Source organism: Sphingomonas sp. HITSZ_GF (assembly GCF_029543155.1).
In the GTDB taxonomy this organism is placed as follows: domain Bacteria; phylum Pseudomonadota; class Alphaproteobacteria; order Sphingomonadales; family Sphingomonadaceae; genus Sphingomonas.
The window spans coordinates 115,344-168,505 of sequence record NZ_JARQXA010000004.1 but is presented as its reverse complement, the minus strand read 5'-3'; the positions used below and the strand labels follow the sequence as shown (position 1 = coordinate 168,505).

At 68.5% G+C, this 53,162-nt stretch carries 65 protein-coding genes and 2 tRNA genes (2 of these 67 cut by a window edge); 37 read left to right on the top strand and 30 right to left on the bottom strand.

Annotated elements, in window-relative coordinates; all coding sequences use genetic code 11:
* Positions 1–525, bottom strand: the 5' portion of a protein-coding gene (locus tag P6144_RS12565; RefSeq protein WP_277768110.1) for a peptidoglycan-binding protein. 87 nt of this gene lie to the left of the window's left edge; only the first 525 of its 612 coding nucleotides appear in the window; the start codon lies at positions 523–525; the stop codon falls past the left edge of the window.
* Between the two features lie 91 nt (positions 526–616).
* Between P6144_RS12565 and P6144_RS12560 the strand changes: the two genes are divergently transcribed.
* Entirely contained in the window at positions 617–922 is a 306-nt protein-coding gene (locus tag P6144_RS12560) for a DUF6127 family protein (protein ID WP_277768109.1), read from the top strand.
* Positions 919–1,317, top strand: coding sequence for an HK97 family phage prohead protease (locus tag P6144_RS12555; RefSeq protein WP_277768108.1), 399 nt, complete (start codon positions 919–921; stop codon positions 1,315–1,317). Before P6144_RS12560 ends, P6144_RS12555 begins: the two co-directional genes overlap by 4 nt.
* Here P6144_RS12555 and lgt read toward each other — a convergent pair.
* A complete protein-coding gene (gene lgt / locus P6144_RS12550; protein ID WP_277768107.1) occupies positions 1,232–2,092 on the bottom strand; it encodes a prolipoprotein diacylglyceryl transferase in 861 nt (286 codons plus the stop codon). The two genes, P6144_RS12555 and lgt, sit on opposite strands and share 86 nt — an antisense overlap.
* A gap of 97 nt (positions 2,093–2,189) precedes the next feature.
* On the opposite strand from lgt, the gene P6144_RS12545 reads away from it, so the two are divergent.
* The 8 genes from P6144_RS12545 to P6144_RS12510 are packed head-to-tail and all read left to right on the top strand — an operon-like array spanning position 2,190 to position 5,825.
* Positions 2,190–3,242 (top strand): phage major capsid protein, encoded by a 1,053-nt coding sequence (locus P6144_RS12545; RefSeq protein WP_277768106.1) that lies wholly within the window; start codon positions 2,190–2,192, stop codon positions 3,240–3,242.
* A gap of 57 nt (positions 3,243–3,299) precedes the next feature.
* Positions 3,300–3,782, top strand: coding sequence for a phage head-tail connector protein (locus tag P6144_RS12540; RefSeq protein ID WP_277768105.1), 483 nt, complete (start codon positions 3,300–3,302; stop codon positions 3,780–3,782).
* Positions 3,779–3,940: a hypothetical protein gene (locus P6144_RS12535; RefSeq protein ID WP_277768104.1), complete on the top strand. Its 162-nt coding sequence runs from the start codon at positions 3,779–3,781 to the stop codon at positions 3,938–3,940. Before P6144_RS12540 ends, P6144_RS12535 begins: the two co-directional genes overlap by 4 nt.
* Complete coding sequence (locus P6144_RS12530) at positions 3,937–4,326, top strand: DUF3168 domain-containing protein (protein WP_277768103.1); 390 nt, start codon at positions 3,937–3,939, stop codon at positions 4,324–4,326. Before P6144_RS12535 ends, P6144_RS12530 begins: the two co-directional genes overlap by 4 nt.
* A gap of 12 nt (positions 4,327–4,338) precedes the next feature.
* On the top strand, positions 4,339–4,746 hold the full coding sequence (locus P6144_RS12525) for a phage major tail protein, TP901-1 family (RefSeq protein WP_277768102.1): 408 nt from the start codon (positions 4,339–4,341) through the stop codon (positions 4,744–4,746).
* A complete protein-coding gene (locus tag P6144_RS12520; protein WP_277768101.1) occupies positions 4,743–5,054 on the top strand; it encodes a GTA-gp10 family protein in 312 nt (103 codons plus the stop codon). The genes P6144_RS12525 and P6144_RS12520 overlap by 4 nt, the downstream gene beginning before the upstream one ends.
* On the top strand, positions 5,051–5,266 hold the full coding sequence (locus tag P6144_RS12515; RefSeq protein ID WP_277768100.1) for a phage tail assembly chaperone: 216 nt from the start codon (positions 5,051–5,053) through the stop codon (positions 5,264–5,266). The genes P6144_RS12520 and P6144_RS12515 overlap by 4 nt, the downstream gene beginning before the upstream one ends.
* Entirely contained in the window at positions 5,259–5,825 is a 567-nt protein-coding gene (locus P6144_RS12510; RefSeq protein ID WP_277768099.1) for a tail tape measure protein, read from the top strand. Before P6144_RS12515 ends, P6144_RS12510 begins: the two co-directional genes overlap by 8 nt.
* Positions 5,826–5,843: 18 nt before the next feature.
* Here the strand turns inward: P6144_RS12510 and P6144_RS12505 are convergent, their stop codons facing one another.
* Both P6144_RS12505 and P6144_RS12500 read right to left on the bottom strand, forming a co-directional pair.
* Complete coding sequence (locus tag P6144_RS12505; protein ID WP_277768098.1) at positions 5,844–6,329, bottom strand: hypothetical protein; 486 nt, start codon at positions 6,327–6,329, stop codon at positions 5,844–5,846.
* Positions 6,330–6,396: 67 nt separating this feature from the next.
* A complete protein-coding gene (locus tag P6144_RS12500; protein WP_277768097.1) occupies positions 6,397–6,753 on the bottom strand; it encodes a hypothetical protein in 357 nt (118 codons plus the stop codon).
* A gap of 121 nt (positions 6,754–6,874) precedes the next feature.
* Between P6144_RS12500 and P6144_RS12495 the strand changes: the two genes are divergently transcribed.
* The 7 genes from P6144_RS12495 (at position 6,875) to P6144_RS12465 (ending at position 14,963) form a co-directional block, all read left to right on the top strand.
* Positions 6,875–9,100 (top strand): DUF2460 domain-containing protein, encoded by a 2,226-nt coding sequence (locus P6144_RS12495; protein WP_277768096.1) that lies wholly within the window; start codon positions 6,875–6,877, stop codon positions 9,098–9,100.
* On the top strand, positions 9,097–9,900 hold the full coding sequence (locus P6144_RS12490) for a DUF2163 domain-containing protein (protein ID WP_277768095.1): 804 nt from the start codon (positions 9,097–9,099) through the stop codon (positions 9,898–9,900). The genes P6144_RS12495 and P6144_RS12490 overlap by 4 nt, the downstream gene beginning before the upstream one ends.
* Positions 9,897–10,280, top strand: a complete 384-nt coding sequence (locus P6144_RS12485; protein ID WP_277768094.1) for a peptidoglycan endopeptidase — start codon at positions 9,897–9,899, stop codon at positions 10,278–10,280. The genes P6144_RS12490 and P6144_RS12485 overlap by 4 nt, the downstream gene beginning before the upstream one ends.
* Before the next feature lie 3 nt (positions 10,281–10,283).
* On the top strand, positions 10,284–12,437 hold the full coding sequence (locus P6144_RS12480) for a phage tail protein (RefSeq protein WP_277768093.1): 2,154 nt from the start codon (positions 10,284–10,286) through the stop codon (positions 12,435–12,437).
* A complete protein-coding gene (locus tag P6144_RS12475) occupies positions 12,434–12,940 on the top strand; it encodes a DUF2793 domain-containing protein (RefSeq protein WP_277768092.1) in 507 nt (168 codons plus the stop codon). The genes P6144_RS12480 and P6144_RS12475 overlap by 4 nt, the downstream gene beginning before the upstream one ends.
* A 102-nt stretch (positions 12,941–13,042) precedes the next feature.
* On the top strand, positions 13,043–14,176 hold the full coding sequence (locus P6144_RS12470) for an OmpA family protein (RefSeq protein ID WP_277768091.1): 1,134 nt from the start codon (positions 13,043–13,045) through the stop codon (positions 14,174–14,176).
* Between the two features lie 109 nt (positions 14,177–14,285).
* Entirely contained in the window at positions 14,286–14,963 is a 678-nt protein-coding gene (locus tag P6144_RS12465; protein ID WP_277768090.1) for a phytanoyl-CoA dioxygenase family protein, read from the top strand.
* Here the strand turns inward: P6144_RS12465 and P6144_RS12460 are convergent.
* On the bottom strand, positions 14,960–15,691 hold the full coding sequence (locus P6144_RS12460; RefSeq protein ID WP_277768089.1) for a folate-binding protein: 732 nt from the start codon (positions 15,689–15,691) through the stop codon (positions 14,960–14,962). The genes P6144_RS12465 and P6144_RS12460 overlap by 4 nt on opposite strands.
* 46 nt (positions 15,692–15,737) lie before the next feature.
* Between P6144_RS12460 and P6144_RS12455 the strand changes: the two genes are divergently transcribed.
* Complete coding sequence (locus P6144_RS12455; protein WP_277768088.1) at positions 15,738–17,060, top strand: dihydroorotase; 1,323 nt, start codon at positions 15,738–15,740, stop codon at positions 17,058–17,060.
* A complete protein-coding gene (locus P6144_RS12450; protein WP_277768087.1) occupies positions 17,057–17,530 on the top strand; it encodes an SRPBCC family protein in 474 nt (157 codons plus the stop codon). The genes P6144_RS12455 and P6144_RS12450 overlap by 4 nt, the downstream gene beginning before the upstream one ends.
* On the opposite strand, the gene dapF is transcribed toward P6144_RS12450, so the two are convergent.
* The 3 genes from dapF to P6144_RS12435 form a co-directional block, all read right to left on the bottom strand.
* Entirely contained in the window at positions 17,527–18,465 is a 939-nt protein-coding gene (dapF, locus tag P6144_RS12445; RefSeq protein WP_277768086.1) for a diaminopimelate epimerase, read from the bottom strand. The two genes, P6144_RS12450 and dapF, sit on opposite strands and share 4 nt — an antisense overlap.
* A 32-nt stretch (positions 18,466–18,497) precedes the next feature.
* Positions 18,498–19,172 carry a glutathione S-transferase family protein gene (locus tag P6144_RS12440; RefSeq protein ID WP_277768085.1) on the bottom strand — a complete coding sequence of 225 codons (675 nt, stop codon included), beginning with the start codon at positions 19,170–19,172 and terminating at the stop codon, positions 18,498–18,500.
* Positions 19,173–19,402: 230 nt separating this feature from the next.
* Positions 19,403–19,855, bottom strand: a complete 453-nt coding sequence (locus P6144_RS12435) for a DUF6456 domain-containing protein (RefSeq protein ID WP_277768084.1) — start codon at positions 19,853–19,855, stop codon at positions 19,403–19,405.
* A gap of 92 nt (positions 19,856–19,947) precedes the next feature.
* Between P6144_RS12435 and P6144_RS12430 the strand changes: the two genes are divergently transcribed.
* Positions 19,948–20,511, top strand: coding sequence for a helix-turn-helix transcriptional regulator (locus P6144_RS12430; protein WP_277768083.1), 564 nt, complete (start codon positions 19,948–19,950; stop codon positions 20,509–20,511).
* An 82-nt stretch (positions 20,512–20,593) separates the two neighbouring features.
* Positions 20,594–20,962 (top strand): hypothetical protein, encoded by a 369-nt coding sequence (locus P6144_RS12425; RefSeq protein WP_277768082.1) that lies wholly within the window; start codon positions 20,594–20,596, stop codon positions 20,960–20,962.
* A gap of 64 nt (positions 20,963–21,026) precedes the next feature.
* Here the strand turns inward: P6144_RS12425 and P6144_RS12420 are convergent.
* The 7 genes from P6144_RS12420 to P6144_RS12390 form a co-directional block, all read right to left on the bottom strand.
* Positions 21,027–21,102: transfer RNA gene (locus tag P6144_RS12420), tRNA-Val, on the bottom strand.
* Between the two features lie 55 nt (positions 21,103–21,157).
* A complete protein-coding gene (locus P6144_RS12415; RefSeq protein WP_277768081.1) occupies positions 21,158–22,123 on the bottom strand; it encodes a hypothetical protein in 966 nt (321 codons plus the stop codon).
* 127 nt (positions 22,124–22,250) lie between these two features.
* Positions 22,251–23,180 (bottom strand): hypothetical protein, encoded by a 930-nt coding sequence (locus P6144_RS12410; protein WP_277768080.1) that lies wholly within the window; start codon positions 23,178–23,180, stop codon positions 22,251–22,253.
* A 25-nt stretch (positions 23,181–23,205) separates the two neighbouring features.
* A complete protein-coding gene (locus P6144_RS12405; protein WP_277768408.1) occupies positions 23,206–24,642 on the bottom strand; it encodes an NAD(P)(+) transhydrogenase (Re/Si-specific) subunit beta in 1,437 nt (478 codons plus the stop codon).
* A 67-nt stretch (positions 24,643–24,709) separates the two neighbouring features.
* Positions 24,710–24,988, bottom strand: a complete 279-nt coding sequence (locus tag P6144_RS12400) for an NAD(P) transhydrogenase subunit alpha (protein WP_086127554.1) — start codon at positions 24,986–24,988, stop codon at positions 24,710–24,712.
* Between the two features lie 116 nt (positions 24,989–25,104).
* Positions 25,105–26,232, bottom strand: coding sequence for an NAD(P) transhydrogenase subunit alpha (locus tag P6144_RS12395; protein ID WP_277768079.1), 1,128 nt, complete (start codon positions 26,230–26,232; stop codon positions 25,105–25,107).
* Positions 26,229–26,369, bottom strand: coding sequence for an aa3-type cytochrome c oxidase subunit IV (locus P6144_RS12390; RefSeq protein ID WP_277768078.1), 141 nt, complete (start codon positions 26,367–26,369; stop codon positions 26,229–26,231). The genes P6144_RS12395 and P6144_RS12390 overlap by 4 nt, the downstream gene beginning before the upstream one ends.
* A gap of 151 nt (positions 26,370–26,520) precedes the next feature.
* Between P6144_RS12390 and P6144_RS12385 the strand changes: the two genes are divergently transcribed.
* Positions 26,521–27,948: a sigma-54 dependent transcriptional regulator gene (locus tag P6144_RS12385; RefSeq protein WP_277768077.1), complete on the top strand. Its 1,428-nt coding sequence runs from the start codon at positions 26,521–26,523 to the stop codon at positions 27,946–27,948.
* A 7-nt stretch (positions 27,949–27,955) separates the two neighbouring features.
* On the opposite strand, the gene P6144_RS12380 is transcribed toward P6144_RS12385, so the two are convergent.
* Positions 27,956–28,720, bottom strand: a complete 765-nt coding sequence (locus tag P6144_RS12380) for a DUF4253 domain-containing protein (protein WP_277768076.1) — start codon at positions 28,718–28,720, stop codon at positions 27,956–27,958.
* A gap of 74 nt (positions 28,721–28,794) precedes the next feature.
* On the opposite strand from P6144_RS12380, the gene P6144_RS12375 reads away from it, so the two are divergent.
* On the top strand, positions 28,795–29,226 hold the full coding sequence (locus P6144_RS12375; protein ID WP_277768075.1) for a DUF1772 domain-containing protein: 432 nt from the start codon (positions 28,795–28,797) through the stop codon (positions 29,224–29,226).
* Positions 29,227–29,230: 4 nt separating this feature from the next.
* On the opposite strand, the gene P6144_RS12370 is transcribed toward P6144_RS12375, so the two are convergent.
* Positions 29,231–29,749: a DUF2306 domain-containing protein gene (locus P6144_RS12370; RefSeq protein WP_277768074.1), complete on the bottom strand. Its 519-nt coding sequence runs from the start codon at positions 29,747–29,749 to the stop codon at positions 29,231–29,233.
* A 156-nt stretch (positions 29,750–29,905) separates the two neighbouring features.
* Between P6144_RS12370 and P6144_RS12365 the strand changes: the two genes are divergently transcribed.
* Positions 29,906–30,667 carry a LytTR family DNA-binding domain-containing protein gene (locus P6144_RS12365; protein ID WP_277768073.1) on the top strand — a complete coding sequence of 254 codons (762 nt, stop codon included), beginning with the start codon at positions 29,906–29,908 and terminating at the stop codon, positions 30,665–30,667.
* Here P6144_RS12365 and P6144_RS12360 read toward each other — a convergent pair.
* From P6144_RS12360 to P6144_RS12350, 3 genes are all read right to left on the bottom strand, one after another.
* Positions 30,664–31,098, bottom strand: coding sequence for a hypothetical protein (locus tag P6144_RS12360; protein WP_277768072.1), 435 nt, complete (start codon positions 31,096–31,098; stop codon positions 30,664–30,666). The two genes, P6144_RS12365 and P6144_RS12360, sit on opposite strands and share 4 nt — an antisense overlap.
* A 15-nt stretch (positions 31,099–31,113) precedes the next feature.
* Positions 31,114–32,202, bottom strand: coding sequence for a dihydropteroate synthase (gene folP, locus P6144_RS12355; RefSeq protein WP_277768071.1), 1,089 nt, complete (start codon positions 32,200–32,202; stop codon positions 31,114–31,116).
* 216 nt (positions 32,203–32,418) lie between these two features.
* Positions 32,419–33,546 (bottom strand): site-specific DNA-methyltransferase, encoded by a 1,128-nt coding sequence (locus P6144_RS12350; protein ID WP_277768070.1) that lies wholly within the window; start codon positions 33,544–33,546, stop codon positions 32,419–32,421.
* 281 nt (positions 33,547–33,827) lie between these two features.
* On the opposite strand from P6144_RS12350, the gene P6144_RS12345 reads away from it, so the two are divergent.
* The gene (locus P6144_RS12345; protein ID WP_277768069.1) at positions 33,828–35,228 is read left to right on the top strand and encodes a radical SAM protein; all 1,401 of its coding nucleotides are present in this window, start codon (positions 33,828–33,830) and stop codon (positions 35,226–35,228) included.
* A 168-nt stretch (positions 35,229–35,396) separates the two neighbouring features.
* Here P6144_RS12345 and P6144_RS12340 read toward each other — a convergent pair whose 3' ends face one another.
* From P6144_RS12340 to glmM, 4 genes are all read right to left on the bottom strand, one after another.
* Positions 35,397–36,023: a ribonuclease HII gene (locus tag P6144_RS12340; RefSeq protein ID WP_277768068.1), complete on the bottom strand. Its 627-nt coding sequence runs from the start codon at positions 36,021–36,023 to the stop codon at positions 35,397–35,399.
* On the bottom strand, positions 36,016–37,173 hold the full coding sequence (gene thiD / locus P6144_RS12335; protein ID WP_277768067.1) for a bifunctional hydroxymethylpyrimidine kinase/phosphomethylpyrimidine kinase: 1,158 nt from the start codon (positions 37,171–37,173) through the stop codon (positions 36,016–36,018). Before thiD ends, P6144_RS12340 begins: the two co-directional genes overlap by 8 nt.
* Before the next feature lie 122 nt (positions 37,174–37,295).
* The gene (locus P6144_RS12330) at positions 37,296–37,520 is read right to left on the bottom strand and encodes a DUF1272 domain-containing protein (RefSeq protein WP_277768066.1); all 225 of its coding nucleotides are present in this window, start codon (positions 37,518–37,520) and stop codon (positions 37,296–37,298) included.
* A 113-nt stretch (positions 37,521–37,633) separates the two neighbouring features.
* Positions 37,634–38,974: a phosphoglucosamine mutase gene (glmM, locus tag P6144_RS12325; protein ID WP_277768065.1), complete on the bottom strand. Its 1,341-nt coding sequence runs from the start codon at positions 38,972–38,974 to the stop codon at positions 37,634–37,636.
* A 72-nt stretch (positions 38,975–39,046) separates the two neighbouring features.
* On the opposite strand from glmM, the gene P6144_RS12320 reads away from it, so the two are divergent.
* Together P6144_RS12320 and P6144_RS12315 are read left to right on the top strand one after the other, a co-directional pair.
* A complete protein-coding gene (locus P6144_RS12320) occupies positions 39,047–40,315 on the top strand; it encodes a dicarboxylate/amino acid:cation symporter (RefSeq protein WP_277768064.1) in 1,269 nt (422 codons plus the stop codon).
* The gene (locus P6144_RS12315) at positions 40,312–41,403 is read left to right on the top strand and encodes an AbrB family transcriptional regulator (protein ID WP_277768063.1); all 1,092 of its coding nucleotides are present in this window, start codon (positions 40,312–40,314) and stop codon (positions 41,401–41,403) included. The genes P6144_RS12320 and P6144_RS12315 overlap by 4 nt, the downstream gene beginning before the upstream one ends.
* 84 nt (positions 41,404–41,487) lie before the next feature.
* Here the strand turns inward: P6144_RS12315 and gorA are convergent, their stop codons facing one another.
* The 3 genes from gorA to pgi form a co-directional block, all read right to left on the bottom strand.
* On the bottom strand, positions 41,488–42,834 hold the full coding sequence (gene gorA, locus P6144_RS12310; RefSeq protein ID WP_277768062.1) for a glutathione-disulfide reductase: 1,347 nt from the start codon (positions 42,832–42,834) through the stop codon (positions 41,488–41,490).
* A 206-nt stretch (positions 42,835–43,040) separates the two neighbouring features.
* Positions 43,041–43,343 (bottom strand): alkylphosphonate utilization protein, encoded by a 303-nt coding sequence (locus P6144_RS12305; protein WP_277768061.1) that lies wholly within the window; start codon positions 43,341–43,343, stop codon positions 43,041–43,043.
* Entirely contained in the window at positions 43,340–44,833 is a 1,494-nt protein-coding gene (gene pgi / locus P6144_RS12300; protein WP_277768060.1) for a glucose-6-phosphate isomerase, read from the bottom strand. Before pgi ends, P6144_RS12305 begins: the two co-directional genes overlap by 4 nt.
* 105 nt (positions 44,834–44,938) lie before the next feature.
* Here pgi and lepB point away from each other — a divergent pair, with 105 nt between their 5' ends.
* The 5 genes from lepB to P6144_RS12275 all read left to right on the top strand — a co-directional run bounded on the left by lepB (position 44,939) and on the right by P6144_RS12275 (position 48,737).
* Positions 44,939–45,793 (top strand): signal peptidase I, encoded by an 855-nt coding sequence (gene lepB / locus P6144_RS12295; protein WP_277768059.1) that lies wholly within the window; start codon positions 44,939–44,941, stop codon positions 45,791–45,793.
* 11 nt (positions 45,794–45,804) lie between these two features.
* Positions 45,805–46,461 carry a ribonuclease III gene (gene rnc, locus P6144_RS12290; protein WP_277768407.1) on the top strand — a complete coding sequence of 219 codons (657 nt, stop codon included), beginning with the start codon at positions 45,805–45,807 and terminating at the stop codon, positions 46,459–46,461.
* Positions 46,462–46,528: 67 nt separating this feature from the next.
* Entirely contained in the window at positions 46,529–46,864 is a 336-nt protein-coding gene (locus P6144_RS12285; protein WP_277768058.1) for a GIY-YIG nuclease family protein, read from the top strand.
* Positions 46,861–47,769: a GTPase Era gene (gene era, locus P6144_RS12280; RefSeq protein WP_277768057.1), complete on the top strand. Its 909-nt coding sequence runs from the start codon at positions 46,861–46,863 to the stop codon at positions 47,767–47,769. The genes P6144_RS12285 and era overlap by 4 nt, the downstream gene beginning before the upstream one ends.
* Positions 47,766–48,737 (top strand): nitrilase-related carbon-nitrogen hydrolase, encoded by a 972-nt coding sequence (locus tag P6144_RS12275; RefSeq protein WP_277768056.1) that lies wholly within the window; start codon positions 47,766–47,768, stop codon positions 48,735–48,737. Before era ends, P6144_RS12275 begins: the two co-directional genes overlap by 4 nt.
* A 6-nt stretch (positions 48,738–48,743) precedes the next feature.
* On the opposite strand, the gene P6144_RS12270 is transcribed toward P6144_RS12275, so the two are convergent.
* Together P6144_RS12270 and P6144_RS12265 are read right to left on the bottom strand one after the other, a co-directional pair.
* A complete protein-coding gene (locus P6144_RS12270) occupies positions 48,744–49,061 on the bottom strand; it encodes an antibiotic biosynthesis monooxygenase (protein ID WP_277768055.1) in 318 nt (105 codons plus the stop codon).
* Between the two features lie 247 nt (positions 49,062–49,308).
* Positions 49,309–50,016 (bottom strand): NAD-dependent deacylase, encoded by a 708-nt coding sequence (locus P6144_RS12265; RefSeq protein ID WP_277768054.1) that lies wholly within the window; start codon positions 50,014–50,016, stop codon positions 49,309–49,311.
* A 57-nt stretch (positions 50,017–50,073) separates the two neighbouring features.
* On the opposite strand from P6144_RS12265, the gene P6144_RS12260 reads away from it, so the two are divergent.
* The 4 genes from P6144_RS12260 to P6144_RS12245 all read left to right on the top strand — a co-directional run bounded on the left by P6144_RS12260 (position 50,074) and on the right by P6144_RS12245 (position 51,984).
* Positions 50,074–50,430 (top strand): hypothetical protein, encoded by a 357-nt coding sequence (locus P6144_RS12260; RefSeq protein WP_277768053.1) that lies wholly within the window; start codon positions 50,074–50,076, stop codon positions 50,428–50,430.
* A gap of 41 nt (positions 50,431–50,471) precedes the next feature.
* Positions 50,472–51,200 carry a 4-hydroxy-tetrahydrodipicolinate reductase gene (gene dapB, locus P6144_RS12255; protein ID WP_277768052.1) on the top strand — a complete coding sequence of 243 codons (729 nt, stop codon included), beginning with the start codon at positions 50,472–50,474 and terminating at the stop codon, positions 51,198–51,200.
* The gene (nth, locus tag P6144_RS12250; RefSeq protein ID WP_277768051.1) at positions 51,197–51,862 is read left to right on the top strand and encodes an endonuclease III; all 666 of its coding nucleotides are present in this window, start codon (positions 51,197–51,199) and stop codon (positions 51,860–51,862) included. The genes dapB and nth overlap by 4 nt, the downstream gene beginning before the upstream one ends.
* 45 nt (positions 51,863–51,907) lie before the next feature.
* Positions 51,908–51,984: transfer RNA gene (locus P6144_RS12245), tRNA-Arg, on the top strand.
* Positions 51,985–52,019: 35 nt separating this feature from the next.
* On the opposite strand, the gene P6144_RS12240 is transcribed toward P6144_RS12245, so the two are convergent.
* Positions 52,020–52,487, bottom strand: a complete 468-nt coding sequence (locus P6144_RS12240) for an Lrp/AsnC family transcriptional regulator (RefSeq protein ID WP_277768050.1) — start codon at positions 52,485–52,487, stop codon at positions 52,020–52,022.
* 359 nt (positions 52,488–52,846) lie between these two features.
* Here P6144_RS12240 and P6144_RS12235 point away from each other — a divergent pair, with 359 nt between their 5' ends.
* A protein-coding gene (locus P6144_RS12235; protein WP_277768049.1) for a TonB-dependent receptor crosses the window boundary here: on the top strand, positions 52,847–53,162 show its beginning. It continues 2,066 nt past the right edge of the window; the window shows 316 of its 2,382 coding nt (coding positions 1–316); the start codon lies at positions 52,847–52,849; its stop codon lies off the right edge, out of view.

Genomic DNA, 53,162 nt, shown 5'->3' with positions numbered 1-53,162 from the left:
CGCGGCATCGAGCGCTTCGTCGAATACAGGCTCACCGGCGGCGGGAAGAAGGCCGAGCGCCGCGAGCGCGGCACGGATCTGCGCGAGGGTGGCGGCGCGCATGTTGCGGGCGCCGAGCATATAGACGGCCGGGCGCACGCCGGGCAGCGGATGCGGACCGACGATATCGACCGCGACCGGATCGTCGCCGGCCCATTCGAACAGCCATTTGGCGTCGTCCCTGGCCAGGTGGATGCAGCCATGCGATTCGGCCAGCGGGTCGCCCTGGTGGAAAGCGACGGCGGGAAATTCCGCGAGGAAGAGCGAATAGGGCATCGGTGCGCCCCCGTGCGGCGGCGGATAGCTGCCGCTGACGTGATCGGCGTCGCGACGCGCGGAAAGGCGCCCGCCCGCCAGGGTTGGCGTCAGGTTGTTGTGCCCCGCCTGCCGGCCGAAGCCGCAATGGGTGATCTCCCTGACGGGCGCACCATCCTGCGACACGGTGATCGTGAAGTCCGGCATCGAGACATGGATCGACTTGGCCATGGCAATGCTCCCCCCGGAGACTGAATCGGCCCGAGCCTACGCCAAAGCGCGCGCCGAGGCCCGTGCCAACCGAACCGAAACGGAGAAGACGATGAGCGAGGAGATGCTGGCGCAGCTGATCGGCCAGGCCGAGACGGAAGGCGCGAAGCTGGTGACGCTGCGCGCGGTTGCCGAGGAAGCGGGGACGCTGGGCGCGCAGCGGGCGCTGGAGCGGCTGGGGCTCGCCGATGCTGGGGCGGCCAAGGACATGGCCGAACTGCGCGAACTGCTGGGGGCGTGGCGCGACGCCAAGCGCTCGGCGCTCAAGGCGGCGTTCCAATGGGCCGGACGAATGGCGGCGGCGCTGCTGCTCGTCGGGCTGGCGGTGAAGCTGGGCTTTCCGGGGTGGCTCAAGTGAGGCCCCCGAAGGCCGCCGCTGGCGGCGTGCGCTTCGCGGGCTATGCCGCGGTGTTCGACGCCGTCGATCGCGGTGGCGACGTGGTGCGGCGCGGGGCGTTTTCGGGCGCAGGCAAGGTGCCGTTGCTCTGGCAGCATATGGGCGCGCCGGTGGGCGAGATCGAGGCGATCCGCGAGGATGCGCGCGGGCTCAGGGTGATCGGGCGCGTCGAGGCGCCGGGGCTGGCCGAACGGCTGCGCGCCGGGGCGGTGACCGGGCTGAGCTTCGGCTACCGGGTGAAGGAAGCGCGGCGTGGGAGCGTGCGCGAGATCACTGCGCTCGACCTGGTCGAGGTGAGCCTGGTTGCGAGCCCGATGCAGCCGCTGGCGCGGGTGCACGCGCTGGCGGACAAATGAGCAGCCAGAGCCCGGCCGCGACCATCGGCAGGCACAGCGTCTGGCCCATGGTGAGGCCCCAGGAAAGATGCTCGAGCCCGGCATCGGGCTGGCGCGTGAATTCCAGGAGAAAGCGCGTGACGCCGTAGATCAGCAGGCCGGCACCGACGAGCCGGCCGCGGCGCAGGCGCGCGTCGGTTCGCCAGAACATCCAGGCGAGCACCGCCATGGTGAGCACGCCTTCGAGAAAGGCTTCGTAGAGCGGACTCGGATGGCGGGGAATGCCGTCGCCGGCACCGGGAAAGATCATCGCCCAGGGCAGGCTCGAGGGGCGGCCCCAGAGCTCGCCGTTCACGAAATTGGCGATGCGGACGAGGAACAGGCCGAAGGGTGTGGCGCAGGCGACATAGTCATAGACGCGCAGCAGGTCGAGATTGTGCGCGCGAGCGAACAGCCAGATCGCGATCAGCGTGCCGGCCAGCCCACCATGGAACGACATCCCGCCGTTCCACAGCTCGAGCACGCGCCAAGGGGTAAGCCAGATCGCCGGCTGATAGACCAGGCAATAGCCGATCCGGCCGCCGACGATCACGCCGAAGCCGACATAGGAGAAGAGGTCGCCGAGATGCGCTTCGGCGATCGGCGCGCCGGGAAGGCGGACCAGCCGGCGCAGATACAGCCAGCCGGTCACGAACGCGGCGAGATAGCTCAGCGCGTACCATTTGAGCGTGAAGAAGCCGAGGTCGAGCGCGACCGGAGAGAGGCCGAGATCGGCGAAGTCGAGATGCGTATCCACGCAGGTGAGCTTCGCAGGGCAACGGAAAACGCAAAGGGAAATGCGACGAGCCGGGATGCCGCGCTCGTCTTTTTTTTGGTGTGGACAGGAGACGAGGATGATCGAAGTGAAGGCGGATGCGCTCGAGGCGAGCTTCGAGGCGGTGGAACGGATCGGGCTGCCGGTGGAGCGGCCGATGCTCGAAGGCGCGCGGCCGATCGCCGGCGCTGCGTTCGAGAGCTTCCTGCGCTCGGGCGGCGGGCTCGAGGCCAAGGCAATGAGCGGCGCGAGCGACGCGGCGGGCGGCTATGCGGTGCCCGACGAGCTCGATGCGCGGATCGACGCGACGCTGAAGAGCGTGTCGCCGATCCGATCGATCGCCAGCGTGGTGACGGTGGGGTCGAGCGGCTATCGCAAGCTGGTGGCGAGCGGCGGCTTCGAGAGCGGCTGGGCGGCGGAGACGGCGAGCCGGGACGAGACCGATACGCCGGTGTTCAACGAAGTCGCGCCGCCGATGGGCGACCTCTACGCCAATCCGGCGGCAAGCCAGGCGATGCTCGACGATGCCGGTTTCGACGTGGAGGCCTGGCTGGCCGACGAGATTGCGCGCGAGTTCGCCGCCGCCGAGGGCGCGGCGTTCGTGGGCGGCAACGGGGTGAACAAGCCCAAGGGGTTCCTGTCGGCGCCCAATGCGGCAACCGGCGACAGCGCGCGGGCTTTCGGCACGCTGCAATATATCGTCAGCGGCGCGGCGGGAGCGTTTGCGGCCAATCCCGAGGAGAAGCTGATCGACCTGGTCCAGGCGCTGCGCGCGCCGTACCGCCAGGGGGCGAGCTGGGTGATGAACTCGGCGACGCTCGCGAAGGTGCGCAAGTTCAAGACGAGCGACGGCGCGCTGCTGTGGCAGCCGGGGCTGGCGGCGGGTCAGCCGGCGACGCTGCTGGGATACCCGGTGGTCGAGGCGGAGGACATGCCCGACATCGCCGCGAACAGCCTGTCGATCGCGTTCGGCAACTTCCAGGCCGGCTATCTGATCGCCGAGCGCGGCGAGACGCAGATCCTGCGCGATCCCTATAGCAACAAGCCGTTCGTCCATTTCTACGCGACCAAGCGCGTCGGCGGGATGGTGAGCAATTCGGAGGCGATCAAGCTGCTGAAATTCTCGGCCTGATCCCTCCGGGGCCGCGCCGGGGAGGGCGGCCCCATCCTTTCACATACGGAGAGCGAGATGGAATATCCGCCTTTTCCGGGCGCGGTGATCGAAGCCGCGCGCGCGGCCGCCAAGGCGCATCTGCGCATCGCGGGCGACAGCGAGGATGCGCTGATCGAAGGGCTGGCCGCGAGCGCGCTGGCGCTGGCCGAGCGCTTCACCGGCACCGCGCTGATCGCGCGCGACTTCACCGAGAGCGTCGAGTCCAAGGGGCATTGGCGCGCGCTGACGCTGGCGCCGGTGACTGCGATCGACGCCGGCATCGACATTGCGATCGACATCGACGCCCAGGGCCTGGGCTGGGTGCGCGCGCGCGGGCGGGCGACCGTCGGCTACCGCGCAGGGACGGCGGCAGGTTGGGGCGACCTGCCGCCGCCCATCGCCACCGGCGTGGTGCTGCTGACCGCGCACCTGTTCGACCATCGCGAGAAGGACATGGCGCCACCCGCCGCGGTGAGCGCGCTGTGGCGGCCGTGGCGCCGCGTGCGGCTGGCGGCATGAGGACCGAGGCGGCGGTGCGGCGCGCGATCGCGCGCGTGGCGCAGGCAGTGGGGGACGCCGTGCCCGACGCGCGGATCGAACAACGGCCCGACGGCGTCGCGATCGAAGGCCGCGGCGTGCGCGAACGGCTGCGCTGGATCGGAGGACTGCTCAAATGAGCGTGCAGGAAGTGCTGCAGGCGGCGCTGGTCGAGGCGCTGGCCGGGATCGAAGTGACGCGGATGTTCGACGCACCGCCGGTGCGCGCCGCGCGCCCCTATGCGCTGGTCGAGGAAGCCTGGCTGACCGACTGGGGCACCAAGGACATGGCCGGGCGCGAGGGCCGCTTCGCCGTCACCCTGTTCGATGCGGGCGAGCGGCCGGTGCGGCTGCGCGCGCTGGCGGGCGCGGCGGAAGCGGCGATCGAGGCGATGCCGCGCGGGCTGGGCCAGGGCTGGGCGGTGGCGAGCCTGGTGCTGCTGCGCTCGCGGATCAGCCGCGAAGGCGACGGGCGCTGGCAATCGGTGAGCGAATTTCGCGTGCGGATGCTCCGCAGCGAGCTGTGACAGGAGAAGAATATGGCGGCAGAGAAGGGCAGCGCGTTCCTGCTCAAGGTGGGGAACGGCGCGGCGCCGGTGGTGTACGCCACCGTCGCGGGCCTGCGCACCACGCAGATGAGCGTGAACGGCGAGATGGTGGCGATCACCAGCAAGGATTCGGGTGGCTGGCGCGAGCTGCTGTCGGGCGCCGGCGTGCGATCGGTGAGCGTATCGGGCGCCGGCGTGTTCACCGGATCGGCGGCGGAGGCACGCGTGAAGGCCAATGCGCTTTCGGGCGTGCTCGACGATTATCGGCTGAGCTTCGAGAGCGGCGAGACGGTGACCGGGCGCTTCCTGGTTACCCGGCTCGACTATGCCGGCGATTTCAACGGCGAGCGCAGCTACACGTTGAGCCTGGAAAGCTCCGGCCCGGTGGTGTCGGCATGACCGGCGCGGCCAACCCCGAGCGCGGTGAGGCCGCGCTGGTGCTGGAGGGCATCACGCATGTGCTGCGACCGAGCTTCCAGGCGCTGGTGGCCGCCGAAGGCGAACTGGGGCCGCTGTTCGAGCTGGTCGAGCGCGCCGCATCGGGCAGGCTGGGCATTGCCGAGATCGCCGGGCTGTTCTGGCATTGCCTGAAGGACCCGCCGGCGATCGACCGGGTGGCGTTTAGCGAGGCGCTGGTATCGGCGGGCCTCAAGGCGCTGACCCCGGCCCTGCGCGTGCTTATCGGCCAGATCCTGGCGGGGCGATGAGCCCTCCACAGGCTCAGGGCGGCACCTTCGCAGGCAACACCCGCCGGCTGGCGGGTGCGGCAGGTGCGATGTTCGGATGGAAGCCCGGCGATTTCTGGGCAGCGACCCCGGCCGAGCTGGGTGCGCTGCTCGATGCGATCCGCGGCGATGCCGAATTGCCGCCCGATACGGACACGCTGGCGCGGCTGAAGGAGCAATTTCCCGATGGATGAAGAGATCGAGCGGCTGGTGGTGAGCGTACGCGCAGACACGCGTGCCTTTGCCCGCGACGTGGAGGAGATGCGCGCCGGGCTGGAAGGCCCGCTGGAGGCCGGCGCGATGCGCGCCGGGCGATCGATCGAGAATGCGCTGCTGCGCGCGGTGCGCACCGGCAAGTTCGGGTTCGACGACCTGCAGCGCGTGGCGCTGGGGGTGATGGACGAGATCGCGCGATCGGCGCTGCACAACGCGACGAGCGCACTGGGCGGCGGCAGCCAGGGGCTGAGCGGGCTGCTGCTCGGGCTGGTCGGCAGCCTGTTCGGCGCGCCCGGCCGCGCGACCGGCGGGCCGGTGAGCCCCGGGCGGCCCTATATGGTGGGCGAACGCGGGCCCGAGCTGTTCGTGCCGACGAGCGCGGGCAGCGTGATGGCGACGCCGGGTGCAGGCGGCGGGCGCGAGGTGCGCGTGGCGATCACGGTGAACGCGCGCGCCGACGCGGCACCGCAGGCGCTGGCGCAATCGAGCCGGCAAGTGGCGCGGGCGGTGAAGGCGGCGCTGGTCGCCACAGACTAGCCGCCGGCCGGACGGCAATCACAGAGGGTGATAGACATGCCAGACGTGCTCGGGCGCGCCGAATGCGAGGGGCACCAGTGCCGAGAGAAGATCGGCCGGTGCCGCAAAAGCACAACCCAACGGGCCGAGAACGGCATGATGGCGCCGCGCCGCACGGACCGCATCGAGGGGCCTCCCCTCGGGCGAGAACAGTGCGAAGCCGGTTTCCCGCCGCAGCAATCGCAGCGCGCCGTAGAAGGTCGCCCCGGTGCCTTCCGACTGCTGGAAGACAAAGCCGTCGGCATGGCCGGCGACGGGGATCAACGTGACCGTCTCCGGCGCGCCGCCCGACATGGTGTACCGCCCGGCATCGATGCGGAAGCCGAGGACGTTGTCGCCCGTACGGTTGCGGAAGCTGCCCTCGGCGAGGGGGAAGTGCCCGGCGGCGAACGGAAACAAAGGTGAGGCTGCGACGTAGCGCGCGGGCGTATCGGGCGGGGCGCGAAACAGGGCACGGAAATCCATCGCCAAAACCTATCAGAGGGCGCACACCGGTCCAGTCCGGCGCCACGGAACCCAGAGGCTTGCACTGTCACGAGCAAACATAGCCGGTCCCGCCGCGCGGCCCGCAAAGTAAATAGGCGCCGCTCTCGTCCCGGCGCAGCCGGTACACGGCGCGCGCCCGGCCTTGCAGATAGGTATGCGCAACATAGCGGACGGTGATCACCGACCCGCGGACATGCCCGCGCACGACCCGAGAGATGTGCAGCCTGGCTGTGATCACGCCGTGGCCGAGCAGATCATCGGGATCGTCCAGGGGCGCATAGCCGAGATTCTCGAGCCGGCCCTCGACGAGCAACTCGCCGGGTGTCTCGGGGGCAGGGGTGGCCGTGCAACCACCGGTTGCCAGCGCGAGAAGCGTTGAAAGGGCCGTGACTCGAAGCCGCATGCTTGCTTCCTCCCCCGGGGACGAGGCGAGTGTCACGCAATGGCGGCGGCCGTTGCAAGCATGTGTTGCACCGATCGCGCGCCACCCGCGCGCGGCGCAACGATTTTGGAAAGGATGAACCATGGGCTGGTGGCTCGCCGACGCGCGCCGCGGGCAAGTTGAGGGCGTGCTCTCGCGCTTCGATCCCGCCTATTGGACGGTCAATTTCCCGCGGCCGATGATGGCTTCGGTGGTGACCACCGCGCCTGACGCGCTGCGTGTGGATGCGGTCTTCTATCGCCAGGACGACCTGGCCGGGCTGATCTGGGAAGCCGAGGACCGGCACGATCACCCGCTGCTGCGCTATGCGACCGACCGCGACTTTCGCGGCTGCTGGCTGGCCTTTCGCTGGCGCTCGGCCGGGGTGCGGCCGCTCGACGCGGTGAACGGCCCGGTGCTGACGATTGAAGGACGCGACGCCGCGGGCAACCCGCGTGCCTGGTATGTGCGTCTGTGGAATTATGCCGAGGGGAGCGCCGAGGATGCCCAGGTCTCGATCGACTTCGCCACGGTGCAGGGCGGGTTCCTGTTGCCCGAGGAGGCCGATCCGGTCTGGGCCGGGGACGTCGACCGGATGTTCGTCTCGCTGGTGGCGCCGGGCCATAGCGGCGCGGATGCCGATCTCGCCGCGCCGGCCGAAGGCTGGATCGAGCTGAGCGGCATCGCCTGCACGGGGCCGGGATCGGTGCTGGCGATCGGCGACGCGATCGTGCCCGAGCACGGACTGCGCATCGCCAATGGCTATGACGACACCTATCACCTGACCCCCGAGCGGGTGCTGCGCAATATGCTCCAGCTCGGCTGGCGCGGGCCAATCCTCCATTATGTTGGGATGAGCCATTATTTCCGGCTCGAGGCCAATTCGGGTGGCCATTATGCGAGCCTGGGTGCGACGGCGCTGAACGTGGCGTGCCGGGCCTGGCATAGCGATTTCGCCAGCCGAGCAAAGGCGCTGGGCTATGAGCTGATCCTGTCGCTTTCCTATGAGCTGCTCGACCAGCATTGCTGGGGCGACTGGAAGCAGCGGGCGGCCGACGGCGCGCCGGCGCTGACCGGATGGGATCCGCCTTCGACGTTGCTCTCGCCGGCCCATGGCGGGGCGATGGCCTATCTGCAGGCAGTGGCGCGCGAGTTCGCCGGCATCGCGCGCGATGCGGGACTGGCGGTGCGCTTCCAGATCGGCGAGCCCTGGTGGTGGACGCTGGGCGACGGCAGCCTGTGCATCCATGACGCGGCGGCCGCGGCGGCGCTGGCGGGGGCAAGCGACGTGCCGGCGGCGGCGGGCGCGCTGCTCGCAGCATCGACGCTGGCGCTGCGCGATACGGTGCGCACGGTGGCGGCGGACGCGGAGATCCTTCTACTCGTCTATGCGCCGACCGCACTGGCCAGCCCGGCGGCGAACGTGCCGACCGGCTGGGCGGCGCCGGCCTTCGATATGCTGCAGCTCGAGGATTATGACTGGGCGGCCGCCGGCAACGCCCCGGCGAGCGCCCGCGGGATCGCAGCGATCGAGGCGCGGCTCGGCTATCCGGCCAGCGAACAGCATTATCTCGCCGGCTTCGTGCTGCGGCCCGAGGATCGCGGGCAATGGGCGAACATCGCCGCGGCGGCCGAGCGGGGGCGGCGCCGGGGCGTGGCAGAGACCTTTGTCTGGGCGCTGCCGCAACTGCTGCGCGACGGCTTCGTCCATTTCGACATTCCGCGCGATGCAGGGGAGCAAAACATGGATGCGTTCGACGACATATTGTTCCCGCTGGCGCTGGGGCGCGAGGCGGAAGTGGCGCCCGAGGTCTCGACCTCGATCGTGACCAGCGCCGGCGGGCAGGAGAAGCGCAATGCCGAATGGGCGGAGGCGCGGACCTATTATGATGTCGGGCCGGGCGTGCGCTCCGAAGCCGACATTGCCGAGCTGCTCGCCTTTTTTCGGGCGCGGATGGGGCCGGCCCGCGGCTTCCGGCTGCGCGACCCGTTTGATTGCGCAGCGGTCGACGAACCGATCGGCACGGGCGACGGCAGCACTGCCGGCTTCCAGCTGGTGCGACATTATGGATCGGTGGCGCGGCGGATCACCCGGCCGGTGGCGGCGACGCTGCAGGTGACGATCGACGGGATGGAGACCGAGGACTTCGCGCTGGATGAAGGCGGGGTGGTGACGCTGGGCCTGGCGCCGGCGGCGGGCGCAGCGGTGTGCGCAAGCTTCGTGTTCGACGTGCCGGTGCGCTTCGCCGAGGACCGGCTGAGCGTGAGCCGCGCGACCTTCCTGGCCGGGGCCGCGGCCTCGGTGCCGCTGATCGAGATCCGCGAATGAGCTGGCTGGACGAGAACCTCACCACGCTGGCGCTGTGCTGGCGGATCGAGCGGCGCGACGGGGTGACGATCGGGCTGACCGCGCATGACCGCGACCTATTGTGGGATGGGCTGGCGCATCGCGCCGCGCCGGGCATGACGCCGAGCGCAATCATGCGGGGCGCCGGGATCGATCCGGCGAGCATGGACGTGACGGGGGCGCTGACCAGCGACGCCATAAGCGAAGCGGACCTGCTCGCTGGGCGCTGGGACGGCGCGCGGGTGGCGTTGTTTGCCTGCGACTGGACCGACCCGGCGCGCCAGGTCGCGCTCGGCGAAGGGACGATCGGTGCGGTCGAGACGCGGGACGGCATGCTGACCGCCGAGCTGCGCGGCGCGATGGCGGCGCTCGAGCGGGCAGTGGTGGAGGAGACCTCGGCCGAATGCCGGGCCGAGCTGGGCGACAGGCGCTGCCGCGTGGCGATGGCGGGACGGCGGCGCTTCGCGACGGTGACGGCGATCGCCGACTGCGTGCTGACGCTCGATGCAGCGGAGCCCTTCGCCAATGGCTATGCGCAGGGACGGCTGCGCTGGATCGGCGGCGCCAATTCGGGGCTTGAGGACACGATCCTCCACTCCGAAGGCATGACGCTGACCTTGCGCCGGCCGCCACGCTTCGATGCGCCCGGCCAGGTCCTGCTGATCGAAGGGTGCGACAAGACGCTGGCGACCTGCGCGGGGCGGTTCGGCAATGCGCTGAACTTTCGCGGCGAGCCCTATCTGCCAGGGATCGACCTGCTGACGCGCTATCCGGGCGGATGAGCGGGGCGGCGGTGGTCGCCCGGGCACGGGCGGCGCTCGGCGCGCGCTTCCGGGCGCGGGGGCGGAGGCCGGAGCAGGGGCTCGACTGCGTCGGGCTTGCCGGATGGGCGCACGGGGTGGCGGTACCCGGCGGCTATGCGATGCGCAGCGGCGACGCGGCGCGGGTGCGCGCGGCAGTGGCCGCGATCGGACTGATCGAGGCAGAAGGCCGGGCGCCGGGAGACCTGGTCCTGCTCGCGAGCGGGCCGGGGCAGCTGCATCTCGGCATCGATAGCGGCACCGGGCTGATCCATGCCGACGCGGTGCTGCGCCGGGTAGTCGAGCGGCCCGACCCGCTGCCCTGGCCGGTGATCGGGCGCTGGCGACAACAGGAGAAGTGAACGATGGCGACCATGGTGCTCACCGTGGCCGGCGGGCTGGTCGGTGGACCGATGGGCGCGGCGATCGGCGCGACGCTGGGCAATGCGGTCGATCACGCGATCTTCCGGCCCAAGGGACGCGAAGGGCTGCGGCTGAGCGACCTCAAGGTGCAGACTTCTTCCTATGGCACCCAGATCCCCAAGCTGTTCGGGACGATGCGCATCGCGGGATCGGTGATCTGGGCGACCGACCTGATCGAGCACCGCAACCGCGAATCGAACGGCAAGGGCCAGGCCAGCACCACGACCTACAGCTACACGGCGAGCCTGGCGGTGGCGCTTTCGGCGCGGCCGATCCTGGGCGTCGGGCGGATCTGGGCCGACGGCCAGCTGCTGCGCGGCGCCGCAGGCGACTTCAAGGCGCGCACCGGCTTCCGCCTGTATCTGGGCAGCGAGGACCAGGCGGCGGATCCGCTGATCGTCGCGGCCGAGGGGGCGGGCCTGGCGCCGGCGCATCGCGGCATCGCCTATGCGGTGTTCGAGGATCTCGAGCTGGGTCCCTGGGGCAACCGTATCCCGTCGCTCACCTTCGAGGTCCAGGCCGATGCCGGGCCGGTGGCGGCGGGCGAGATCGCGACGGCGCTCGGCGCAGTGGCGGCGAGCGACCCGAGCGTGGCGCTGGCCGGCTTCGCGGCACAGGGATCGAGCCTGGCGACGGTCGCCGAGGCGCTGGCGAGCGCCGCCGGCGGGTGGTTCGGCGAGGGGTCGGCGCTGCACTGCGGCACCGGCGATGCAGTAATGGTCGAAGATGCCGGGGCAGGCGGCGGCGGGCGCGGCAACCGCAGCCTCGCCGCCGCGACGAGCGCGCCGCGCACGCTGACGCTCAGCCATTACGACCCCGCGCGCGACTATCAGATCGGGGTGCAGCGCGCCGGCCGCGCCGGCACCGGCCTGCGCGAGACGCGGATCGAGCTGCCCGCAGCGATCGACGCGGGCACCGCACGGACGCTGGCCGAGGCCGCGCTGCTGCGCGCCGACACCGAACGCGAACGGCGCAGCGTGCGCCTGGGCTGGGAAGCACTTGCGGTACCGCCCGGCGCGCGCGTGCGCATCGCGGGGACCCCCGGGCTGTGGCGCGTCGACGGCTGGAAGTTCGAGGCGATGGCGGTGACGCTCGACTGCGTGGCGCTGGCACCCGAGACGGCAGCGATCGGCGCGAGCAGCGGCCGGGTGCTGGCCGCGCCCGATACGGCGATCGGCCGGACGCTGGTCCATGCCTTCGAGCTGCCGCCGATCGACGATGCCGCCTTGGCGGTTCCCCGCCTGGCGGTGGCGGCTGGTGGCAGCGCGGCCGGATGGCGGCGCGCGGCGCTGCTGCTCAGCACCGATGGCGGCAGCGAATGGCAGGCGATCGGCGGCACGCGCGGCATCGCGGTGCTCGGCACGGTGATCGTGCCGCCCGGACCGGCGCTGGCCCGGGTCGAGGACCGGCGCAACAGCGTGGATGTGGTGCTCGGCCATGACGGCATGCAGCTCGACGACGCGGACGTATCGGCGCTCGATCGCGGCGCGAACCTGGCGATGCTGGGCGACGAGCTGATCCAGTTCGCACACGCACAATCGCTGGGCGCCGGACATTGGCGGCTTTCCGGGCTCTGGCGGGGCCGGCGCGGCACCGAGCATGCGATCGGCACACAGGCCCCCGGCGATCGCTTCGTGATGCTCGATACCGATACGCTCGCACTCGTCGACCTGCCTTCCTCGGCGCTGGGAGGCCAGGCCAGCGTGCTCGCCGAAGGCGCGGGAGATGCGGGCGAGCCGGCGGCAGCCGAGGCCGGGCTGGACGGTATCTCGCTGCTGCCGCTCGCGCCCGTGCATTTCGCTGCGCACCGGCTTGCCGATGGCAGCGTGCAATTGCGCTGGACGCGTCGAAGCCGCAGCGACTGGCGCTGGCAGGACGGCGGCGACGTAACGCCGGAACCCGGCGGCGAGCGCTACCGACTCTCCGTGACTCCCGAGACCGGACCAGCCTGGAGCGTGGACCTGCTCGCACCCGAGGTGACTCTAAGCGCCGCACTGTGCGCCCAATCACTCGGGGTAGAACTGCGCCAGATCGGTACCGCCGGGCTCTCGCGCGCTGCGACCCTTACCCTGCCGATTTCGGGAGAGACCCCATGACCGACGCCACCGACCGACTCGCCCTGCCGCTGCTCGCCGCCGGGCAGGCGCAGAAGGAAATGTACCACAACGAAGCACTTCTCCGGCTCGACATGATGACCCAGGCGGCGGCGGAAGGGTTTGGAACGGACGCGCCGCCGACCGAGCCGCACCCCGGCCAATGCTGGATCATCGGCGATGCGCCGGAGGGCGACTGGACCGGCCATGCCGGCGAAATCGCCGGCTGGAGCGAGAATGGCTGGCGCTTCGTCACGCCGCGCGAGGGCATGCAGCTCTGGCTGGGCGAAACCGCCGGTTTTGCGCTGTTCCGCAGCGGAATCTGGCAGTGCAGCGAAGCCTATGGTCGACTTTTCGTGGAGGGGGTGCAGATTGTCGGTTCGCGCGCTGACGGAATCGCGGAACCAGTTGGCGGGACGGTGGTTGATGCGGAAGCGCGGGCCGCAGTTTCTGCGGTGCTCGTTGCCTTGCGCGTGCACGGTCTGATCGAACCCGACGGACTGTGACGTTCATGCAACAGTGCCCGGATTTGTGCGCTTGCGTCGAAACTTTCGTTTCGGTACTGAGTTTTTCGCTGTCCGTAGTGACAATCATGAAAGGGGATTAAGATGCGGAAGCTTGCCGTTACTCTGGCACTGGCTACCACCGCGCTGAGCACGCCCGCCTTCGCCCGCGACGATGCGTGGTATGTGGGTGTCGAAGGCGGCACGATGCTGGTCGAGGACATCAAGTTCGACGTCGGCACTGCCAAGGATGCCGTGACTGCGCACCACAAGGCCGGCTGGGACGCCGACGCCGTTGTGGGTTATGACTTCGGCCCGTTCCGTGCCGAAGCCGAGGTCGGCTATCGCGCCGCTTCGGTCACGCGCCTCACCAGCACCGTGACGCTGCCGTTCCGTAACTCGGCCGGCGCTTCGCTCAATGCGGCTGCCGGTGACTACGGCTATGCCGGTGGCCGTTCGTCGGCGCTGAGCTTCATGGTCAATGGCCTGCTCGACTTCGGTGAAGACACCGGCGTGCAGGGCTTCGTCGGCGGCGGCGTCGGCGTGGCGCGCGTGAAGAACACCTACGCGCTCAACACCTACATGGACTCGCTGGACGATTCGGACACGGTCTTCGCCTGGCAGGCGATCGCGGGCATCCGCGCACCCCTGTCGGACTCGATCGACGTCTCGCTGAAGTACCGCTTCTTCAACGCCGACAATGTCAAGCTGACCGACATTGCCGGTCGTTCGCTCGAGACGCGCTTCCGCTCGCACTCGATCATGGGCGGTCTGACCTTCAACTTCGGTGCGCCGGAGCCGGCTCCCACGCCGACCCCGACCCCCGAGCCGACCCCGACGCCGACCTGGACCCCGACTCCGGAGCCCACGCCGACGCCGACCGTCGTCTGCACCCCGGGACCGTACATCGTGTTCTTCGACTGGGATAAGTCGGACATCACGCCGGAGGCCGCGAGCATCCTCGACAACGCCATCAGCAACTACCAGAACTGCGGCAACGCACAGGTGATGCTGGCCGGCCACGCCGACCGCTCGGGCTCGGCCAGCTACAACGTTGGCCTGTCGCAGCGTCGCGCTGACTCGGTGAAGGCCTACCTGACCGCCCGTGGCATCGGTGCCGGCGCGATCTCGACCGAAGCCTTCGGTGAGAGCAAGCCGCGCGTCGAGACCGCCGACGGCGTCCGCGAGCTGCAGAACCGCCGCGTGGAAGTCACCTACGGTCCGGGTTCGGGCTACTAAGCCAGACCGGTCCCAAGGGACTGACAGAATCGGGGAGGTCGGGAAACCGGCCTCCCTTTTTCTTTGGCTGGAGTTGCACCGCAGGGTGCCCGACGCCTAACCGATCCCCATGGCCGACCCGGCAATCCCGCTGACGCTGGAAGCGCATGGCGCCGCGCATCTGCCCGGCGCGGCACTGCCCGTACTGGCGGAACTCGAAGCCATACTCTCCCGCCTGGGCAGCGATCGCCCCGGCCTGCGCCTTCGCGACATCCCCGACCTAGCGCCCTTGCTGGATGCCTCGGGCGAGATCGGGCAAATTGCCTCGCGGTGGCTGGGCCCCGATGCCCGCCCCATCCGCGCGATCCTGTTCGACAAGCGCGACGGCACCAACTGGGCACTGGGCTGGCATCAGGATCGCACGATAGCGGTGAGGGCGCGCCGCAACGTCTCCGGCTTCGGTCCCTGGACGATCAAGCAGGGCATGCAGCATGTCGCGCCGCCATTCGCACTGCTCGCCGGCATGCTGACGCTGCGCGTCCACCTTGATCCGGTGCCCGCCGACAACGCCCCCTTGCTGATCGCGCCCGGCTCGCACCGTGCCTTGGTGCCCGAGAGCGATATCGATCGGGCGGTCGTCAGCCATGGCATCCATAGATGCCTCGCCGAAGCAGGCGATGTCTGGGTCTATGCAACGCCGATCCTCCATGCCTCGGATGCGGCGGCCCGGCCCGCGACACGCCGGGTGCTGCAGATCGACTATGCCGTTGCCGACCTGCCCGGCGGGCTGGACTGGCTGGGGATCTAATCGGCCTCGGCCTGTAGCGCCGCCGCCAGCCATTCGGGCACCAGCGCGTCGCCCAGCGACTCTACCCGGCGCAACTCCACGATCAAGCCGAGGTCAGGATAGGCTGCGCGGGTGCGCTCGCCCGCTTCGCCCAGGGGCGCGACGACCAGCCGGCGATTGACCTTGGCGCGATAATGCATGCGCGCGGTATTTTCCTGGCCGACATAGCAGCCCTTGGTGAAGCTGACGCCGCCTAGCTCGCCGGCGTTGCATTCGAGCCACAGCGTCTTGTCCTGGCCGAGTTCCTCCGCGCCCTCGGCCACACCGAGGCGCAGCCGATGCGCCCGCCAATCCGTGGCTTCGCTACCCTCCGCCGCGCCCAGCCAGCGATGGCCGAGCGCCGCGAGGCGCGGATCGGGGACCCCCTGTCCCGGGTTCGGCGACCAATGCACCCCGCCCTCCATCGCCTCGATCGTGATCGGGCGGCGCAAGCGGTACATGGTCAGGCGCCGCGCCAGCGCCTCACGCTGCGCGGCTTCGCAATCGACCAGGATCGCATCGCCATCCGCCCAGAGGATGAAATCGAACAGCGCCTTGCCCTGCGGGGTGAGCAGCCCGGCCCATTGTGGCGCCTCCGGCGTGACGCTGGCCATGTCCTGCGTCACCAGTCCCTGGAGAAAGCCACGGACATCCTCGCCCGAAATGCGGATCAGGGCGCGGTCGGCTAGCCAAGTGCTGGTATCGTTCATGCCGAACAGGTAGGGGGTGGCCGGGGGCGACGGAAGAGGCGCGAACATGAATGTCGATCTGAAGCTCAAGGGCGGGCGTGTGCATCTGCCCAGTGGTCCGGCCGAAACCGATATCGGCGTGAAGGACGGCCGCATCGTCGCGATCGGTGGCACGCTGGAGGCTGGCGAGACGATCGACTGCACCGGGCTCGACGTGCTGCCCGGCGTGATCGACAGCCAGGTCCATTTTCGCGAGCCCGGGCTCGAGGCCAAGGAAGACCTGGAGAGCGGCGCGCGTGCCGCCGTGCTGGGCGGCGTGACCGCGGTATTCGAGATGCCGAACACCAAGCCCAACACCGATTCGGCCGAAGCGGTGCAGGACAAGCTCTCCCGCGCCAAGGATCGCATGTGGTGCGACCATGCTTTCTATGTCGGCGCGACCAACAACAATGCCGAGCATCTGGCGGAGCTGGAGCGGCTGCCGGGCACGGCGGGCGTGAAGATCTTCATGGGCGCCTCGACCGGCGACCTGCTCGTTTCCGACGATGCCAATCTGGCGCGCGTGCTCGCGTCGGGCCATCGCCGCGTCGCGATTCATGCCGAGGACGAGTTCCGCATGCAGGATCGCCTCGCCGAACGCGTCCCCGGCGATCCCTCGAGCCATCCGGTGTGGCGCGACGACGAGAGCGCGATGCTGGCGACCCGCCGCATCCTGGGCCTGGCGCGTGCGGCGCGCCGGCGCATCCACGTCCTCCACGTCACTACGCCGGCTGAGCTGGAGTTGCTTGGCCAGAACAAGGACATCGCGACCTGCGAAGTCACGCCCCAGCATCTGACGCTGGCGGGCGAGGAAGCTTACCCTTCGATCGGCACCTTCGCGCAGATGAACCCGCCGATCCGATCGGCGGCACATCGCGCCGGGCTGTGGCACTGGCTCAACCAGGGCGTGCCCGATGTGCTGGGCTCGGACCATGCGCCACATACGCGCGAGGAAAAGGCCAAGCCCTACCCCGACAGCCCGAGCGGCATGCCCGGCGTGCAGACGCTACTGCCGCTGATGCTCAACCATGTCGCCGAAGGCCGCACGACGCTGCAGCGCGTGATCGACCTCACCAGCGCCGGGCCGCAGCGCATCTTCGGCATCGCCGGCAAGGGGCGCATCGCCGTGGGCTATGATGCCGACTTCACCGTGGTCGACCTCAAGGCGCGCTGGACGGTGAACGAGAGCTGGCTCGCCTCGCGCTGCGGCTGGTCGCCCTTCACCGGCATGCAGCTCACCGGCAAGCCGGTGGGCACGATCGTGCGCGGCAACCGGGTGATGTGGGAAGCCGAGCTCGCCAACCAGGCGATCGGCCGGCCGGTGCGCTTCGAGGCGATCGAGTTCGGGTGAGGACGGTTTCGCGCACCGATCGCGCATCGCGACTGATCAAGGCACCTGCCAGCCAGATCTGGCGTGCCTTCATCGACCCCGCGGCACTTGTGCGCTGGCTCCCGCCCGAAGGCATGACCGGCGAGATGCTGTCGTTCGAGGCGCGGCCGGGCGGCGGCTACCGGATGGCGCTGCACTATGCGGATGCCGATCATGCCGCGCCGGGCAAGACGTCGGAACATGACGATATAGTCGAGGTGCGCTTCGTTGCGCTGAATCCGGGACGGGAAATCGTCCAGTCGGCCGTGTTCGACGCGGAGGACCCGGCCTTTGCCGGCACGATGCGGATGCACTGGACACTCGAGCCGGCAGAGGGCGGAACCCGTGTGGCGATCACCTGCGACGACGTGCCCCAGGGGATCGGCAAGCAGGATCACGTCCGCGGACTGAAATCCTCGCTCGCGAACCTGGCCGCGTTCGTCGAAGGCTAGGCCGGGATCGCTGCAGCCCAGGCTGTGGCTTCTTCCTCGCGCCGGGCATGCATCTCCAGCGCCTCCGCTATGCCCGCTGCAGGATCGACCTCGACGGTCGCGTCATAGAGGAAGGTCGCATTGCCGAGGATCGTGACCATGCCCAGGGCATCGGACGAGCCCATCACCAGCCCGCCCTTGTTGAACACCTTCATCGCCGTGCCGAACGGCACCCGGCCGGTGCGCCCGGCGGCATAGACCGACGAAGCCATGGCGCTGCCGCAGCTGTCGGTCAGGCCGACGCCGCGCTCATAGGTGCGCACGAACAAGTCCTGTCCGCGGACCTCGACGAAGGAGACATTGGCCCGCGCAGGGATCAGGTCGGGCCCGGCCTCGCACCAGTCGCCGAGCGCGACCAGCTCGGCCTCGTCAACCGAGTCAACGAAAGTGACGAGATGCGGGTTGGGCATCGCGATCGCGGTGAAGGCGCGCGGGCTGGGCAGGCCGGGAATGGCGGCATCGATGATTTCATTCGCCGCGATCCGCAGCCCGACATCGGCGGTACGGGTCGAGGCCGGTCCCGCCGTCTCGCGGATCGTCACCACGCCGGCCGCCAGCGGATCGGCGCGCGCGACTTCGGCGCTGCTGGTCTTGAGGCGAACCCGGGCCTGGTCGATCCCGAGCAGCTCGAAGCCCAGCCGAGCGGTGCAGCGCAGGCCATTGAGGCAGGTCTCCGCCTCCGACCCATCCGAGTTGAACATGCGCATGCCGAAATCATGCCCGGCATCGTCGCCCGCGGTGAGCAGCAACAGCCCGTCGCCGCCGACCGGGCCGGCGCGATCGGCGAGCGCGCGCGCCACGCCCGCCCAGTCCTGGTCGGACAGATCGAGCGCGCGCGCATCGATCAGCGGGAAGTCGTTTCCCGAACCATGGCACTTGATGAAGGACAACCGCATGGCGCCCATCTAGGCGCGCGCGGCCCCGCTGGCTAGCCGGCGAGCGCCTCGCGCGGCACCGGGCCGCCCATTGCGTCCACCATGGCCTGGTCGCGGGCGATGATCGCGGCGAAGCTCGGCCGCGCGTGCATCGCCGTCACCCAATCGGCGAGCCGCGGATAGATCGCCGGATCCACCTTCACGCCGATGCAGCCCAGGGTGGCCAGCGGGCTGGCGACGGCGATGTCCGCCAGCGTCAGCCGGTCGTCGACCAGGAAGCCGCTCGCCGGAACGGCATTCTCCAGATAGGCGAGGATCGGCGGCATCAGGTCGCGCTCCGCGGCATCGGCCGCGTCATGATCGCATTCCATCTTGAGCACCCGGGGGCGCACGAAGCGCTGGCCGAAGATCGCGGCGCCCGCGGCCATCATGATCGTGTCGGCCAGCTCGTCGAACCAGATCGTGCGTGCGCGGGCGCGCGGCTCGGCGGGGATCAGGCTCGGCTCGGGATATTTCGCCTCGAGATAGGCCACGATCGCCGAGCTGTCGGAGATCAGGAAATCCTCATCCTTGAAGCCCGGCATCTTGCCGAAGGGACTCGCGGCCATGAAATCCGGCCCACCCCGGCCCATGCCCGCGGCCTGAAGCTCGAGCTCCAACCCCTTTTCCGCGCCGAACACCATGACCTTGCGCACATAGGGCGAAAGCGTCGAACCAAACACGATCATGCCAACCTCTCCTTGGTCTTGGCATAGGCTATTCAATCGGTTGCATGGGCAACCGGCTTATGCGCGACAGACGCGCTACGCCACGAAGGGAAACCCCCTCGTCCGTGCGCTGCTGCGGCCCTTATCGTGCTGTGGCGCGGAATTATCCTGGATCAACTCGCCGGCCGAGTCCAACGACACCTGCCCCGCGGTGGCGCGAAATCGGCAAAACGGGCATCGAGCGGGAGCGCCTATTTCAGCCCGTAGAAATCGGCGACGCGATCGAGCGCAAAGCACAGGACGAGCTTGCCCGCCCGGCTCGGCCAGCGCAGCGCCTTTTCCGCCGGACCCAGCCCCTCGCCCGCGCAGACCACCCGCCACAATATGTCGGCCAGCCCGGGCCCCGCCGCCGCCACTGCGCCATCGAAGCGGCGCCGCGCCGCGATCTGCGCCAGCGTGGGATCGAGCCGCTCGGGCATGCCGCCGCCCAGCCGAGCGACCGGCGCCGGGTCCCAGCGCATCGTCACCCGCGGTCCCAGGGAAGCCATCTCGTAATCGGCGCGCAGCCGCTCGCCCGCGTCGAGCTGGCGCAGGCTGACATGCCCGCGCGCCGCCAGCCAGGCCATCGGCGATTCCGCCTGGTTGACCTGCACGCGACGACGCCCCGCACCGTCCTCGATCATCCGCTCCACAAGCTCGTGCATCGTCGATCTCCTGTTGTTCCGATTCGTGAGCGCTTGCCATGACGGCACGAATGTAGGAAAGAGGGAAACCGATTTGGTTAGGAGTCTCGGCGATGATCACCGCCATACGCGAAGTGCGCCGTGCCAAGGGGCTGACCCTGGAGGAAGTGGCGGCGCGCTGCGTACCGCCCACCACCGCGCAGACCGTAGGCCGGCTCGAGATGGGCACGCGCACCGTATCGGTGGGCTGGCTCAATCGCATCGCGGCAGCGCTCGGCGTCAACGCCGCGGACCTGGTCAAGCTGCCCGAGCGACCCGAGATCCCGGTAGCGGCGCTGCTGGAGAGCAGCGGCGCGCAAGCGCCGCGCCGGCCCGCTTCCGTGGTGCCGCCGCATGCCGAGCCGGGCATGGTCGCGGTCTCGGTCACCGCCGGTATCGGGGACTATCGCGCCGGCGACGAGATCTGGTGCCGCACCCTGGCGCCCGAGGCTTTTGCAGGCGCACTCAACCGCGACGTGCTGGTGCCCCGCCCCGCCGGGCGCTTCCTGTTCGGCCGCCTGATCGGGCGCGAGGGCGACCGGCTGCATCTGCTTCCGCTCGGCGCCGGCGCGCGTCAGCAGGTAGTCGCCGATCCGCCCTGGATCGCCGAGGCGATCCGCCTCGTCCGTGCGCTCTGAAATCCCCCGCTTAGGCCGCTAAATCACCTTGCGGAGCGCGGCGGACAGGCGCATTTTGCAGGAAAAGCAGGAGGGGCATTTCATGCTGAAACTGGGTTTCGCGGCAGCCGCCGCAATCGTGATCGCAGCGCCGGCGATGGCGGACGACTGGGATTTCGTGCTGATCAACAACAGCGGCAAGGCGATCAAGACGGTCGAACTCGCGCCGACCGGCACCACCACCTGGCAGCCCAACAAGGTCGATCCCGATTTCAAGAAGGCCGACGCGACGGTGAAGCCCGGTGCGCGCATGACCGTGCATTTCGACAAGGGCGCCACCTGCAAATATGACGTGAAGCTGACCTTCGCCGACGACAGCAGCGGCGTGTGGACCGGCATCAACGTGTGCGACAACAGCTATGTCACGGTGAAATACGCCGCCTCGGGCGCGACCGCCTTTACCGCCAACTGATCGCTTTTCGCCGGCGGCAGGGGCCCGCGGGCCTCTGCTCCTCCCGGCCTGCCTGATCTGGGGATGGTGGGCGCTGACGGGCTCGAACCGCCGACCCTCTCGGTGTAAACGAGATGCTCTACCAACTGAGCTAAGCGCCCGGCATATCGCCGATCCCACGCCCGATGCCAAAGCTGGGCGCCCGGGGCAAGCCCTTCAGACCAGACCGAGCCCCGTCCGGCGCAGCGCGCCGATATAGGCGTGCATTCCCTTCATCGCCTTTTCACTGAGCACGATATAGGCGCGGCGGCGATCACCCGGGTCCGCCTCTCGGCCGAACAGCCCGGCATCGTGCATGGTGCCGATCCAGCGCAGCGCCGTGGTGGGCGGCACCGCAGCGGCGATGCACAGGCTGGAAACCGAGACGCGCCGCTTCTCGAGGCTGGCCGCGAACAGGTCGAGCAGCATGTCCCAGGCGGGATCGGCGAACAGCTCCGCGGAGAAGAACTGGTTGCGCAGGCGCCGTGCGCGGATCACCGCGCGGATCTCGGACGGATCGATCTCCGGCACCGGGCCTTCCGGGCCGCGATAGCCCATTTCCGGCTCGCGGATTCCGCCGCGGCGCTCGATCTCCTCTTCCTCGGCCAGCTCGCCCCGGGTGAGGCGCGTCAGCGCATCGGCAATGCGAGCGACCTCCTCGCTGAGCCGCCGCAGCCGCGCCGATTCCGAATCGCGGGTGATATCGTTGACCGAGAACAGCGCGGCGTCCTGCAAGCCGGTGTGCGCAAGGACCAGCGCGGCAAGCAGCGCTGCGGCACCCGGATCGCAGAGCAGCTGGACGCCCCGCGTCCCGAGCAGCGGCGCGGCAAGATCGAGCTGGGCGGCGGCGAGCAACACGATCAGCGCAGGCATCGCCTCGGCATCCCGTGCCGCGATTGCTGCAAAGGCCGGCGCCAGTGCATCCTCCCCGGCACCGCGCGCGTCGAGCAGCACGAGCTTGGCCCCGGTCTCTTCCAGCAGCGCCTGGGCCAGCGCCAGCCCGGCGCGCGAGCGCAGCCGGATGCCCGCGGTGGAGAGCGCGTCGACGACGTCCGCAGACGCGGCGTCGGCGATCAGCAGCGCGTCGATGCCCTGCATATAGGGCGCGCCGGACAGCAGGGGGGCCGCGTTGGGGTCAGCCATCGTCTCTCGAAGTCGCGCGATGCTCCGGAGAGGCCCAACCTCCGAAACGGATTGCTCGATCCGCCCCCTTGCGGAGCTTATTGCGCGACCCGGACGGGCAGGCGAATCATTGCCTGCCCGTTACGGCTCAGTCCACGACTGATCCGTCGGATTCGGCTGCAAATATAGCAGCTTCGTCCTCATCGACGACAAGCTCGCGCGTGGCGCTGGCGAGCAGGCCCGGCCCCAGCGCGAACCATGCGGCAGCGAAGATCGCGCCGATGACCCAGTAGAGGATCCGGGTACCCATCGACATCGCGAATTGCTGCGCGGCGAATGCCTGGCCCGCCGCTTCGATCTGCGCGGGATCGCCCGCCGCCTGGAACATCGCAGTGAAATAGCTGCCCATCATCGTCCAGACCAGCAGGCCGCCGGCGATGACGAAGATCAGGCCGACGAGCAGATAGGAGAAGAACAGCGTCCAGAAATGGCCCTTGGTGAGCGCCCATGCGCCGTCCAGGCTCATTCGGCGGCGATAGAAGCTGAGCGGGAAGATCAGCGACAGGCGCACCTCGGCCCAGATCACCGTGCCGAGAAAGCCGAGGAACAGCAGGAACGTGAGCACCGCGGTGATCGGGCCCTGGCCGATCACGAAGTTGATGATCGTCACCAGCAGGATCAGCAGCAACTCGCCGACCAGCACCGCTACGAACAGGCCGATGAAGACAAGGAGGACGAGCCCGAACATGCGGAACTCGTCCATGCCCACCCGCATGAAGGCGAAGCCGCCCTCCTCCGGCCGCAGCATCGCGCGGAACACCGCGTTCATCAGCACCACGAGCAGGAAGAGCAGCACCAGATAGAGCAGCAGCATCAGGCCGAGCCCGGTCCCCAGGAAGGAGCCCGGCTGCGTCATGGTCTGCGGATCGGGCAGGATCGCGCCGAACATCGCAAAAACGATCGCGAAGGAAATGAGCACCGAGCCGACGCAATAGGTCGCCGCCCAGATCAACACCGATACGGGCCGCTCGCGCAGCAACCCGAACGCCCCGCCCACAATCGAACCCACACCCGCCATGTCGTCTCCCCCCATTCGGCCCGCGTCAGTCGAGGTTCTTCACGATCTCCTCGACCATCTTCTTCGCATCGGCCAGCAGCATCATCGTGTTGTCGCGATAGAACAGCTCATTGTCCACACCGGCATAGCCGACGCCGCCCATCGAGCGCTTGATGAAAAGCACCGTCTTGGCCTTTTCGACGTCGAGCACCGGCATGCCGTAGATCGGCGAGGACTTGTCGGTCTTCGCCGCCGGGTTGGTCACGTCGTTGGCGCCGATCACGAAGGCGACGTCGGTCTGGGCGAACTCGCTGTTGATGTCCTCGAGCTCGAACACTTCGTCATAGGGCACGTTCGCCTCGGCGAGCAGCACGTTCATATGACCGGGCATGCGGCCTGCGACCGGGTGGATCGCGTACTTTACCCGCACGCCATGCTCCTTGAGCTTGTCGGCCATCTCGCGCAGCGCGTGCTGCGCCTGGGCGACCGCCATGCCGTAGCCCGGCACGATGATGACCTGCTCGGCCTGGCTCATCAGGAAGGCCGCATCCTCGGCCGAGCCGCGCTTCCACGGACGGTCGATCGCTGCCGCACCGCCGCCGGCATCTGCCGTCGCGCCGAAGCCGCCGGCGATCACGCTGATGAAGCTGCGGTTCATCGCGCGGCACATGATGTAGCTGAGGATCGCGCCCGAGCTGCCCACCAGCGCGCCGGTGATGATCATCGCCGAATTGTGCAGCGTGAAGCCCATCGCCGCCGCGGCCCAGCCGGAATAGGAGTTGAGCATCGACACGACCACCGGCATGTCCGCACCGCCGATCGGCACGATCAGCAGGAAGCCGATGGCGAAGCTGAGCGCAGTGACGGTCCAGAACACCCAGGGGCTCTGGTCGGTGACGAAATAGCCGACCAGCCCGAGGATGCCGGCGAGCACCGCGAGGTTGATGACATGGCGCCCCGGCAGCAGGATCGGCTTGCCCGACATGTTGCCGTTCAGTTTGAGGAAGGCGATCACCGAGCCCGAGAAGGTGATCGCGCCGATCGCCACGCCCAGGCCCATCTCGATCCGGCTGACGCTCAGGATCTCGCCGTCCGCGCCCAGGATACCGAAGGCGCCGGGGTTGAGGAGCGCCGCCGCGGCGACAAGCACCGCCGCCATGCCGACCAGCGAGTGGAAGGCCGCGACGAGCTGCGGCATCGCGGTCATCGCGATCCGCCGTGCCGTCACGAAACCGATCACGCCGCCGATCGCGATCGCCGCGCCCAGCTCGATCGGGCTGGCGATCTCGTGCGTGATCAGCGTGGTGACCACGGCGATGCCCATGCCGAGCATGCCGAGCCGGTTGCCGCGCCGGCTGCTCGCCGGGCTGGAAAGTCCGCGCAGCGCGAGGATGAAACAGATGCCCGCCACCAGATAGGCCAGGGCGACCCAGGGGTTCACCGCGACATGCTCGAGTACCGGCGTCGCAAGGCCCTTGCGCATCGGTGCGCAACCCAGATCGGGTTCCATGCAGGTCTGGGCGAGCGCGAACAGCGTCTTCAGCATCGGCTCAGCCCTTCTTCTTGTACATGGCGAGCATGCGCTCGGTGACGGCGAAGCCGCCGAAGATGTTCACGGATGCCAGCGCCACGGCGACCAGGCCGAGCCACTTGGCGATCTCCGCGCCCGATGCGGCCGACGCGATCAGCGCGCCGACGATGATCACCGAGGAAATGGCGTTGGTCACCGCCATCAGCGGCGTGTGCAGCGCAGGCGTGACCGACCAGACCACGTAATAGCCGACGAAACAGGCCAGTACGAAGATCGACAGGATCGAGATGAAGTCCATGTCTTGAGCCTTCCAAACTTCACAAAGCTACCGCGTACAGCAAATAAAAACGCGGAAACTTTGCTCGCCGTCCTCGCGCCGAGGCTAACCAATCGGCGCTGTGTAGGACAGGATTATCAACCTGCGGCGAGCAGCCGCTCGTTCACTACCTTGCCGCCCTGAGTCAGGCGGATGGCGTTGCCGATCTCCTCGTCGAGGACCGGCTTGCCCTGCTCCTTGTCCCAGAAGGCGGAGAGGAAGTTGAACAGGTTGCGTGCGAACAGCGCCGAGGCATCGGCGGCGAGGCGCGAGGGCACGTTCTTGTGCCCGACGATCTTCACGCCGTGCTTCTCGACGATCTCCCCCGCGACCGCGCCTTCGACATTGCCGCCGGCCTCGACCGCGAGATCGACGATCACGCTGCCTGGTTTCATCGTTGCGATCTGCGCGTCGCTGATCAGGCGCGGGGCGGGCCGGCCGGGAATCAGCGCGGTGGTGATGACGATGTCCTGCTTGGCGATGTGCGCGGAGACGAGATCGGCCTGGGCGGCCTTGTACTCGTCGCTCATCTCGGTGGCATAGCCGCCGGTGCCTTCGCCTTCGATGCCCTTCACCGCCTCGACGAAGATCGGCTTGGCGCCGAGCGAGAGGATCTGCTCCTTGGTCGCCGCACGCACGTCGGTCGCCGACACCTGGGCGCCGAGGCGCCGCGCGGTGGCGATCGCCTGGAGCCCGGCGACGCCGACGCCCATCACGAAGACCTTGGCGGCGGAAACGGTACCCGCCGCGGTCATCATCATCGGGAAGGCGCGGCCATATTCGGCGGCGGCATCGAGCACTGCCTTGTAGCCCGACAGGTTCGACTGCGAGGACAGGATGTCCATCGACTGCGCACGCGTGATGCGCGGCATCAGCTCCATCGCCAGCGCCTCATAGCCGGCCGAAGCATAGGCATCGACACGGGCACGCTCGCCGAACGGGTTGAGCCCGGCGACGATCCAGGCGCCGGGCTTCGCGCCGGCGAGACTAGCCGGATCGGGCCCCTGCACGCCGAGCACGATGTCGGCGTCCTTCAGCGTCGCCGCGCGCGTGCCGACGCTCGCGCCCATGTCGGCATAGGCCTGATCGGCGATCGAAGCCGTGTCGCCGGCGCCTTTCTCGACCGCCACCTGCGCACCGAGAGCAACGAACTTCTTCACCGTTTCCGGAGTCGCGGAAACGCGCCGCTCGCCCGCGGCGGCTTCCTTCAGAACCGCGATCTTCACTTGGCGGAGATCAGAAAGACAACGAGGGCGGCGACCAGCGCGGCACCCACCGTGCCCCAGGTCATCATCGCCTTGAAACCGTTCCACGTCTGCTCGTGCGCCTTGAGCTGCGCGGCATTGTCACCGGTGTCAGCCATTCGTCTCTCCCCTGAAACTTTGTGAAGGGACTGTAGCCATCAGCGAACACCCGCTCAACCCCGGTGCCGCTTCAGCACGCTTAAGCCCGCCTTTACCCATCCGTTCTATGAGTGACGACCTGAAACGGGACATTAGGGACACGAAAGAGCGATGACGCGCAACGGCCAGCGCCTCCTGATGCTGATCGACGACGAACCGGCACAGCGCCGTCTCGTCGCCGCCATTGCCGCGCGCCGCGGCTGGAAGACCATCTTCGCGAGCGAGGCCGAGACCGGCATCGCCACGCTCGGCACGCCCGACGGGATGGCGCTCGACGCCGTCATCCTTGATCATTCGTCGCCCGATGCCGACGCCGCCGCGCTGATCGGTGAGCTGCGCGCCCGCCGCCCGCAGCTGCCGATCCTGATGCTCACCGCCAATGGCTCGGTCGCCAATGCCGTGAGCGCGATGCGCGCCGGCGCCACCGATTTCCTGGTCAAGCCGCTCGCCTCCGAGCGCCTGCTCGCCGCGCTCGAGGCCGCGGTCGGCGGCAAGACCGCGGGCGAGCTGCGCCCGCTCACCGAGAAGCTTTCCGCCCCGCTCGCGTTCGACGAGATCGTGGGCAGCGCGCCGCAGTTCCGCGCGGCGCTCGCCATCGCCGCCAAGGCAGCCCGCGCCCGCGTGCCGGTGCTGATCGAAGGCGAGAGCGGCGTCGGCAAGGAAGTGGTCGCCGAGGCGATCCACGCCGCTTCGCCGCGCAACAAGAAGGAAATGGTCTGCGTCAATTGCGGCGCGATCCCCGCCAACCTGGTCGAGAGCGAGCTGTTCGGGCACGAGAAGGGCGCCTTCACCGGCGCCTTCGAGCGCAAGATCGGCCGCTTCGCCGATGCGGACGGTGGCACGCTGTTCCTCGACGAAGTCGGCGAGATGCCGCTCGACGCGCAGGTCAAGCTGCTGCGCGTGCTCCAGTCGGGCGAGATCCAGCCGATCGGCGCCCGCCATGCCCGCGAAGTCGACGTCCGCGTGATCGCGGCGACCAACAAGACGCTCCAGGCCGAAGTCGAGGCGGGGCGCTTCCGTGAAGACCTCTATTACCGGCTCAACGTCGTCCAGGTGACGATCCCGCCGCTGCGGGAACGCACCGGCGACATTCCGGCGCTCGCCCGCCACTTGCTCGCGCGGATCGCCGAGCAGCCAGGGCTGCGCGAACTGGGGATCACCGACGAAGCGCTCCAGCTGCTCGGCAGCTATGACTGGCCGGGCAATGTCCGCCAGCTCCAGAACGCGCTGTTCCGCGCCGCCGTGCTCTGCGACGGCGACGGGCTCACGCGTGCCGACTTCCCGCAGATCGCCCAGCTCGCCGCCGGCCGCCCGATGGGCAATGGCGCCGCGGTGCAGGGTACGAGCAACGCCGGCGTCACGCTGTTCCGCCCCGACGGCAATCTGCGCGCGCTCGACGAGATCGAAGCCGACGTGATCCGCCTCGCCATCGGCCATTATCGCGGCCGGATGACCGAGGTCGCCCGCCGCCTGGGGATCGGCCGTTCGACGCTCTACCGCAAGCTCGGCGAGCTGGGGATCGACCAGAGCGCCGCCTGAACCGCGCTCAATCCCACCAGAAGAACCACCAGTCCGAGTCCATCAGACCGGCGGCGAGCGGCGGCAGGCTCGTTGTTCCCTGGTCGACGATGTCGCTGCAATAGAAATACTGCTCGCGCGCCAGCGCCATCGCCTCGGCACGCGTCGCCGGGCGCTTCGTAACCCGCAGGTCAATCACGTCGCCCGAAAGGCCCACCAGCTCGGCGCCGTAACGCTGCTTCCAGCTGCGCAGCACCGCGACGTGCAGCGCCGCCGGCGGGCAGGCATTCCAGCCACCCCAGCGCAGATAGGCCGGCGCTTCGCTGCCATCGCTGGTCGGCAGCAGCAGGATGTGCACCCGCTCGAAGGGCTTGCCGGTGAGAATGTCGGACGCAACGGAGAGGCCCGATACGAGGCCCTCGGTCGTCGCGGGCCAGTCGCCCGCTTCGGGCACTTCGGCATCGGCGCCATATTCCTGAGCGAAATGCTTTTCGAGGGCGCCAGGCAGTATGATTTTCGCCGCCGCGGCGAGCGCGGCTTCCGGGCTCTGGCCGGCTTCGTCCGCGAAATTCTCGCCGATCATCGCCAATGCCTCGTCGTCACCGATGACCACCGGCCAGCCCTTGCCTTCGCGGCGCAGCCGCTCCCAGGTGGCAAGCGCCTGGCTGCCTGGAACGGTGACCAGCGGATAGGGTATCGGCGCGGCGGAGACCGCCGGCCGCGCCGCGGCACCGCGCCCGAACCACACCGCCACCGCCCCGAGCATTGCTCCCAGCACCCCGCGTCGCATCATTGCGCCCTCTCTCGCCTTCCGCGCGACGTGCTATACAAACATATAGCCAACAGAACAATAAGGGAACATCCGGAATGGTCGCACTCGTTGCCCTGATCTGCGCGGCGCTGTTCGCCGGCGCGGCCTTCTACGTCTTCTTCGCCGAGCATCCCGCGCGGATGATGCTCGACGACCGCGCGGCGCTGGCCCAGTGGAAGCCGGCCTATGCCCGCGGCACGATCATGCAGGTGACGCTGGCGATCCTCGGCGGCGTGCTCGGCGCGGTCGCCTGGTGGCGGTACCAGAGCAACTGGTTCTGGCTGGCGGGCGGCGTGGTCCTGCTGCTCAACATCCCCTACACCTTCGCCGCCGTCTGGGGGACGAACAAGAAGCTTGCGGCAACCGCACCCGAGGCGGCGGGCCCCGAGACCCGGGCGCTGCTGGCGAAGTGGCACAAGCTCCATCTCGTCCGCGTCGCGCTCGGCCTGCTCGCGGTCGGCCTGATCGCCCGCGGCATCCTGCCCTGAGGCCTCACAGCATCAGCCAGTGCCAGAGCAGCCGACCGGGCAGGAAGGCGAACAGGCCCGGCAGCAGCAGCCCCGCCGAATAGAGCGTCCACATCAGCCTTTTGTGCAGCGCGATCCGGCCCATCCGGGCAGCGCGGATGGCGCGGAACAGTGCGAGGAAGACCACCGGCACGAACAAATGGATCAGGCTGAACTGGCCGTGGTTGATCGTGCGGATGAAGATCGCCGAGATCGCGGCCGTCAGCATCAGCACTGCCCAGATCCGCCCCAGCATCTTGTGCGTCGCGTCGCCCTTGCGGGACAGCAGCACCCATAGCCCGAGCGGAATCGCTGGCAGCACACTGGCGAGGTGGATCAGGATCGCGACCTGCTTGGCTTCATAGGTCGACGGGGTCATGCCCGTCAGCACCCGGGCGACCGCAATCGTCGTGGCACCCGCCAGTATCGTCGCGCCGACCAGCAACGCCCCCTTGGCGATCCGCGGCAGATCGATTGCGATTTCTTCCCGAACCTGTGTGGCCATGGCGTGCCTCCCGACTTTATGGACAGGGGCAGATTGTCGGCTGGCGGCGGGGCCGCAATCGCGGCTACGTGGGCCGGCAATCTGCTTCGCCGGCGGGCGCGGCGCCGGAGGGCGCCGCCATTTGGCGAAGCGCGAACGGGACGGGAAAAAGACGGCTTGGGCAGTGCACGGCGGATCCTGATCGACTGCGCGATCATCTTCGGCGTGGGGCTGGTGCTGGCGTTCGTCGGGCCGTTCGGCAGCTTCGAGGCGCCGTTCGGGCTGCGGCTGCTCTACTGGCTGGCGATGAGCTATGCCGGCTATTTCCTCTATTTCCCCGCCATGGCCGCCGCGACCGCGCTGGCGCCGCGGCTGGAACTGCCCGAGCCGGCGCTCTGGGCCGCGGCCTGCCTGATCGTCACGCTGCCGATGACCGCGGTGACCTGGTGCGCGAATTTCATCTGGCGAGCCCCGAGCTGGCCGACGCTCGATCAGGCGCTCGAGCATTATTTCAACGTCTTCGTGATGGGCGCGCTGGTCTGCGCGCTCTTCTGGTTCGCCCGCTCCCGCCACCGGGCGGCGCCCGAGCGGGCACCGGCGCCGGCGACCGTACCCGGCGAGGCACCCCTGCCCCGGCTGGCCGAGCGGCTGCGCCCGCATCTGCGCAGCGTCCCGATCGCGCTGGAGATGGAGGACCATTATGTCCGCGTCCACACCGCGCAGGGGTCGGACCTGCTGCTGATGCGGATGCGCGACGCGGTGCTCGAGCTCGACGGCCTGCCCGGCGCACTGGTCCACCGCAGCTGGTGGGTGGCGCGCGGCGCAGTGCAGGGCGTGCGGCGCGACGGGCGCAACCTCCGCCTCCAGCTCAGCGGCGGGATCGAGGCGCCGGTCGCGCGCGCCCAGGCGGCGGCGCTCGAAGCCGAGGGCTGGTTCTAGCGGACCGCGACCAGCTTCGCCCGGGCGAGGTGCCAGCGCGTATCGACGGGATTGTCGCTCACCCCTGCGACGACGCGGCGCAGCGTGTAGCTTCCACGGAAATGCTGGCGGGTGCCGTTCTTGAGCGTGGCATAGACATCGACCGGCACGGTGATCCAGCGCTGGCTCATCCCGGCATCGGCATCGCGCGGCGTGCCCGTCACCACCCGGGTGCGCGCGGTCGCGGCAAAGCCCTGGCGGAAGCTGGCGTAGCTCTTGCCGCTCGCCTTGCCGCCATCGCTCCACAGCGCATAGGCGCCGCGGAAATTGCCGCGGTCGATCGCGGCATAATAGATCTCGACCACGCCGCGCGCGGCTTCGGGGCTGTCGGCGCCTTGCGCGAGCGCAGGAACCGGGGCGGCGAGCAAGGCAAGCGCGAGCGCAATCCGCATGAGGCTTCTCTCCTTCTAGCGCGCGACCAAAGCCGCATCGCGCAGGCCGCGCCACACTCTCAACGCCTGAACCGTCTCGAATACGTCATGCACGCGGATCAGCTGGACCCCGGCATCGGCACCCTTGAGCGCCAGTGCCAGGCTGCCGCCGAGCCGCCGTTCGGCAGGCGCCTCGTTCGACAGCGCGCCGATCACCCGCTTGCGGCTGGCCCCCAACACAATCGCACAGCCCAGCCCGTGGAACAGCGCCAGCCCGTTCATCAGCGCGAGATTGTCCTGGAGCGACTTGCCGAAGCCGATGCCGGGATCGACCAGGATCTTCGCCCGGTCGACGCCCGCCGCCACGACGTCGGCGACGCGCTTCTCGAGCCAGTCATAGACGTCGAGCAGCACGTCGGCATAGCCCTCGCCGCCATGCGGGCCTTTCTCGGGCTCGGGCGAATGCATCAGCATCACCGGGCAGCCGGCCGCCACCACCACTTCGAGCGCGCGCGGATCGTAGAGCAACGCCGCGACATCGTTGACGATATGCGCACCCGCCGAGAGCGCCGCCGACATCACCGAGGCGCGCCGCGTATCGACCGAGATCGCCGCGCCGCCGGCGGCGAGCTTGCGGATCACCGGCACGACGCGCTCGATCTCCTCGCCTTCCCAGACCTCCGCGGCGCCGGGCCGGGTGGATTCGCCGCCGATATCGAGGATCGCCGCACCCATCGCCGCCATGTCGACGCCCGCCCCGGCCGCTGCATCGGCATCCTCGGCGAGCGCGCGGGAATCGGAGAAGCTGTCCGGCGTGCGGTTGAGGATCGCCATCACCTGGGGCTGATCGAGCCGCACCACCCGCTCGCCGAGCCGGAGCGGCGCGCGCGGCGCGGTGATGCGATCGAGGATCGCGGCGATGCGCGGATCGTCGGGCAGATCGGCAACCGCGACGGTCTGCTGGAAAACCCGCTTGCCGCCCTCGCGGGCGATCAGCTCGAAGGCCGAGCACCAGCTCAGCCCGCCGGCAAGGCGGATCACCTCGCCATCGCGGTGCACCGGCGAATCGGCGAACTGGACGGGGCGGAGATAGAGCCGCGCGGTTGCGGGGAGATCGGGGGTCATGCGGGAAACCGTCTCAGACGGAATCCTGTATTGGAAGCGGAAAGTGACGCTGCGGGCGCTTCGCCTCTTCTTCGTCACCCCGGACTTGTTCCGGGGCCCACCGGGAGGCAGCCGATATGCAAGAGGATCGGGCACTTTGACCCGAGGCACCGTGGACCCCGGCACAAGGCCGGGGTGACGGGTTGGGGAGCGGTGGAGCGCCCCCCTGAAGTCGCCTTACGGCTGCGTCGCCAGCAGGTAGGTCTGGCGCAGCGCGTCGATCGGCTTGAGGCCGTCGGCCGCTTCGTAATGCCAGAAGGTCCAGCCATTGCACGACGGGGCGTTCTGCAGCGTCGCGCCGAGCTTGTGGATCGAGCCGGCCTGGCCTTCGCAGCTGAGCGAGCCATCGGCGCCGACCACTGCGCGCCAGCGGCGCTTGGTGTCGGTCAGCACGGTGCCCGGGTTCAGATAGCCATTCTCGACCAGCTGGCCGAAGGCGACGCGCGGCTGGCTCTTGGGCGCCTGCATCGTCTTCAGCGCCGATTCGTCGAGCGGCAGGGCTGCTGCGATACGCTCCTGCGCCGCCTCGACATATTGGCTCTCGCGCTCGATGCCGATCCAGCGGCGGCCGAGGCGCTTGGCCACCGCACCGGTGGTACCGGTGCCGAAGAACGGGTCGAGCACGACGTCGCCCGGCTTGGTCGAGGCGAGCAGCAGACGGTAGAGCAACGCTTCGGGCTTCTGGGTCGGATGGACCTTCTGGCCGCCCTTCTTGAGCCGCTCCTGGCCGCCGCAGATCGGGAATTCCCAGTCCGAGCGCATCTGCAGCTCGTCGTTGAGCGTCTTCATCGAACGATAGTTGAAGGTGTATTTCGCCTTCTCGCCGGTCGATGCCCAGATCAAAGTCTCGTGCGCGTTGGTGAAGCGCGTGCCCTTGAAATTGGGCATCGGGTTGGCCTTGCGCCAGATGATGTCGTTGAGGATCCAGAAGCCCAGGTCCTGGATCGCCGAGCCGACCTTGAAGATGTTGTGATAGCTGCCGATCACCCAGATCGTGCCGTCGTCCTTCAGGATGCGGCGCGCCTCGGCCAGCCATTCGCGGGTGAACGCGTCATAGGCGGCCAGGCTGTCGAACTTGTCCCAATCGTCGGTGACCGCGTCGACGGCGCTGCCGTCGGGACGGTTGAGGTCGCCGCCGAGCTGGAGGTTGTAGGGCGGATCGGCGAAGATGCAGTCGATCGACTTGGCGGGCAAAGCGCGCATCGCCTCGATGCAGTCCTGCTGCAGGATCGTGTCATAGGGCAACACATCGACCCAACTACGCACCGTCGCCGGCTTGAGCCTGCCCTTTTCGAGAACCCCCATTAACCTCAATCCCCTTATTGGAGAGGCGGTTTCTGTCGCGGAACGACCATCCGTCAAGCAGAGATTGGTTAACGAAAAAGCCTTCGATTCCGTTAACTTGTGGAACGGCGAGCGAACTTATCCACATGCTGAGTCAATAAGTTATCCACAGGCACAAGATATGGGGTGTGGCGAAAAAGACTCAGCTCGTCGCATGCGAGAAGAGCGCAGCATCGGCCGCAACCGGCCCCGGCGGCCTATAATGAGGGGTAACCAGATCCCCTAAGCCTTGGAAATCCGCGATGAACATCGATCCGCAGCCCCAGCCGACGGCGCCGCCGACGTCGAACGATGTCGTCGACCTGATGCTGAGCGTGCTGTCCGACGGGCTCGACCATCCCGAGCTGTGGGAGATCATTCCGAATCTGGTGGCGTCCGATTCGATGCTGGTGCCGACGCTGCAGCGCCGCCTGGCCGAAGAACCGCGCGCGATGTTCAAGGACAGCCTGCGCATCCTGCTCGGCATGTGCGCCTCGGCCGGGGGCGAAACCGCCGAAGTGCTCGAGCTGCTGGCGCCGCTCGCCGCGCGGTATAGCCAGTCGCTGATGGTGCAGGGCGCGCTGTTCCATCTCGAAGGCAAGCTCGATCCCGAGAACCCGCGCTACGCACTGGCCGACAAGGTCTGCCTCAAGCCGTTCGTCGAGCTCGACGTGCTGGAGAACAGCGCGCATCTGTGCTGCGCGAGCTGGCTGCCGACATCGGTCGGCAATCTTCGCGGCGGCGACTGGCAGCGCGTGTGGAACGGCGAGACCGCGCAGGCGATCCGCGCGAGCGTGCTCGACGGCTCCTATCGCTATTGCAACAAGCGCACCTGCCCCTTCATCCAGAGCGGCAACCTGCCCACGCGCACCGAGCTGGAAGCCGACGTCAAATGGGCGGAGGTCGTCAAGACCGGCCAGACGCACATGGCGCACGGCCCGGAAGAGGTGAACCTCGCCTATGACCGGACCTGCAACCTCTCCTGCCCCAGCTGCCGCACCGAGCGCTATGCCGCCGACGATGCGACCCGGGCGACCTATGCGGAGATGCAGGAGCGCGCGATCCTGCCGATGATGGCCAATGCCAAGACGGTGTTCATCACCGGATCGGGCGATCCCTTCGCTAGCAAGAATTTCCGCCGGCTGATGGAGCAGCTGACCGCCGAGGACTATCCCGAGCTCAAGTTCATCATAATGACCAACGGCATGTTGTTCACGCCGCGCCAATGGGAAGCCTTCCCGGCGCTGCACGGCCGGGTGCAATCGCTGCGGATCAGCCTCGATGCCGCGACCGGGCCGACGCACGAGCTGCTGCGCCGCGGCGCGCGCTGGGAGACGATGCTCCAGAACATGAAGTTCGCCGGCGAGCTCAAGGCGGCCGGGCTGGTCGACGACTATATGCTCACCTTCACGGTGCAGCAGGAGAATTACCGCGAGATGGGAGACCTGCTCGACCTGGCCGACGAAGTCGGCGCGAGCACCTGCTATTTCGGGCGGATCACCAACTGGGGCACGTTCAGCCAGGACGAATATGCGCGCAAGGCGGTGTTCGTGCCGGGCCATGCCGAATATGACGCCTTCCTTGAGGCGACCCGCGATCCGCGCCTGCGCGATGCCAAGGTGTGGCCGAGCGACCTGGACGAGTTCTTCAAGGCGGCAGCCTGACCGCCTGCTCAAGCGCTCTCTCCCTTGATGGGAGAGGGAGGGGCCCGCCGCCGAAGGCGGTGGGAGGGTGAGGGTGACCTCTCCTCTGGCTCTCTCGCTTGAGGTGAGGTCACCCCCACCCAACCCTCCCCCATCAAGGGGGAGGGCTTTGCAGAACGCCAGCGCCCCCTATTCGGCGGCTGCCGTCCCGAAATCGAAATGCGCCTGCGCCACCGGCGCGAAGCTCTTGCGGTGGTGCGGCGTCGGGCCGAGCGTGCGCAGCGCTTCCTGGTGGACCCTGGCGCCATAGCCCTTGTTGCTCGCCCAGCCATAGCCGGGGTGGAGCGCATCGAGCTCGATCATCATCGCGTCCCGGCGATGCTTGGCGACGATCGAGGCGGCGGCGATCGACAGGCAGAGCGCGTCGCCGCCGACCACGGCATGGCTCTGATGGCCCCAGTTCGGGCAGCGATTGCCGTCGACCAGCACAAAGGCGGGCGCGTGCACCAGCGCCTCGACCGCGCGGGTCATCGCCAGCATCGTCGCCCAGAAGATGTTGAGCGTGTCGATCTCCTCGACGCTGGCGACTCCGATGCCGACCTGGGCGCAGGCGAGGATCTCGGCACAGAGCCGCTCGCGCTTCGAGGCCGTCAGCGCCTTGGAATCGTCGATGCCCTCGGGCACGCAGCGCGGATCGAGGATGACAGCGGCGGCGACCACCGGCCCCGCCAGCGGCCCGCGGCCGGCCTCGTCGACCCCCGCGACCGGGCCGCCGTGCAGCTTGCCATATTTCCGTTCGAACTTGAGATCAGGCATCTTGTACCCGCCATGGCGGATAGCGGCGCATCTCGCCAGCCTGGTAGAGCCGCACCGCATTGCCCGCCGGATCGCGCAGCCGCGCCTCGCGCCAGCCCCAATTCTCGTCCTTGGGCTCCTGCTCGAACTTCACGCCCTGCTGCTGGAGATAGGCGACGGTGACGTCGAGATCGCCGCATTCGAAATAGACGACCGGCGCAGTGTAGCCGGGATCGGTGGCGATGCTGAAGGTGGCGCCGCCCTCGGTCTCGAACCGGGCATAGCGCGGGCTGGCGCGGACGACCTGACGCAGGCCGAGCAGCCGGTAGAAGCGCTCGCTGGCGGCGAGGTCGGCGGCGGGCACGGTCACCTGGTTCAGCATCGGCTCGAAGAAGCTCATGTTGAGATCGAGCCGCACCGCCTGCTGGCCCATCGGACCATGGCCGCGGCCGAGCCCCGGCGCCTCGCGCATCGCCAGCCGCACGAAGCGGCGGGCGCGGCGCACTGCCTCGGGCAGGTCCCATTCCACCGCGAGCCCGCAGGCGATCGCTGAGGAGAGGGTGCAGCCGGTGCCGTGCGTCGAATCGCTCTCGATCCGCGGGCTGCTCCATTCGATCTCGGGCGGGTCCTCGGGGTCGACCGACCACAGCCGGTCGGTCACCACCGCGCCCTCAGCATGGCCGCCCTTGACCAGCACCGCACAGCGATGCGCCTTGACGAGTGCCAGCGGATCGCCGCCCAGCGCATCGAGCTCGGGCAGGTTCGGCGTGACGACGGTGGCGCGCGCCATCAGCCGCTCGAACGCGGCGATGGTGGCGTCGTCGGCCAGCGTCGCGCCGCTCGATGCGATCATCACGGGGTCGAACACCACCGGCACGCCGGGCAGCTCGGCGAGCTTCTCGGCGACCGCCAGCGCGGTGCGCGCCGATCCGATCATGCCGATCTTGATCGCATCGACGCCGATGTCGCTCACGCACGCCTCGATCTGCGCCAGCACCATCTCGGTGGGCACCGGATGCACGCCGGTGACGCCCAGCGTGTTCTGCGCAGTGATCGCCGTGATCGCCGTCATCGCATGGCCGCCGAGCATGGTGACGGTCTTGATGTCCGCCTGGATACCGGCGCCGCCGCCCGAATCGGATCCGGCGATGATCAGGATACGTGGCGTCACGCCTTTCCTCCATCGTCACCCTGAACTTGTTTCAGGGTCCAACGCGCCTCAGGCGATACCGCTGGGGGAGAATTGGATGCTGAAACAAGTTCAGCATGACGGTTGAAAGCCAATGACATCGCTCAGCCTCTAAACCGGCGCTCCGTGCTCGCCGGGTTGTTCGCCAGCGCCTTACCCACACGCGCCGGCCGATCCAACAGCTCGCCGGCGCAATTGGGGCAGCGTTCGTCGAGCGCATCGGTGCAGTCGGCGCAGAAGGTGCACTCGAACGAGCAGATGAAGGCGCCGCCCTCGTCGGCGGGCAGGTCGACGCCGCAGCGCTCGCAATCGGGACGCATCTCGAGCATAGTTCAATCCAATCCCGTTCGCCCTGAGCTTGTCGAAGGGCCGTACTTCTTCCTTGTTGTCGCGTGAAGAAAGAACGGTGCTTCGACAAGCTCAGCACGAACGGTTGTTGGCATCAGGCCGCCACCTCCGCCACCACGGCGCAGATGCGGTCGACCACCGCCTCGACCTGCGCCTTGTCGTCGCCTTCGGCCATCACCCGGATCACCGGCTCGGTGCCCGAGGCGCGGATGACGAGGCGGCCCTTGCCGTCGAGCTCGGCCTCGGCATCGGCGATCACTGCCTTGACGCGCGGGTCGTCGAGCGGCTTGCCGCCCTTGAAGCGGACATTCTTGAGCAGCTGGGGCAGCGGATCGAAGCGGTGGAGCACTTCGCTGGCCGGCGCGCCGGCGCGGACGATCTCGGCGAGCACCTGCAGCGCGGCGACAAGGCCATCGCCGGTGGTGGCATAATCGGAGAGGATGATGTGCCCCGATTGCTCGCCGCCGACATTATAGCCCGAGGCGCGCATCTTCTCGAGCACGTAGCGATCGCCGACCGCGGTGCGGATCAGGCCGAGGCCCTGCGCCGAGAGGTGCCGCTCGAGCCCGAGGTTCGACATCACCGTGGCGACCAGCCCGCCCCCGGCTAGCTTGCCCTGGCGTGCCCAGCCGCCGGCGATCGTCGCCATCAGCTGGTCGCCGTCGACCACCTTGCCGGTCTCGTCGGCGACGATCAGCCGGTCGGCATCGCCGTCGAGCGCGATGCCGATATGCGCGCCGGCGGCGACCACGGTCTCGCACAGCGTCTGCGGCGCAGTGGAGCCGACGCCGTCATTGATGTTCTTGCCATTAGGGCTCACCCCGATCGCGATCACTTCGGCCCCGAGCTCCCACAAAGCCGAAGGCGCGACTTGATAGGCAGCACCATTGGCGCAATCGACGACGATCTTGAGCCCGTCGAGCGTCAGGTCCTCGGGGAAGGTCGACTTGGCGAAATGGATGTAGCGGCCGCGCGCATCCTCGACGCGGCGGGCCCGGCCGATATCGCCCGAGGCGGCGAGCGCCACCTCGCCGTCGATCAGCGCCTCGATCGCCAGCTCGTCCTCGTCGGAGAGCTTGTAGCCGTCGGGGCCGAACAGCTTGATGCCGTTATCGGCATAGGGATTGTGGCTCGCCGAGATCATCACGCCCATGTCGGCGCGCATCGAATGGGTGAGCATCGCCACCGCCGGGGTGGGCATCGGCCCGACCAGCACCACGTCCATGCCCACGCTGGTGAAGCCCGCGACCAGCGCGTTCTCGAGCATATAGCCCGAAAGCCGCGTGTCCTTGCCGATCACCACCCGGTGGCGATGATCGCCCCGTCGGAAGTGCGCGCCGGCCGCCATGCCGACCTTCATCGCCATCGCCGCGGTCATCGGCGACAGGTTGGTCGCGCCGCGGATTCCGTCCGTCCCGAAATATTTTCTTGCCATGTGCCGTTTTCTCGCGACCTTGCAGGTCCTCAACCGCCACCGGATTAGCGCGGAAACTCCAAAAGGGCGAGCATGTCGCAACCAACTCGTATTCTCTTGTCGCTGATCGCCGGGCTGATCCTGGGCGCGGTGCTCGCCGCCTGGGCGCCGGCCGGCGCGACGATTGCCGCCGACTGGGCGCAGCCGATCGGCCAGGCCTGGCTCAACGGCCTCCAGATGACGATCGTGCCGCTGGTGGTGGCGCTGCTGATCACCGGCGTCGCCGCCACCGCCGAGGCCGCCCAGGCCGGCCGCCTCGCCGGCCGCGCCATCGCGCTCTACGTGATCGTGCTCGCGCTTTCCGCGCTTGCCGCGGCGATCCTGACTCCGCTGTTCCTCCACATCGCCCCGCTGCCACAGGAATCGGCGCAGGCGCTGCGCAGCGCCCTCGCCGGCGCCGAGAAGATCGGCCCGGTGCCGCCGATCGGCGAGTTCCTGGCAGCAATCGTGCCCGCCAACATCGTCAAGGCCGCCGCCGAGAACGCCTTCCTCTCGCTGATCATCTTCTCGCTGATCTTCGCCTTCGCGATGACGCGGGTGGGCGGCGAGGCGCAGCGGCTGCTCACCGACTTCTTCAAGGCACTACGCGACGTCATGCTCGTCGTGATCGATTGGGTGCTGTGGGTCGGCCCCGTCGGCGTGTTCGCGCTCGCACTCGTCGTCGGCGCCAAGGCCGGCACCGGCGCGTTCGGCGCGCTGATCCACTATATCCTCACCGTCGCCGGCGTCGGCCTGGCGGTGACCGTCTTCGCCTATCCGGTCGCGGTGCTTGGCGGACGCGTGCGCCTGGGCGCCTATGCGCGCGCTGCGCTGCCCAGCCAGGCCGTGGCGCTCAGCACCCAGAGCTCGCTCGCGACGCTGCCGGTGATGATCGAGGGCACCGGCAAGCTCGGCGTGCCGGTCGCCGTATCGGGCGTCACCCTGCCGCTCGCCGTCGCGATCTTCCGCGCGACCGGCCCGGCGATGAACTTCGCCGTCGCCATCTATGTCGCCGAATGGTTCGGCGTGCCGCTCAGCCCCGCCACGCTGGCGGTGGGCGTGGTCGTCGCGACGCTGACCTCGCTCGGCTCGGTCAGCCTGCCCGGCACGGTCAGCTATGTCAGCGCGATCGCACCGGTGGCGGCGACGATCGGCGCGCCGGTGAGCCCGCTCGGCCTGCTCGTCGCGGTCGAGACCCTGCCCGACATCATGCGCACCGTCGGCAACGTCACCTGGGACATCGCGGCGACGACCTGGCTGTCGCGCCGCGCCGGCAAGGTGCCGCTCGACGAGGCCGACGCGATCCTCGCCCACGATACGTGAGCGCGCGCAAGGCGGGGGCATGGCTTGGCCTGCTCGCCGCCTCGGCGGCGGGTGCGGCGATCCTGGAGTGGATCGGACTTTCGGCCGGGCTGCTGCTCGGGCCGATGCTGGCGGCGATTGCCTTTTCCGCGCGCGGCGCCGGGCTCAGCCTGTCCCGCCCCCTCTTCATCGGCGCGCAGGCAGTGATCGGCTGCCTGATCGCCGGCACGCTCGACATCGCGACTTTCTCGCGCGTGGTGACGCAGTGGCCGATCTTCCTGGGCGTGACGGCGGCGACGCTCGGCGCGAGCAGCCTGCTCGGCTATCTGCTCAGCCGCTGGCGCGTGCTGCCCGGCAGCACCGCGATCTGGGGATCGATGCCCGGCGCCGCCTCCGCCATGGTGGTGATCGCCGATGCCTTTGGCGCCGATGCGCGGCTGGTGGCGTTCATGACCTATACCCGCGTCGTCTGCGTCGCCGCCGCCGCCTCGATCCTCGCGGCGGTGCTCGGCGCGCATCGCGGTGACGCGCTGGTGACGATGCTGGCGCCGGCACCGTTGATCCCCTCGCTGGCGACACTGGCGGTGGCCGGGGTCGGCGCCCTTATCGGCCTGAAGCTGCGCATTCCCGGCGGCGCGCTGCTGGCGCCGATGGCGGTGGGGATCGCGCTTCATGCGCTCGGCATAGTGCGCATGACGCTGCCCGAGCCGGTGCTGGCGATCAGCTATGCGCTGATCGGCTGGCGGATCGGCCTGGCTTTCACCCGCGAGACGCTGGCGCTGGCGCGCAAGGCGTTGCCGCGCGTGCTGCTCGCCACCTTTGCACTGATCGGCTTCTCCGCCGCGCTCTCGCTGCTGCTGTCGCGGATCACTGGTATCGACCCGGTGAGTGCCTATCTGGCGGTAAGTCCGGGCGGGCTCGATTCGGTGGCGATCATCGCCACCTCGGTCCCGGTCGACCAGCCCTTCGTGATGGCGATGCAGGCGCTCAGGTTCCTCGCGGTGCTGGCACTGGGGCCGACGCTGGCAAGGTTTGCGGCGAGGCGGTTCAATAAAAATCCTCCCCCGGAGGGGGAGGGGGACCAGCCGCAGGCTGGTGGAGGGGGCTAGCCACAGGCGATATCGCTCGTGGCTTTCCCTCTCCACCACCGCCTATCGGCGGCGCCCCCCCTCTCCCTCCGGGAGAGGACCTTACTATTTCATCAGAACCAGTTCTTCCGACATGGTCGGGTGCAGGGCCACGGTCTGGTCGAACGCGTCCTTGGTGAGGCCCGCTTTCACTGCCACCGCGGCGGCCTGGAGGATCTCCGGCGCATCGGGGCCGATCATGTGGAGGCCGACGACCTTGCCGCTCACCCCGTCACAGATCATCTTGTAAAGCGCACGCTCGTTGCGATCGGCGAGCACGTTCTTCATCGCGCGGAAGTCGGCGGTATAAACTGCGACCGAGCCCAGCTTGTTGCGCGCCTCGCTCTCGGTCATGCCGACGCCGGCCATCGGCGGGTGGCTGAACACCGCGCTAGGGATGCAGTTGTAATCGACCTGGTGCGGCTTGCCGCCGAAGATCGTGTCGGCAAAGGCCTGGCCCTCGCGGATCGCGACGGGCGTGAGCTGTACCCGGTTAGTGACGTCGCCTACCGCATAGATCGACTCGACCGACGACTTGTTGTCGGCATCGACGACCACCGCGCCCTTGGAATCGAGCTGCACGCCGACATCCTCGAGCCCCAGCCCTGCCGTGTTGGGCACGCGGCCGGTGGCGAAGACGACGCAATCGACCTCGATCGGCTCGTGCTTGGTCAGCGTGACCTTGAACGCGCCGCTGTCGAGCTGCTCGATCTTCTCGAACTCGGCATGGAAGCGGAAGTCGATCCCCTTCATCAGCGAGATCTGCAGCAGCCGGTCGCGCATCGAATGATCATAGCCGCGCAGGATCACGTCGGTGCGGTTGACCATCGTCACATGGCTGCCGAACTCGTTGAAGATGCCGGCGAACTCGTTGGCGATATAGCCGCCGCCGGCGATCAGCACGCGCTTCGGCAGCGTGTCGAGGTGGAAGACTTCGTTCGAAGTGATGCCCAGCTCGGCACCCGGGAAATCGGGGACGTGCGGATGCGCGCCGCTGGCGATCAATATGTATTTGGCGGTGATCTTGCGCCCGCTCGCCAGCGTCACTTCGTGCGGGCCGGTGACGGTGGCGCGCTCGAGAAAGGTCTCGACGCCGTTATTGTGCAGCGTCTGGGTGTAGAGCCCGTTGAGGCGATCGACATCGGCCAGCACATTGTCGCGCAGCACCGCCCAGTCGAAGTCGCATTCGGGCACGTTCCAGCCGAAGCGGCGCGCGTCCTTCAGATCCTCGGCGAAATGCGCGCCATAGACGAGCAGCTTCTTGGGCACGCAGCCGCGGATGACGCAGGTGCCGCCGATGCGATATTCCTCGGCCACCGCGACCTTCGCGCCATAGGCCGCCGAAACGCGCGAGGCCCGCGTGCCTCCCGAACCGGCGCCGATGACGAAGAGGTCATAGTCATATTCGGCCACCGGCACTTCCTTCCGCTCGTTACGTCGGCGGGAGATAGGGCCGGGGAGCGCAGATGCCAATGCGACCCGTCGCCTTCCTGACCTTCGTCACCCCCGCGAAAGCGGGGGCCCATCTCCCAAACCGTCCGCGAATCACAGCCGCGGCGAGTATGGATGGTTCCCGAGATGGGTCCCCGCATTCGCGGGGATGACGCTTGGGTTGATAGCTACCGCTTCCGCACGAATTCCGCGCGCAGCACCAGGCCCTTGATGCCGTCATATTTGCAGTCGATTTCCTGCGCATCGCCGGTCAGGCGGATCGACTTGATCAGCGTGCCGCGCTTGAGCGTCTGCCCGGCGCCCTTCACCGTCAGGTCCTTGATCAGCGTGACCTGGTCGCCGTCCTGGAGCAGGTTGCCGACCGAATCGCGCACCTCGACTATGTCCGCTGCGCCGGCCTTGGCAGCAGCCTCGGCGGCCGGGATCCACTCGCCGCTCGCCTCGTCATACACATAGTCGTCGTCGCTCACTTGAATGCCCTCGCGATCAGGTCGTTGGTCGATGCGTCGAAGTCCTGGCCGCCGGCGCCCGCCGCCTTGGCCATTTCCTTGCCCAGTTCGACGCCGAACTGGTCGAACGCGTTGATGCCGAGCAATACCGCGTTCACGAAGGTGCGCTGTTCGTAGAAGGCCAGGATCGCGCCGAGCGTGCGCGGGTCGACCGTGTCGAGCAGCAGCGTCGCCGAAGGGCGGTCGCCCGGATAGTCGCGCGCCAGATCGTCATTCTTGCGCCCCGCCATCAGCGCCGCGCCCTGGGCGAACATGTTGAGCAGCAGCTGGCGGTGATGCTCCTCGGCAAGGCCGTCGCCCGGCTCGATCGACCCGATGAACTCGAGCGGCACCAGCCGCGTGCCCTGGTGGAGCAGCTGGAACACCGCATGCTGCGCATCGGTGCCAACCCCGCCCCAGGTGATCGGCGCGGTGGGCCAGGTCACCGGCTCGCCCGAAGCGGTCACGCGCTTGCCGTTCGATTCCATCTCGAGCTGCTGGAGGTAGCTCGGCAGCAGCCCGAGCCGCTCGTCATAGGCGAAGGTGGCGCGCGTCTCGCAGCCGCGGACCTGGGTGTAATAGAGGTCGGCGAACGCCGCGAGCACGGGGGCATTGGCCTCGAACGGAGCGAGGCGGAAATGGCGGTCCATCTCGGCGGCGCCTTCGAGCAGCTCCTCGAACGCTTCCCAGCCGAGCGCCAGCGCCGCGGGGAAGCCGATCGACGACCAGAGCGAATAGCGCCCGCCGACGGATTCGGCGAAGGGCAGCACGCGCGTCTCGTCGATGCCGAAGGCGATCGCCTTTTCGGGCGCGGCGGTGAGCGCGACGAGCTGGCCGTACGGATCGGCGACGCCGCCCTGCATCAGCCACGAGATCGCGCTCTCGGCGTTGAGCATCGTCTCGGTGGTGGTGAAGGTCTTCGACGCGATCGCGATCAGCGTGGTCTTGGGGTCGAAGCGGTCGAGCGCGGTTTCCAGCGCGACACCGTCGACGTTCGAGACCACCGCGACCTCGTAGCGATCGGCATCGCGGCCGAGCGCATCGACCAGCAGGTCCGGGCCCAGCGCCGAACCGCCGATGCCGATATGGATGATGCTGCGGATCGGGCCGAACGCCTCGGCCTCGATCGCATCGATCAGCGCGCGCATCCGGGCATGATAGGCCTGGGCGCGGCTGACGCTGTCGGGCGAGCCCTCGCCGCGCTCGGCGCTATGCTCGACGGCGCGGCCCTCGGTCACGTTGATCTTCTCGCCGGCGAACAGCGCGTCGCGCTTGGCGACCAGCCCCATGTCCGCCGCGATCTTCGAGAAGGCCGAAATCAGCTCGGGCGTGAGATGCGTCTTCGACCAGTCGAAGTGCACGCCGGCGACATCGACGGAGAGCGACGCGACCCGATCGGAATCGCGCGCGAACAGCTCGGCCAGCGTCGGGGCTTCGAGCGACTTTACGGCGGACCAATCGGGCAAGGCCATGTTCATCTCCTTTGGAACAAGCCAGCCCCTATCGTCCCAACTTCGCCGCCGCCACTCCATTCATCGGCTTGACCTCACCGCCCGCCCCAAGCAGAGCATGCGCCCATGGAAAACACCCCCGCCGATTCCCTCGACGAGACCCCCGCTCCCGCCGCCGTGGTGACCGAGGAAAAGCCCAAGAACGAGTGGAAGGAGCTTGGCGTCTTCCTCGTCAAGCTGGCGCTGATCGTCTTCGTCGTGCGCAGCTTCATCTTCTCGCCCTTCTCGATCCCGTCGGAATCGATGATGCCGCGGCTGCTGGTCGGCGACTATCTGTTCATCACCAAGTGGAACTACGGCTATTCCAAGCACTCGCTGCCCTGGAGCATGCCGCTGATCCCCGGCCGCATCTTCGCCGGCACGCCGACGCGCGGCGACGTGGTGGTGTTCAAGGCGCCGGGCCATAATGGCGAGGACTGGATCAAGCGCGTGATCGGCCTGCCGGGCGACAGCATCCAGATGGTCAACGGCCAGCTGGTGCTCAACGGCAAGGCGATCCCCAAGCAGCGCATCGCCGATCTCGAGCTGCCGATCACGCCGAACGTGCGCGAGTGCAACACGCTGTTCCAGGCGATCGACGCCAAGGGCAACCCGGTGTGCAAGATCCCGCAGTTCCGCGAGACGCTGCCGAACGGCAAGACCTATAACGTCCTCGACCAGGGCCTGACCCCGCAGGACAATACCGAAGTCTTCACCGTGCCCGCCGGCCATGTCTTCCTGATGGGCGACAACCGCGACAATTCGACCGACAGCCGCTTCGCCCAGCCGCCCGAGAACCAGGGCATCTCCTATGTCCCGATGGAGAATATCGAGGGCAAGGCAGTGCTCAGCTTCTGGTCGACCGACGGCAGCGCGAGTTGGCTGCTGCCCTGGACCTGGTTCACCGCCGCGCGCTGGAGCCGCATCGGGGAAGGCTTTTGAGCGCCCCCGATCTGGGGGGATGGATAGCTAAGACCTTCGGTCAGACGCCGGCAGATTTGGCGCCCTATGCGCGCGCGCTGACGCACGGCAGCCAGGCCGCCGAGAATTACGAGCGGCTGGAATTCCTGGGCGACCGGGTGCTCGGCCTGGCCATCGCCGAATGGCTGTACGAGCGCTTCCCCGCCGAGCCCGAAGGCGCGCTGTCGCGCCGGCTGAACGCGCTGGTCACCGGCCCGATGTGCGCCGACGTGGCACGCGAAGTCGGCGTGCCGCCGCTGCTCAAGCTCGGCAAGCAGGCACGCGGCGACGGCGCCGCGGACAGCGACAATGTGCTGGGTGACGCGATGGAGGCGCTGATCGGCGCGCTCTATCTCGAATTCGGCTTCGCTCCGGCGCGCGACTTCGTCCGCAAGGCCTGGGCGAAGCATATCGACGCGCATGCCAGCGCGCCCAAGCACCCGAAATCGGCGCTGCAGGAATGGGCCGCCGCCAACAACCGCCGCGCCCCCGAATATGAAGTGACCGACCGCTCGGGCCCCAACCACGCCCCGCGCTTCACCGTGAAGGTGTCGATCGGCACCTTCGCCGATGCCAGCGCGGAAGGCACCAGCAAGCAGGAAGCCGAGACCGCGGCCGCGGCGGCGCTGCTCGAAAAGCTGAAGAAGTGAATAGGACGTTCCTCAACCCCGTTCGCCCTGAGCTTGTCGAAGGGCACCTCACCGCAAGCACGGGCAGATGAGCTTCTATGCCTATATGTTGCGTTGCCGGGACGGCAGCTACTACACGGGGCATACCGAAGACTTGGAAGTGCGACTGGCCCAGCATCAGCGCGGCACGCTTCCATGCTATACGCACAGGCGCCGCCCGGTTGAGCTGGTTTGGAGCGAGGCGTTCGATACGCGGTACGAGGCCTTGGCTGCGGAGCGGCAAATCAAGGGCTGGAGCCGGGCGAAGAAAGAAGCGCTGATTGCCGGGGATTGGAAGCGTATTTCCGAACTCGCACGGAATCGCCAGGACGATAACCGCCCTTCGACAAGCTCAGGGCGAACGGATTTAATAGGAAGCGAATGACCGAGAATATTCCCACCCAGCGCTGCGGCCTGATCGCCATCGTCGGCGCTCCGAACGCCGGCAAGTCGACGCTGGTCAATCAGCTGGTCGGCCAGAAGGTCGCGATCGTCAGCCCCAAGGCGCAGACGACGCGCGCCCGGGTGATGGGCATCGCGATCGAGGGCGACGCGCAGCTGATCCTGGTCGACACGCCGGGCATCTTCACCCCCGAGCGCCGGCTCGACCGGGCGATGGTCGCCGCCGCCTGGGAAGGCGCCGAGGGGGCGGACCTGATCGCGCTGGTGGTCGACGGCAAGGGCGGCATCGGCCCCAAGGTGCAGACGGTGATCGAGAGCCTCGCCGGGCGCCGCGAGCGCAAGATCCTGATCCTCAACAAGGTCGATATCGCCGACAAGCCCAAGCTGCTCGGCCACGCCGCCAAGCTCAACGAGCTGCTGCCCTTCGACGAAACCTATTTCGTCTCCGCCCAGACCGGCGACGGCGTGCCCGAGCTCAAAAAGGCGCTCGCCGATGCGATGCCGCAGGAGCCCTGGCACTTCCCCGAGGACCAGGTGAGCGACGCGACCGACCGGATGGTCGCCGCCGAAGTCACCCGCGAGCAGCTCTATCTCCAGCTCCATGCCGAGCTGCCCTATGCCAGCGCGGTCGACACCGAGAAGTACAGCGAGCGCGAGGACGGCTCGGTCGAGATCCACCAGCAGATCCTGGTCGAGCGCGAGACCCAGCGCGCGATCGTGCTCGGCAAGGGCGGCAGCCGCATCAAGGAGATCGGTGCCCGCGCCCGCGCCGAGCTTTCGCGCATCATGGGCGTGAAGGTGCATCTCTATCTTCACGTGAAGGTAAGGCCGGAGTGGCAGGAAGACCGCTCGCTATATCGCGAGATCGGGTTGGACTGGGTCGAGTGACGAAGAAGCTCAAGACTGCCATCGTACAGGATTCGCCGGTTCCGCTCGCCGTGGATGCCGGCCTGGAAAAGGCCATCGCCAAGGCGCGCGAGGCAATCGAGAAGGGCGCGCGCGTCGTCGCCTTTGGCGAGGGGTTCCTCGGCGGCTATCCCGCCTGGCTCGAACAGATCGCCCCGGCCCGGCTGTGGGACCATCCCGGCACGCGCGAGCTGCACGCGCTGCTGCTCGACCAGGCGTTCCGCGGCGACGATCCGCGCTTCCAGCCGCTGCAATGGACGGTGGACATCGCCGATGTCGTGGTCTCGATCGGCGGCTATGAGCGCGTCCGTCAGAGCCTCTATGCCACCCAGTTCCTGTTCCGCCCCAAGGCGCCGCTGCTGCGCCACCGCAAGCTGATCCTCTCGCCTGCCGAGAAGCTGATGCTCGGCCAGGGCGACGGATCGACGCTGGGGCTGCACGACGCGAAATGGGGCCGGATCGGCCAGCTCGCCTCGACCGAGCACTGGATGCCGCTCGCCCGCGCGGCGATGCACCACGAAGGCGAGACGGTGCACGTCGCCGCCTGGAACGAAGTCAACGACATCGCGATGCTCGCCTCGGCGCATTATGCCTATGAAGGCCGCGCCTTCGTGCTCGCGGCGGGCAGCATCCAGTACAAGCAGGAAGTGATCGCCGGCTATGAGCGCGCCGGCGGCGACGGTTCGGCACGCAAGCTGCTCGATCGCCTGCCCGAAGGGCAGCTCCAGCACGGCCACAGCGCGATCATCGCCCCCGACGGCGTGGTCATCGCCCAGGCCGGCACCGCGCCCGAGATATTGATGGCCGATCTCGACCTCGACGAAGTCGGCCGCGGGCTGGCGACGATGGACGTCGACGGCGCCCAGGCGCGGCACGATGTGTTCGAGCTGAGTGTCGACCGCCGCGCCCGCGCCGGCATCGTCGAGAAGGACGCGAGCGCGGCGGCCTGAGCCGCGCTATTTCTCCAGCGTGAAGGCGACCCGGTAGAGCCCGGGATGCGCCTCGCCAAAGCGCTTGTTGCCCTCGATCAGCCCCTTGGCGTTGAGATGCGCGAACACGCGGCGCGCCGCATCGGCGTTCTCGCTCTGGGCATAGTTGACCACCCGCGTGCCATCGAGGCTGCAATGCAGGCTGGCGGAGAGCCAGCCTTCGACTTCGCGTGCCGCCATGGCGGCTTCCTGGAGATAGGCGATCATCGCATCCTGCCCGCCCGCGGGCACGGTGAAGACGTTGATCTGGGTGACGATGTCGGGATTGGCAGTGATGATCGGCATATGCATCGCTCCTTGTCGGGGCACGCGCCGGCGGGGATTGGTCGGGACGGACGCGCGCCAAGCCCCGGCGGCACGCGCCGGTTGCTTGTCGCGGGTTCGCGGGAGCGCGACACGGAGCCTCGCAAGCGAGGGGGCGGGCTTACCGATGCCGCTCAGGTCCTTTTCGACGGATACAGGATAGGCGCCGCCGGCGCGCGCGGCAAGCATCGCCCCGTTTCTTTCTTGGTTCCCCGGCGAAAGCCGGGGATCAGCCTTTTCCGGAAAGAAGGGACTCCACCCATTCGGGCACCAGCACCCCGGCCGGCCCCATCCGGCTCTCGCCGAACCAGTGGCTGCCCGCGCTCGGATCGAGGTTCAGCTCGAGTGTCTGCGCGCCGTGATAGCGCGCGGTCTGGACGAACCCGGCCGCCGGATAGACCGCCCCCGAAGTGCCGATCGAGACGAACAGGTCGGCATCGGCCAGCGCCGCCTCGATCACTTCCATGTGGTACGGCATCTCGCCGAAGAACACGATGTCGGGGCGCAGCGCCGGGGTGCCGCAATTCGGGCATTCGGTCCCGGGTGGCAGATCGCCTTCCCATTCGGTGCCGTCGCCGCACGCCGCGCACAAAGCCGACTTCAGCTCGCCATGCATGTGGAGCAGCCGCTTCGCCCCGGCGCGCTCGTGCAGGTCGTCGACATTCTGGGTGACGATCAGCAGCTGCCCCGGCCATTCGGCGTCGAGCCGGGCGAGCGCGACATGCGCCGGATTGGGCGTCACCTCGGCCAGCTTCGCCCGCCGCGCATCATAGAAGCGGTGGACCAGCTCGGGATGGTGCGCGAGCGCCTGCGGCGTGCAGACATCCTCGACCCGGTGCCCCTCCCATAGCCCGCCCGGGCCCCGGAAGGTGGCGATGCCGCTCTCCGCCGAAAGCCCGGCGCCGGTGAGGATGACGATGTTGTGGATCTCGCGCATGTACCTGCCATACTGCCCGCCCCAACCCTGCCGCAAATCCAGCGTTCACTCGCGCCCATGCTCGCCGCCCTCTTCCTCCTCGTCGCCCTCGCCGCGCAGGATCGCGCCCCGGTCTTCCCGAGCCCCGACGAGGCGGGCGATGCCGCGATGGTGCCGAAGCGCCCGTGCCGGACCGGTGGCGGCGACACGATCACCGTGTGCGGCACCGCAAACGGCAGCCGCCTTCCCACGCTCGACGAGGCGCGCTGGGCCGAAAAGCCGCTGCGCCCTGCGTTTCGCCTGCCCGGCGGCGGCAGCGGCAATGTAACCCTGGTGCAGCGCGACCTGCCCGGCGCCACCTCGGTCGCGCCGATGGTCAACCTCTCGATCCCGCTCGGCAAGAAGCCGAAGAAGGTCGACAGCGACGCGAAATAAGCCTGTCGCGCTTCGTCCCGGCCTGTGCCAGAGGAGCGTGCATGACCAGCATCGGCATTTACGGCAGCCTCGGCCGGATGGGGCAGGCGATCGCGGCGGCAGCGCCGGAGATGAACGCGCAGCTCGCCGGCGGCGCCGATGCCAAGGACGATCCCGCGGCGCTGGCCGCCGGCGCCGATGTGCTGATCGACTTTTCCGCGCCCCAGGCGCTCGAGGCCCATCTGGCGGCGGCGCGCGCGGCGAAGAAGCCGATCGTGGTGGGCACCACCGGCCTTTCGCCCCAGCATCACGCGCTGATCGACGATGCCGCGCGCGAGATCGCGGTGCTGCAGACCGGCAATACCTCGCTCGGCATCGGCCTGCTCCAGCGGCTGGTGCGCGAGGCGGCGGCGCAGCTCGGGGCCGACTGGGACGTCGAGATCGTCGAGATGCACCATCGCCACAAGGTCGATGCGCCTTCGGGCACCGCGCTGATGCTCGGCCATGCCGCCGCCGCCGGCATGGGCACCACGCTCGCCGAAGCCGAGGTGACCGACCGCGCCGGCACTGTCGGCGCCCGGTGCAGCGGCACGATCGGCCTGGCCAGCCTGCGCGGCGGCTCGGTGGTCGGCGATCACACCGTCGTGTTCGCGACGCCGGGCGAGCGGCTCGAGCTCACCCACCGCGCCGACGATCGCGCGATCTTCGCGCGCGGTGCGGTGAAGGCGGCGCTGTGGCTCGCGGGCAAGCCGGCCGGCCGCTACACGATGGACCAGGTGCTCGGCGGGTGAAGAAGGCAGACGTTTTCGAGTTCTTCGCGCGGCTGGCGGCGGACAATCCGCATCCCGAGACCGAGCTCGAATATGTCAACGACTATACGCTGCTCGTCGCGGTGGTGCTCTCCGCCCAGGCGACCGATGCCGGGGTGAACAAGGCGACCCGCGCGCTGTTCCGCGAAGTCGACACCCCCGCCAAGATGGTCGCGCTCGGCGAGGACGGGCTCAAGCAGCACATCAAGACGATCGGGCTGTTCAACACCAAGGCGAAGAACGTCATCGCCCTTTCCGAGGCGCTGATCGCCGAGCATGGCGGGCAGGTGCCGGCCGACCGCGACGCACTCGAGGCGCTGCCCGGGGTGGGGCGCAAGACCGCGAACGTGGTGATGAACACCGCGTTCGGGGCGGAGACCTTCGCGGTCGACACGCATATCTTCCGCGTCGGCAACCGCACCAGGCTGGCGCCGGGCAAGACCGTGCTCGCGGTGGAGAAGACGCTGGAGAAGGTCGTCCCCCAGCCTTTTCGCCTGCACGCGCATCACTGGCTGATCCTGCACGGCCGCTACACCTGCAAGGCGCGCACTCCCGAATGCTGGCGCTGCGTGGTCGAGGATCTCTGCCCCTACAAGCCCAAGACCCCCGCACCCAAAAAGCCGAAGGCGGCGCTCGCGCATTGAGGGACTGGCGCCGCCGCAAAGGCTTTGCTAGGCGCCCTGTTCCAGGCACCCGTAGCTCAGCTGGATAGAGCGCTGCCCTCCGAAGGCAGAGGCCACAGGTTCGAATCCTGTCGGGTGCGCCAGTTTCCCCTCCGATAGCGCCAACCGGCCTTCTGCGTCACAGGACGCTGGGGGAGCGGCGCTGGATCACCGGGCGCACCGCGAAGCTCGACTTGATGTGGTTGATCCCGGGCAGCCGGGTCAGCGCCTGGATGATGCGCTGATAATGTTCGAGGTCGCGCACCGCGACGCGGACGAGATAGTCGGCGTCGCCGGTCATCAGGAAGCATTCCATCACTTCGGGCATGCCGACGATCGCCTCGTCGAACGCTTCCAGCTTCTCGCTGGTCTGGTTGTCGAGCGAAATCGAGATGAACACGCTCATTCCACCCACCAGCCGCTGCTCGTTCAGCCGCGCTTCGAATCCCTCGATATAGCCATCAGCCTCCAGCCGGCGGACACGGCGCAGCGTCGGCGTCAGCGTCAGGCCGATCTCTTCGGCCAGGTCGCGCCAGCTGATCCGGCCATCCTTGGCGAGTCGGGCAAGGATTCGGCGATCATACGAATCGAGGCTTGAATCGAGCATGTGCCGCCGTCCCACAATAGTTCAAACGCGTCACCTTCGGGACAGACCCCTACGCGTTTGCACCAACCCAGGCGTGAATATTAGGACCATTTTGGTGAGACTTGCTAGCCGGCATTCGGTATAACATTTCTGTCACGAACAAGAGTTTGGGCACTCCCGAGAGGAAAACGGCGCGCGGTGGCGGAAGGTGACTTCCGCCGACGGAGATGCTCGCCCTCGGGTCGCAGGAACATTTCGGCCGCAATGACGGCCCCTTCGTTAGCCGCCCGCAAGGGGCGGCGACTCCCGCAGGAGGCGAAGGAGATGATTGCCTTGAGGCCGGCGCGAGGAGCGCTTGGGAGTCCTTGGGGTGTGGCAACATGAACATTGTTTTTGCGGGACGTAGCGGGCTGCGGGCAACGCTGCTCGCGGGTAGCATGCTGCTGGCGATGCCGGCCTTTGCGCAGGAAAGCGGCGATGCCGCGGCGGCGGCGGCGCCGGAAGAGAATGGCGAGATCGTGGTGACCGCGCTGAAGCGCAACACCACGGTGCAGGACACGCCGCTGGCGATCACCGCGGTCTCGGGCGAGACGCTGGCCAATGCGAACATCACCGATGCCTATTCGCTCAACAAGATCGCGCCGGGTCTGATCATCCGCGAGAGCAACAATGGCGGCGCGCGCATCACGCTGCGCA

Excerpts from the sequence above, each read along its gene's own strand:
- P6144_RS12560 (WP_277768109.1), top strand. The coding sequence starts at position 617 with ATGAGCGAGGAGATGCTGGCGCAGCTGATCGGCCAGGCCGAGACGGAA.
- P6144_RS12545 (WP_277768106.1), top strand. The coding sequence starts at position 2,190 with ATGATCGAAGTGAAGGCGGATGCGCTCGAGGCGAGCTTCGAGGCGGTG.
- P6144_RS12540 (WP_277768105.1), top strand. The coding sequence starts at position 3,300 with ATGGAATATCCGCCTTTTCCGGGCGCGGTGATCGAAGCCGCGCGCGCG.
- P6144_RS12535 (WP_277768104.1), top strand. The coding sequence starts at position 3,779 with ATGAGGACCGAGGCGGCGGTGCGGCGCGCGATCGCGCGCGTGGCGCAG.
- P6144_RS12530 (WP_277768103.1), top strand. The coding sequence starts at position 3,937 with ATGAGCGTGCAGGAAGTGCTGCAGGCGGCGCTGGTCGAGGCGCTGGCC.
- P6144_RS12525 (WP_277768102.1), top strand. The coding sequence starts at position 4,339 with ATGGCGGCAGAGAAGGGCAGCGCGTTCCTGCTCAAGGTGGGGAACGGC.
- P6144_RS12520 (WP_277768101.1), top strand. The coding sequence starts at position 4,743 with ATGACCGGCGCGGCCAACCCCGAGCGCGGTGAGGCCGCGCTGGTGCTG.
- P6144_RS12515 (WP_277768100.1), top strand. The coding sequence starts at position 5,051 with ATGAGCCCTCCACAGGCTCAGGGCGGCACCTTCGCAGGCAACACCCGC.
- P6144_RS12510 (WP_277768099.1), top strand. The coding sequence starts at position 5,259 with ATGGATGAAGAGATCGAGCGGCTGGTGGTGAGCGTACGCGCAGACACG.
- P6144_RS12505 (WP_277768098.1), bottom strand. The coding sequence starts at position 6,329 with ATGGATTTCCGTGCCCTGTTTCGCGCCCCGCCCGATACGCCCGCGCGC.
- P6144_RS12500 (WP_277768097.1), bottom strand. The coding sequence starts at position 6,753 with ATGCGGCTTCGAGTCACGGCCCTTTCAACGCTTCTCGCGCTGGCAACC.
- P6144_RS12495 (WP_277768096.1), top strand. The coding sequence starts at position 6,875 with ATGGGCTGGTGGCTCGCCGACGCGCGCCGCGGGCAAGTTGAGGGCGTG.
- P6144_RS12490 (WP_277768095.1), top strand. The coding sequence starts at position 9,097 with ATGAGCTGGCTGGACGAGAACCTCACCACGCTGGCGCTGTGCTGGCGG.
- P6144_RS12485 (WP_277768094.1), top strand. The coding sequence starts at position 9,897 with ATGAGCGGGGCGGCGGTGGTCGCCCGGGCACGGGCGGCGCTCGGCGCG.
- P6144_RS12480 (WP_277768093.1), top strand. The coding sequence starts at position 10,284 with ATGGCGACCATGGTGCTCACCGTGGCCGGCGGGCTGGTCGGTGGACCG.
- P6144_RS12475 (WP_277768092.1), top strand. The coding sequence starts at position 12,434 with ATGACCGACGCCACCGACCGACTCGCCCTGCCGCTGCTCGCCGCCGGG.
- P6144_RS12470 (WP_277768091.1), top strand. The coding sequence starts at position 13,043 with ATGCGGAAGCTTGCCGTTACTCTGGCACTGGCTACCACCGCGCTGAGC.
- P6144_RS12465 (WP_277768090.1), top strand. The coding sequence starts at position 14,286 with ATGGCCGACCCGGCAATCCCGCTGACGCTGGAAGCGCATGGCGCCGCG.
- P6144_RS12460 (WP_277768089.1), bottom strand. The coding sequence starts at position 15,691 with ATGAACGATACCAGCACTTGGCTAGCCGACCGCGCCCTGATCCGCATT.
- P6144_RS12455 (WP_277768088.1), top strand. The coding sequence starts at position 15,738 with ATGAATGTCGATCTGAAGCTCAAGGGCGGGCGTGTGCATCTGCCCAGT.
- dapF (WP_277768086.1), bottom strand. The coding sequence starts at position 18,465 with ATGCGGTTGTCCTTCATCAAGTGCCATGGTTCGGGAAACGACTTCCCG.
- P6144_RS12440 (WP_277768085.1), bottom strand. The coding sequence starts at position 19,172 with ATGATCGTGTTTGGTTCGACGCTTTCGCCCTATGTGCGCAAGGTCATG.
- P6144_RS12435 (WP_277768084.1), bottom strand. The coding sequence starts at position 19,855 with ATGCACGAGCTTGTGGAGCGGATGATCGAGGACGGTGCGGGGCGTCGT.
- P6144_RS12430 (WP_277768083.1), top strand. The coding sequence starts at position 19,948 with ATGATCACCGCCATACGCGAAGTGCGCCGTGCCAAGGGGCTGACCCTG.
- P6144_RS12425 (WP_277768082.1), top strand. The coding sequence starts at position 20,594 with ATGCTGAAACTGGGTTTCGCGGCAGCCGCCGCAATCGTGATCGCAGCG.
- P6144_RS12415 (WP_277768081.1), bottom strand. The coding sequence starts at position 22,123 with ATGGCTGACCCCAACGCGGCCCCCCTGCTGTCCGGCGCGCCCTATATG.
- P6144_RS12410 (WP_277768080.1), bottom strand. The coding sequence starts at position 23,180 with ATGGCGGGTGTGGGTTCGATTGTGGGCGGGGCGTTCGGGTTGCTGCGC.
- P6144_RS12405 (WP_277768408.1), bottom strand. The coding sequence starts at position 24,642 with ATGCGCAAGGGCCTTGCGACGCCGGTACTCGAGCATGTCGCGGTGAAC.
- P6144_RS12400 (WP_086127554.1), bottom strand. The coding sequence starts at position 24,988 with ATGGACTTCATCTCGATCCTGTCGATCTTCGTACTGGCCTGTTTCGTC.
- P6144_RS12390 (WP_277768078.1), bottom strand. The coding sequence starts at position 26,369 with ATGGCTGACACCGGTGACAATGCCGCGCAGCTCAAGGCGCACGAGCAG.
- P6144_RS12385 (WP_277768077.1), top strand. The coding sequence starts at position 26,521 with ATGACGCGCAACGGCCAGCGCCTCCTGATGCTGATCGACGACGAACCG.
- P6144_RS12380 (WP_277768076.1), bottom strand. The coding sequence starts at position 28,720 with ATGATGCGACGCGGGGTGCTGGGAGCAATGCTCGGGGCGGTGGCGGTG.
- P6144_RS12375 (WP_277768075.1), top strand. The coding sequence starts at position 28,795 with ATGGTCGCACTCGTTGCCCTGATCTGCGCGGCGCTGTTCGCCGGCGCG.
- P6144_RS12370 (WP_277768074.1), bottom strand. The coding sequence starts at position 29,749 with ATGGCCACACAGGTTCGGGAAGAAATCGCAATCGATCTGCCGCGGATC.
- P6144_RS12360 (WP_277768072.1), bottom strand. The coding sequence starts at position 31,098 with ATGCGGATTGCGCTCGCGCTTGCCTTGCTCGCCGCCCCGGTTCCTGCG.
- folP (WP_277768071.1), bottom strand. The coding sequence starts at position 32,202 with ATGACCCCCGATCTCCCCGCAACCGCGCGGCTCTATCTCCGCCCCGTC.
- P6144_RS12350 (WP_277768070.1), bottom strand. The coding sequence starts at position 33,546 with ATGGGGGTTCTCGAAAAGGGCAGGCTCAAGCCGGCGACGGTGCGTAGT.
- P6144_RS12345 (WP_277768069.1), top strand. The coding sequence starts at position 33,828 with ATGAACATCGATCCGCAGCCCCAGCCGACGGCGCCGCCGACGTCGAAC.
- P6144_RS12340 (WP_277768068.1), bottom strand. The coding sequence starts at position 36,023 with ATGCCTGATCTCAAGTTCGAACGGAAATATGGCAAGCTGCACGGCGGC.
- P6144_RS12330 (WP_277768066.1), bottom strand. The coding sequence starts at position 37,520 with ATGCTCGAGATGCGTCCCGATTGCGAGCGCTGCGGCGTCGACCTGCCC.
- glmM (WP_277768065.1), bottom strand. The coding sequence starts at position 38,974 with ATGGCAAGAAAATATTTCGGGACGGACGGAATCCGCGGCGCGACCAAC.
- P6144_RS12320 (WP_277768064.1), top strand. The coding sequence starts at position 39,047 with ATGTCGCAACCAACTCGTATTCTCTTGTCGCTGATCGCCGGGCTGATC.
- pgi (WP_277768060.1), bottom strand. The coding sequence starts at position 44,833 with ATGGCCTTGCCCGATTGGTCCGCCGTAAAGTCGCTCGAAGCCCCGACG.
- lepB (WP_277768059.1), top strand. The coding sequence starts at position 44,939 with ATGGAAAACACCCCCGCCGATTCCCTCGACGAGACCCCCGCTCCCGCC.
- P6144_RS12285 (WP_277768058.1), top strand. The coding sequence starts at position 46,529 with ATGAGCTTCTATGCCTATATGTTGCGTTGCCGGGACGGCAGCTACTAC.
- era (WP_277768057.1), top strand. The coding sequence starts at position 46,861 with ATGACCGAGAATATTCCCACCCAGCGCTGCGGCCTGATCGCCATCGTC.
- P6144_RS12270 (WP_277768055.1), bottom strand. The coding sequence starts at position 49,061 with ATGCCGATCATCACTGCCAATCCCGACATCGTCACCCAGATCAACGTC.
- P6144_RS12265 (WP_277768054.1), bottom strand. The coding sequence starts at position 50,016 with ATGCGCGAGATCCACAACATCGTCATCCTCACCGGCGCCGGGCTTTCG.
- P6144_RS12260 (WP_277768053.1), top strand. The coding sequence starts at position 50,074 with ATGCTCGCCGCCCTCTTCCTCCTCGTCGCCCTCGCCGCGCAGGATCGC.
- dapB (WP_277768052.1), top strand. The coding sequence starts at position 50,472 with ATGACCAGCATCGGCATTTACGGCAGCCTCGGCCGGATGGGGCAGGCG.
- P6144_RS12240 (WP_277768050.1), bottom strand. The coding sequence starts at position 52,487 with ATGCTCGATTCAAGCCTCGATTCGTATGATCGCCGAATCCTTGCCCGA.